The following is a 57,468-nucleotide window of genomic DNA, read 5'->3' on the forward strand; positions in this document are numbered from 1 at the left end:
AGAAAGTTGTGGAACCAGACGATATTGTCCATCACCGGCGAGGCGGATTGCTGGAGCGTCCATTCCCACGGCGCCGGCTGCCCGAGTTCGGCATATGCCGCACCGCCCGTCGCCAGCGTCAGACCCGCCACGGCCAATCCCAGCAAGTGCCGGCCCACATGGCCCATCGACATCCTCATGCCGTTCGCGCTCCCCTAACGAAATCACCCCAAGTGCATCCCCCTATTTCCGGGAAACGCTTATTCGATCCGCCCGTCTGACAAACCGCCGCGCAAGAATACCTCTAAGAGGAATTGGGGCCAGATCGCTAGAACGCCGAAATCAAGCCTCTCAAACCATAATTCTTGATCTATCGCAATGCAGTCTTGAGACCCGTCTGTCAGCCATCACCCGCAAGATATTTCCTAGTAACATCAGAGAAAAATACCGTTTCCCGGGATGCCGCGGCTTGACAGCGGCATTGCCCGCGGTAGGCACTGGCAGACAGCCGCGCAGGAACCTGATTCGTGCGGGCGATGGCGGTGTTGGCGGCGCGGAACTTGCTTGCGAATCGCCTTCAAGACGCCGTCATTCCCGTATCAGTCCGCCAGGCACGAGCTACCCAGGCGAGCAGAGGGACCGACCCGATGGGGTTTTCGAGAACCATGGCAAGGCAGGCGAGCGGCCTCACGATGCTGGCGGCCCTGCTGGCGGTGGTCGTTGTCATGGCGCTGTCGGGCCTCGCCCATGCGCAGGGCGCGGTGCGCTCCGTCCATGGCGACTGGCAGATCCGCTGCGACACCCCGCCCGGCGCCCAGACCGAGCAATGCGCCCTGATCCAGAGCGTGGTGGCCGAAGACCGCTCCAATGCCGGCCTTACCGTGATCGTGCTCAAGACCGCCGACCAGAAGAGCCGGCTGATGCGGGTGGTGGCACCGCTCGGCGTGCTGCTGCCCTCCGGCCTTGGACTGAAGCTCGACAACCAGGACGTCGGCCGCGCCGGCTTCGTCCGCTGCCTGCCCAATGGCTGCGTCGCCGAGGTCGTCATGGACGACAAGCTGCTCGGCCAGCTCCGCGCCGCCAAGACCGCGACCTTCATCATCTTCGAGACCCCGGAAGAAGGCATCGGCTTCCCGCTCAGCCTGAACGGGCTCGGCGAGGGCTATGACAAGCTGCCGTAGGGCGGCTGGCGCGTCCGCGCGCGGCGAATCCTATCGTTTCGTAATGTGGCACCTGGCACCCTCGCGGAACCGCCGGGAAACCATTATCTTGCCCTAGATCTTCCGATAATGGACGGACGCATGACCAATCCAGCCACAACCTCCCTGCTCGACCGCGCCAATCTCGACCGCGACCAGGTCCGCAACGAGGTCGCACGCGGGCTTGCCGGTGCCGACGACGGCGAACTGTTCCTGGAATACAGCCAGACCGAAGCGCTGATGTTCGACAATGGGCGGCTGAAGCAGGCGACCTATGACACCTCGCAGGGCTTTGGTCTGCGCGCCGTCAAGGACGACGCGGTCGGCTATGCCCATTCCTCCGACGTCTCGCTGCCGGCGCTGATTCGCGCCGCCGACGCGGTCGCTGCCGTGCGCGGCGGCTATTCGGGCAGCTTCGCGGCCCCGCCGGCGCATACCAACGTGCGGCTTTATAGCGACGACAATCCGCTGGATGCGCCGGGCTTCGAGACCAAGGTGAAGCTGCTCGCCGAGATCGACGCTTACTTGCGCGACAAGGATCCGCGGGTGCGGCAGGTCAGCGTCAGCCTGGGGGCGACCTGGCAGGTCGTCGAAATCCTGCGGCCCGACGGCGAGAGCTATCGCGACATCCGCCCGCTGGTGCGCGTCAACGTCTCCGTCGTTGCCGGTCAGGGCGACCGCCAGGAGAGCGGCAGCAAGGGCTATGGGGGCCGCGCCGGCTATGCCGAATTCATCGAGAGCAAGAACTGGCGCGACGCAGCCGACGGCGCGCTGCGCGAAGCCCTGGTCAATCTGGAATCGATCCCCGCCCCCGCCGGCGAGATGGACGTCGTGCTTGGTGCCGGCTGGCCCGGCGTGATGCTGCATGAGGCGGTCGGTCACGGCCTCGAAGGCGATTTCAACCGTAAGAAGACGTCCGCGTTCGCCGGCCTGATGGGCCAGCAGGTGGCAGCCAAGGGCGTCACCGTGATCGACGACGGCACCATTGCCTCGCGCCGCGGCTCGCTGTCGATCGACGACGAGGGCACGCCGACCAACCGCACCGTGCTGATCGAGGACGGCATTCTGGTCGGCTACATGCAGGACCGCCAGAACGCGCGCCTGATGAACATGAAGCCGACCGGCAACGGCCGCCGCCAGGGCTACGCTCACGTGCCGATGCCGCGCATGACCAACACCTACATGCTCGCGGGCGACCGCGACCCGGCCGAGATCCTCGCCTCCGTGAAGAACGGCGTCTTCGCCGCGAATTTCGGCGGCGGCCAGGTCGACATCACCTCGGGCAAATACGTCTTTCAGTGCACCGAGGCCTACAAGATCGAGAACGGCAAGATTGGCGCGCCGCTGAAGGGCGCCATGCTGATCGGCAACGGGCCGACTGACCTGCATCGCATCCGCATGATCGGCAACGATCTCGCGCTGGATACCGGCATCGGCACCTGCGGCAAGAACGGTCAGGGCGTGCCCGTCGGCGTCGGCCAGCCGTCGCTTCTGATGGAACGTATTACAGTAGGTGGAACGGGCGCATGAGCGTTGAGAAGGTAACTGTCCCCGCCAAGCGGAAGAGCAGCGGCTGGGCTGGTCAGCTGATGCAGCTCGCCGGCATCGTCGCCGCCGTGTTCATCGCCAAGGGCGCGCTCGCCGAGCCGTTCTATGTACCGTCGGGTTCGATGGAGCCGACGCTCCTGATCGGCGATGCGCTGCTCGCCTCGAAATTCCCTTATGGCTACGGCACCTCGTCACTGCCGATCCAGATCAACCTGCCCGAAAGCGGCCGCGTCTTCGCGGAGACGCCGAAGCAGGGCGACGTCGTCGTGTTCCGCTGGCCCGGCGATCGCTCGCAGGCCTGGGTCAAGCGCGTCGTGGGTCTGCCCGGCGACCGCATCCAGATGCGGCAGGGCCAGCTCTTCATCAACGACCGTCCCGCCGAGCTGAAGCCGGATGGTGTCGGCGCCGCCGAAGACGACAATGGCGGCAGCGAGCCTGCCTACCGCTACATCGAGACCCTGCCGAACGGCGTGTCGCATCTGATCTTCAAGATGCGCGACAACGGTCCGCTCGACAACACGCCGGAGGTGACGGTGCCGCCCGGCCATCTCTTCGTGCTCGGCGATAACCGCGACAATTCCGCGGACAGCCGCGTGCCCCTGCGCTCCGGCGGCGTCGGTCTGCTGCCGATCGACAATCTGGTCGGACGCGCGGATGCCGTGCTCGGCTCCTGGGATCTCGGCATGCGCGGCCAGCCGGTGTGGACCTGGCTCTCCGGCTTCCGGCTCGCGCGGTTCTTCACCGCCGTGCACTGAGCTGATCCCAAGGTCTTGATCAAATGACCTTCGACGACGTCAGAAAATTTGCGCTGACGTGGCCGGAGGTCGAGGACGGCACCTCCTACGGCACGCCCGCGCTGAAAGTGCGCAAGAAGATGCTGGCGCGGCTGAAGGAGGACGGCGACAGTCTCGTCGTGCCCGACGTTCCCATCGACGAGCGCGCCATGCTGGTCGAGAGCCAGCCAAAAATCTTCTATTTCACCGATCACTACGCCGACTATCCGATCGTGCTGATCCGCCTGTCCAAGGCGAAGCGCGCGATCGTGGAGCCGTTCCTGCGGCGGCGCTGGCGGGGCCTCGCCTCGAAGACCGCGCGCGCCGCGTTCGATGCCAGCGCGTGAATCGTGGCCGCGATGGATCGCGACCGCTTCCTCACGCTGGCGCTGAAGAACCCGGTCAATGTTGCAATCATCGGCGAGCTCGCCTCGCTCGCGCTTCCCGATGCATGGCTGGTGTCGGGGTGCCTGGTGCAGACGGCGTGGAACGTACTCACGGACCGCGCGGTCGATCATGGCATCGCCGATTACGACGTGTTCTATTTCGATCCTGACACCTCATGGGAGGCGGAGGACACGGTGATCCGCACGCTGCACGCGCGGCTCTCGCATCTCGGCGTCAAGATCGAGACCCGCAACCAGGCGCGCGTGCACCTTTGGTATCCCGGCAAGCACGGCCTGCCCTATCCGCCCCTAACCTGCTCGACCGACGGCATCGACCGTTTCCTCACCCAGAACACGCAAGTCGGTGTGAGGCACGGAGGCGACGGCTACGAGGTCTACGCGCCGCGCGGCTTCGACGACATAGCCGGATTGATCGCGCGGCCCAATCCGGGCCCGAACTTCTCTGCGGCAAGTTACGCGGTGAAGGCCGCGCGATGGAAGGCGTTGTGGCCGGAACTCACGGTGATTGCCGCGGAGTGATCACGCCGCCTTGGCCTGTACATTGTCGCAGAACTCCGCGAGCCGATCCGCAAGCCGCAGCGTTGCGGGGCTGGCACCGGGCGAAGCCATCAGCGCCACTTCGGTCCGGTTGATCGGCTCAAAGCCGTCCTTGGCGGTCAGCACGCGGTGGTCGGACTGGATCGACATCTCCGAGAGAATGCTGAGGCCCATGCCGGCGGCAACCGCCGCCTGGATGCCGGCAAGGCTCGACGACGAGTAGGACATGTGCCAGGCGCGGCCCGCGCTTTCCAGCGCGTGGATGGCGCCGGCGCGATAGAGACAGCCGAGCGGAAATCCGATCAGCGGCACGGACGAGGCGTTGACGTCGACCGGATGGCTCTTGCTCGTGACCCAGTGCACCCGCTCCGGCCACACCGCGATAGCGCCTTTCGCGCCGGCCTCGCGCTTGAACAAGGCGAGGTCGAGCTCGCCGCGTTCGAGGTCGCGGGACAGGTTCTTGCTCTGGTCGGCGCGCACATCCATTCGCAGACCCGGATGTGAGCGCGAGAATGCGCCGAGCAGTTTTGCCAACCGGTAGGCCGCAAAATCCTCGGGGATGCCGAGCCGGATCGCGCCTTCACTGTCGGGCTCGCGCAGCACGTCGCGCGCCTCCTCGGCGAGCGTGAGCAGCCGCCGGGCATAGGACAGCAGCCGTTCGCCGGCCTCGGTGGGGCGCACGTCCTTGCCGTCGCGGTGCAACAGCACCTGGCCGACGTCCTCCTCCAGCCGCTTGATCTGCTGGCTGACGGTCGATTGCGTGCGGTGGACGCGCTCGCCGGCGCGGGTGAAGCCGCCGGCCTCGACCACCGAGACGAAGCTGCGCAGGAGCTCCAGGTCGAGCATGGCTGCTCTCCATTCGAAAATCCACTGATCGGAAGTTAATCATTTAATTTCCAAATGACAAGCCGTCTCCCTAGATCGAGGGTTCAGGAGAATGCCCTCATGTCGCTCGCCACCTCGCTTCCCGCAGCCCCCAGCCGGTTCAACACGCTACCGCTCGCCATCGGACTGTTTTGCCTGCTCTGGAGCTATGCCTTCGTCGCCGGAAAGATCGGCGTCACCCACTGCCCGCCGCTGATCCTGCTCGCCGCGCGCTTCTCGCTCGCCGGCATTTTGATCCTCGGCGCGACGCTGATCCGCGGTGATGGCTGGTCCTTGTCCTGGCGCGATGCCGCGATCTTCGCCGTGCTCGGCATTGCCAACAATGCACTCTATCTCGGGCTCGGCTACACCGGCCTGCAATCGATCTCCGCCGGCCTCGGCGGCCTGATCGTCTCGGCCAATCCGGTCTTCACGGCGGCGCTCGCTGCGTTGCTGCTTGGCGAAGGCATGACCTGGCGCAAGGCGGGCGGTCTCCTGCTCGGCATCATCGGCGTCACCCTGATCGTCTGGCATCGCCTGTCGGTCGGCACAGACTCCCTGCACGGCATCGTCTTCACCCTGGCCTCGCTCGCCTCCATCGTCGCCGGCACGATTCTGTTCAAGCTGCTCGCGCCGAAGGGAAGCCTGTGGATCGGCAACGGCGTGCAGAACCTCGCCGCCGGCATCGTGCTGACGCCGGTCGCGTTCACCTTCGCCGACGTCCACGCAATCGATTTCACCCCGGGCCTGGTCGGCGCCTTCGCCTTTCTCGTGCTCGGCGGCTCGATCCTCGCCTACTGGCTCTGGTTTCATCTCCTGAAAGTGTGTGGCGCAACGGCTGCGAGCGCCTATCATTTCCTGATGCCGCCGCTCGGCATGCTGTTCGCCTACATCGTGCTCAGCGAGCATGTCGAGGCCCGCGACCTGCTCGGCATCATCCCGGTCGCGCTCGGAATTTACCTGGTGACGCGCCCCGCAAAGCCCGTCGCGTAAGAGGAGTTTTCTGATGCCCATTTCCATCACCCTGATCGGCGGCCCCACCGCGCTGATCGAGATCGACGGGTTCCGCCTGCTCACCGATCCGACCTTCGATGCGCCGGGCGCCTATCAGCTGCCGCATGTGACGCTGGAGAAGACGATCGGTCCCGCACTGAAGGCCGACGCGATCGGCCCGGTCGATGCCGTCCTGCTCAGCCACGACCAGCACTCGGACAATCTCGACAATTCCGGCCGCGCGTTTCTCAAACACGCAAAGCGCGTGCTGACGACCGAGGCCGGCGCAAAACGCCTCGGCGGCCATGTCGAGGGCCTCGCGCCCTGGGCGACCTCGCATGTGAAGGACCGTGACGGCAACACTCTGACGATCACCGCGACGCCGGCGCGCCACGGCCCCGCCGGCATCGAGCCGCTGTCGGGCGACGTCATCGGCTTCGTGGTGTCCTCGAGCCGGACGGACACGAGCGACGTCTACATCAGCGGCGACACCACCTGGTTCAACGGCGTCGCCGAGGTCGCGCGCCGCTTCAAATGCGGCGTGGTGCTGCCGTTCGCGGGCGCGGCGCAAACCCGCGGGCCGTTCCATCTCACCATGGACACCAACGACACCATCGAGACGGCGCGCGCCTTTCCGGATGCGATGATCGTGCCCTTGCATACCGAGGGCTGGGCGCATTTCCGCCAGGACGGCGAGGATCTGCGCAAGACCTTTGATGTGCTCGGCTTCGGCACCCGGTTGCGATTGCTGGTGCCGGGCGTGCCGACGGTGGTTGAGGCGCCGTGAGTTAAGCTGTCGCGCGCTTCTCTTCGTCATGGCCGGGCTTGACCCGGCCATCCACGTCTTTGTCGCCGCACTTGAGAACGTGGATGCCCGGGACAAGCCCGGGCATGACGGCGAGTGAGTGGCTCGCGCGGGTAACTCAATCCTTCCGAAACACGATCGACGCCATCCACCCCGTCATCAGCGCCATCGCGGCCGTCGCGAGGCCATAGATCAGCCCGTGCTGCCGCGCGCTGGTCGCGACGAACTGCTCGAAGCCCACCTTGACGATCTCGAACGCGGTCTCGGTCTTGGTGACCAACGCGCCGTTCGCGAACAGCTTGATTTCCACCTCATAGGTGCCGATCGGCACCTCCTCCGGCAGTGGAATGCCGGTGCGGAACAGCGTCGGTGTCAGGAACGTCACCGCGCTCGGGTCCTCGCGATAGAGACCTTTCTGGGTTCGCAGGCGGATGAAGGCCGAGCGGAACGCATCGTTCGGCACCACGTCGGCATAGTCGCCGCTGACCCGTTGGGTCAGCAGCACGTTGTTGAGCCCGATCTGCTGCCGCCGCGCGATCTCGGGCGAGGTGATGACATCGAAGGGGCGGTTGGCGAACAGCGCGAGATAGCTCGGCACCGCCAGGAACTGCCGGTAGTCGGTGTTGATCCAGATGCCGAAGGTACGCTCCTTGCGCCGCGTGACCATGTCGGCGCGCGGGCCCATCACGGTGACGACGAGATCGTAGTTCTTGCGGTCCGCAGGCGTGGAGGCGTCCTTCTCGACCGAGCCGAACAGCACCAGTTCCTCGCCGGAATAGTTCGGCGTCACCGTGACGCGGTGGTTGGAGACCGACACGATCAGTCGCTCGGCGCGCGCCGCTGAGCCCAGCAGCAGGACGAGAAGGATTGCGAGAGCTGCGCGCATCATCCGCTCACTCCCAATTCACGGATGGTGAAGAGATCCTCGGGCCGGATCACCAGCTCGATGGCGAAGCGGACGCCGACCGAAAGGATCAACAGGCCCAGCAACAGCCGCAGCTGCTCACCCCGGATCTTCTGGCCGGCGCGGGCGCCGAACTGCGCGCCGGTGACGCCGCCGACCATCAGGATCAGCGCCAGCACCGCGTCGACAAGGTGATTGGTCACCGCGTGCAGCAAGGTCGCGAACAGCATCGTGACCAGCGTCAGGACCATCGAGGTCCCGATCACGGTCGAGGTCGGCACCCGCAGCAGATAGATCATGATCGGCACCAGGATGAAGCCGCCGCCGATGCCCATGATGGCGCCGATGAAGCCGATCACGATGCCGACGATCACGACCGGAATGACCGAGAGGTAGATCTTCGAGCGCTTGAACCGCATTTTCAGCGGCAGGCCGTGGATCCAGTTGTGCGTGCGCCGTGGCGGCACCGCGCCGCGACGGGTCCGCATCAGGGCGCGCAGGCCCTCGGAGAACATCAGGCTGCCGACCGTGGTGAGCAGCACCACGTAGGACAACGCGATCATCAGATCGAGCTGGCCGAGCGCACGAAGCTGCGTGAAGGTCCAGACCCCGAGCGCCGTGCCGGTGACGCCGCCGCATAACAACACACTCGCCAGCGCCGGGTCGATCGCACGCCGCCGCCAGTAGGACAGCGCGCCGGAAAAGGAGGAGGCCGCGATGTGGCTCGCAACGGAGGCGACCGCGACCGCCGGCGTGATCCCAATGAAAATCAGGAGCGGGGTCATCAGGAAGCCGCCGCCGATCCCGAACATGCCGGAGACGAAGCCGACCGCCGCGCCCATCGCCAACACCAGGAAGATGTTGACCGGCAGATCGGCGATCGGGAGATAGAGCTGCATCGAAGGACCACACTCCGGCGAAATGGATCGATTGCGCGGAAATGCTCGCCGGACGGTCGGAACGATTGCCGCGCCCTTCAATAGCGGAATTCGTTGTCGGGCGGGACCATGAATTTAGGGCGTGGTGAATGCGGCGCGCGAGCTGTCTCCCCTCACCCTGAGGAGCCTGCGCAGCAGGCGTCTCGAAGGGCGAGGCCCGGATCGGTGGTCGGGGCCTGCATGGTTCTCGCGGCGATGCGAAGCATCGTCCGCTACGCGCGCCAGGGCGCGCTCCTCACCATGAGGAGTGAGAGTGCGCTCTAGTGCGCCGCTGACGCCGAGCGCTTGGTCGCGACCGGCTTCGGCGCGGGCTTTGCGTTCGCCTGCGGCGCGCTGTCCCAGCCGCCGGCAGGCGCTGTAACATTGACGGCGTCGTCGGGCTGCGGCTCCGCGCTGAACGTCTGGATCGCGAGCTTGGCGGCGGCGAGCGACTGCGGATCGAGCCGCTTGGCGACGTCGTCGCGCTTGCCGGACGCATCCGCGTCACCCTGGGCGGCCGCGAGAGTGAACCATTTGTAGGATTCGGCGAGGTTCTGCTCCACGCCGATGCCGCGGGCATAGAGGATGCCGAGGTTGAACTGGCTGTCGGCGACGCCGCGATCGGCGGCCTTGCGGAACCACTGCGCCGCGCTCTTGTAATTGGCGCCGCGTCCGCCGCCATCGGCGTCGAGCACCGCGAGATTGTGCATCGCCTTGGCGTTGCCGCGCTCGGCGGCCTGCGTGTAGTAGCGGCGGGCGATGTCGGCGTCCTTCTTCACCCCGAGGCCCTTCTCGTAGAGCGTGCCGAGGCGGAAGGTCGCGGGCACCACGCCGGCCTGCGCCGCGCGGTCGTACCATTTGGCGGCTTCATCGTAATTCGCGGCGACGCCCTTGCCCTCGGCAAAGCGCACGCCGATCTCGTAGGCCGCGGTCGCATCGCCCTTCATCGCGGCGGTGCGCAGCACCGGACCGCCGATGCCGTCAGGGAGCTTCTCGCTCGGCGGCACCTGGATCATACCGAGCCTCGCGCGGCTCGCGCCCGACAGCGCGCCGGTGACGTCGTTGCTCGCCGCAGGCGGTGGTGGCGTCGCGGGGACCGGCGGGATTTCGACCGAAGCCGAGCTGCCCGACCCTGCCACGGGAGCGGGCGCGGGATTATTCAGCGACTGCTTCCCGATCGGCGTCGGCGAGGTCATCGACGGCGTGACCTGCTCGGGCGTGGCGGGCCTGGTCTCGACCGGCGGCGGCGGAGCCTGCGGCGCGGGCGCGCTCGACGAATTCTCCATCGCCTGCGGTGACGGCGGCGGGCTGCCGCCATCGAGCAGGTTCATCGCCATCTTGAAGGTGCCGAGCACGATCACGACCACGCTGGCACCGACCAGCAGCGAGCGGATCTTCGAGGTGATGGTCGAGCCGCCTTCCTGGCCCTTGTCCTTGGTGCGGCCTGCGATGGCCGCCTTGGCAGCTGCCTTTGCACTTGCCTTGGCACCGCGAGCCGGTTTTTCCGGCTGCGCGGCGGCGGCCTGCGCGGCGCGGCGTGCGGCCGCGATAAAGCTCGACGACGACACCGGCTCTTTCGGCGCGGCGGGGATTTCGCTGATCGCGCTTTCGGACGCGGCAATGCGCTCCGAGGGCGTGGCGACGCGGCCGCCCGGCCGTGTGCCCGGCTCGAGCGGATGGTCCGGCGGCAATTCCGGTGCGAGCGCGGCGCGCGCGGGCGCCGTGTGCGGCTCGAGGATCTCGTTGATCGCACGCGGCGGAACGGGCGGTGCCGTTGGCACCGGCGGCGGCGCGGCCGGTGCGGCGGCATGGAATTCGCGCGGCGCGGCGACGAAAGCGCCCTGTGGCGGCTGTTGCGCGGCGGCCGGGTTCTGCAGCTCCGGCTTCGGATCGTATTTCGGCTGCTGCTGCGGCTGCTGCCACGGCTCGCGCGCGACAGGCGGGGGCTCCATGGGCGCGGCCATTGGCATCGACATGGACGTCGAACTGGGCATTGGCTGCGGTGCGAGTGCCGGCGGCGTTGTGCGCACCGCGCGCAGATCACCCTCGATCATCGAGAGGCGATCGACGACATGGCCGAGCGCGCTGTGGACGGCCTCGAGCGAATCCTGGGTGCTGCGATTGGTCTCGGCCTGGCTGAAGCGGATGTCGGAGAGCTCGCGCTTGACCAGATCGACCATGCCGGAATCGGCAGACGGTGCCGAATTGCGGCTCTCGGCGAGGGCGGAATAGGTCGCCTGCTGCCGTTCCAGATGCCGCAGGATGTCGTGCAGCCCGTCCTCGACGCGGCTTAGATTGCCGTTGCGCGGATCGGAGGCGGCTTCGATCCGCTCCAGCAGATACGAGACCCGCTGTTCGAGATGTGCAAAGGTCGACGCGGAATCGTTGCCGACCTGCATGCGGTCGAAACGGTCCGACAGCGCGCGGATCGCGGCTTCGAGATGCTCGCTGCTCTCGGTGGGCTGCGGCCGCTCGCGCGTTTCCAGCGCCGCGGTGAGCGCCGCGATGCGCTGCTCCAGCACGGCGAAGCTGTCGCTGGGGCCGGACGAGCGGGTGACCTGGTCGACCTTGGACGACAGCAGCTGCACGTCTTCGGAAAGACGCGCCAGCGCTTCGTTGGAGGCGACGTTGGAGACGATGCCGCGCAGCGCCGAGATCGCGCCTTCGAGCTGGCGTACCGTCGACGGGTCGTCATTAGCGCGCAGGATCAGATCGAGCTTGGCGCCGAGGTTGCGGATCGCCTCGTCATAGCCGGTGAGCTGCTCGGCCGGCGTCAGCGTGCGCAGCACCTGCTTGATCTCGGACAGCGCGTGCTCGATGCCCGACAGGACCTGGCCGTCCGTCCCGGACGAGCGGGTCTCGTCGATGCGACGATGCAGCGAGCGGATCTCGTTCTCGATCGATTCGATCGCGCGGCGCGGCATCGCCTCGGTGATGGCGTGGCGGATCTCGGCAAGCTCGCTGCGGAAGGCGTTGATCGCCTGCTCGGTGTTGTCAGGGCGCTGGAGCGACTCGATCTGGCTCGTGATCTTGAGCAAATGGCGCTCGAGCGACGAGAAATCCGGCCCCGGCTGCGGGGGCGGCGGTGCATAGGCAGGCGCGGGCGGCGCCATCGGGGGCGCGAAAGGAGCTGCCGTCGGTGCAATCGAGGGCGCTGCGCGTGGCGGTATCTGCCGCGGCGTAAAGCCGTCGAGCTCGCTCTGCCGGGCCGTGATCTCGGCGACGGCAACGTCGAACGACGCGGGGCTCAAGGGAGGTGAATTGCGATAGACCTGTGCGGCCGCGCGCTCGACCATATCGGCCTGGCGCTGGCGCGTCTCGACGGGTGCCGGAGCCGGTGCCGGCCGCTGAGGCTGCTGCGGCTTTGAGATTTGCGACAGCCGCGCATCGAGCCGCGAGATCGCGTCGTTGAGCTGGCGCGCGACGCCCTGCTCGCGCGAGACGTCTGGTCGCGACGCGTCCTGTCGTGAAGCGTCCTGGCGCGGCGCGGGCTTTGAAATCCGTTCGATCTGCTGGGTGATCGCGTCGAGCCGCTGGTGGATATCGGCGACGTCGCGGCTCTCCTGGCTCGGCATCTGTTGCGGGCGCTGATCCTGGCGCTGCTCTTGACGCTGGTCTTGACGTTGTTCTTGGCGTTGATCGTAAGGTCCGCGAAAATTCGGCAGGGCCGTCTCGCCGAGCGTGGAGTTCAGCCAATCGTTGAGTGACATGCCGGCACGACGCGCAACAGCTTCGGCCCGCTCCCTGACGGATGGATCGATGCCGTCAACACTCCACGATACGCGCGAATTCATGACTCTGTCCGGTTCCGACTCCGGCGCCCCACCCGGCGCCTCCAGCCTCCCCACGCGTGCCGGTTGTGAAGACAATCGGATTTGGCGCGGGTCGTCTGCCTCGAAAACCGACTTTTTCCTGTTACGGTAAATAACGGGTTAAGGAACGCGTTGCCGGTGTCTTAAAGTTGGGCGCCGGGAACCCGATTGCCGCCGTTGGCCCCGCCCCAAAGCTGCGTCCCGACAAAGATTTCGCCACGCGCCCGACCCGCACGTCTCAATGGATAGAGAGCGGCCCGATCCACGGGCGGGTTCTTGCCTGACTGGATTGTTGGCTGACATGAAAAGGTTGCTCGTGGCCGCGATGGCGGCCGGACTGGCATCGCATGCTGTTGCCGCCGATGCCCCGGCGGCAGCGCCTGCGGTGAAGGCACCGGCGCCCGCGGGATACAATTGGACCAGCTGCTATGTCGGCATCCAGGGCGGCGGCAACTGGGGCAAGAGCGAGCATGTCCGGCGCGCCGGCGACGACTCCGGGCCAACGATCACAGGGACTTTCAATCTCAGCGGTGCTGCCGTCGCGGGCGGTGTCTTCGGCTGCGATTTCCAGATCGAAAAGACCGTGCTCGGCTTCGAGAACGACGCGTCATGGACCAACCAGCACGGCAAGGTGCAGGATCTACCGCCCTTCAACGTCGGGGTGACGAGCGGCACGCGGGAAAAATGGATCGATATGTTCCGCGGCCGTGTCGGTTACGCGCTCGATCAGTTCCTGATCTATGGCACGGCCGGTATCGCCTTCGCGGGCACCGAGGTCACCGTGTCCAACCAAGTGGTGCAGGTCACCAGCTCCCATCCCCGCACCGGCCTGGCGGCCGGGCTCGGTGGTGAATGGGCGGCCTATGTCGATACCTGGGGCGCCGTGACCCTCAAGCTCGAATATGTGCACGTCGATTTTGGCAGCAAACGATATGTCGATCCGCCGATCAGCGGCGCCGTCACCCGCGACGTCCGGCTGACGGACGACATCGTCCGCGCCGGCGTCAATGTCCGCTTCAACTGGGATAGGCCGGTCGTCACGAAGTACTAAGGGCGCTGAAGAGCTAGCCTTTCCCTTCGCGCTTGCCGTCCTCCAGCGGCACGACCGTGCCCTTGCCGCTCATCGCCGATAGCGCCTGGAGCGCTTCTTCGCAGAAATCGGCCACCATCTGCTCGTGGCGGGCACCGAGCTGAAGCAGCAGCAGGTTGCCGAGGTCGAGCACGCCCGACGCCGAGCCCTCCGGAAATCGCTTCTTGAGGATCCGCTCGTAATTTTCGTGCCGGTCGCGGTGGTGCTCCAGCCGGGCCATCAGATCGGTGCGCATGGGCTCGATGTCGATGCTGTCGAGCGCGTGCAGCCGCACCAGCAGGTCGTCCTTGATCGAGGGCGGTGTGCTCGGACGCGCGGCCCAGTGCCGCAGCGCTGTTCGGCCCTCGGGAGTCAGCGTATAAATCAATTTGTTGGGCTTGCCCGACTGCACGACCTCGCGGCCCTGGATGTAACCACGGTCGCGCAGCTTGGAGAGTTCGCGGTAGATTTGCTGGTGGTCGGCTTTCCAGAAGAAGCCGATCGAGGAATCGAATGTCTTGGCGAGCTCGTAGCCCGTCATCGGACGTTCCGTCAGGCATGCGAGGATTGCGTCGCCGAGCGCCATGGCACCAGCTCCCTTTCGAGGTCCCGACCAATTGACTTGACTTTATGCACATCGATGCATATGCGTCAATGTGCATATGAAGCGGGCTTCAGACCCGCTGTACCAGCCCTTCGCGCTACTGTGCATGGGGTTGTTTTCGAGTTTTTTGCCAAGGCCTTTATCTAGGGAGCACCCTGACAATGACCGGCCTCGACTCCTGGTATGCCTTTATGAAGTCCCACGACCGCGCCGCGCTCTGGGACCTGCTCCATCCTGACGCCGTGTTCGAAAGCCCCGTGGTGCATTCGCCACAGCGCGGCCGCGACATCACCTTCAAATATCTCGCCAGTGCCGAGAAGGTGCTCGGCGGTCCCGGCTTCACCTATGTCGGTGAGTGGAAAAGCGCCAATGGCGCGGTGCTCGAATTCAAGAATGTCATCGACGGCATCGAGATCAACGGTGTCGACATCATCACCTTCGATGCCGAGGGACGCATCACCCATTTCAAGGTGATGGTGCGTCCGCTCAAGGCGATCAATATGCTGCACCGCCTGATGGCGGAGCAGTTGGCCGCCGCCCAGTCATAAGCCAACATCATCACTTCAGACCGCCTGCCGGGAGACCATCATGCCGATCTATAAAGCCCCCGTCGAAGACGTGAACTTCCTGCTCAACGACGTCTTCCAGATCGACCGCTACGACAATCTGGCCGGCTTCTCCGATGCGTCGAGCGACGTGCGCGAAGCCATTCTTGGCGAAGCCGCGAAGCTTGCAGAAGAAGTGCTGCAGCCGCTCAACCGCGTCGGCGACCTCGAAGGCTGCAAGCGCGCCGATGACGGCAGCGTCACCACGCCGAAGGGTTTTAAGGACGCTTTCAAGCAAGTGGCAGAGGGTGGCTGGCTTGGCCTGTCGGCGCCGACCGAGTTCGGCGGCCAGGGCCTGCCGGTGACGCTGAGCCAGGCGGTCAACGAATTCCAGATCTCCGCCAACATGGCGTTCTCGATGTATGGCGGCCTCACCATGGGCGCGACCGCGGCGCTGATCGTGCACGGCTCGTCCGAGCAGAAGCAGACCTACGTGCCGAAGATGGTGGCGGGCGAGTGGACCGGCACCATGAACCTGACCGAGCCGCATTGCGGCACCGATCTCGGCATGCTCCGCACCAAGGCGGTCCGCCAGCCCGACGGCAGCTTCAAGATCACGGGCACGAAGATCTTCATCTCGGCCGGTGAGCATGACCTCGCCCCCAACATCATCCACCTCGTGCTCGCCCGCATCGAGGGCGCGCCGGCCGGCATCAAGGGCGTGTCGCTGTTCGTGGTGCCGAAATTCCTGGTCAATGCCGATGGTTCGGTCGGCGCCCGCAACGGCGTGGTGTGCGGCTCGATCGAGCACAAGATGGGCATTCACGGCAATTCCACCTGCGTGATGAACTACGACAGCGCCACCGGCTGGCTGATCGGCGAAGAGAACAAGGGCATGCAGGGCATGTTCGTGATGATGAACGAAGCCCGCCTCGGCGTCGCCGTTCAAGGTCTCGCGCAGTCCGAGGTCGCCTATCAGAACGCCGTCGCCTATGCCCGCGAGCGCATCCAGGGCCGCTCGCTGACCGGCGTCAAGGCGCCTGACAAGCAGGCCGACCCGATCATCGTGCATCCCGACGTGCGCCGCACGCTGCTCTCGATCCGCGCCTTCAACGAGGCGGCGCGCGCCTTCGTGATGTGGACCGCGCTGAAGAGCGACGTCGCCCATCGCTCCGAAGATCCCAAGGACCGCCAGGCCGCCGACGACCACATGGGCCTGATGACGCCCGTGCTGAAGGGCTTCCTCACCGATTACGGCTTTGCCAACGCGGTGCAGGCGCAGCAGATGTATGGCGGCCACGGCTACATCGCCGAGCAGGGCATGGAGCAGTTCGTGCGCGATGCCCGCATCGCCATGATCTATGAAGGCGCCAACGGCATCCAGGCGCTCGACCTCGTCGGCCGCAAGCTGCCGCGCGACGGCGGCCGCGCCATCATGGCCTTCTTCGGCGAGGTCATGACCTTCGCTAAGGAGAACGGCGGCGATGAGGGGCTCAAGCCATTCATCGCCCCGCTCTCGGCCTCGCTCGGCCATCTCCAGCAGGCCACGACTTGGCTGATGCAGAACGCGATGGCAAAGCCCGACAATGCGGGCGCTGCCGCAACCGATTACCTGCATCTCTTCGGCTTCGTCACGCTCGGCTACATGTGGGCGAAGATGGCCAAGGTGACGCAGGCCAAGATTGCCGAGAGCGGAGCGACGCCCTATCTCTCGACCAAGCTCGTCACCGGCCGCTTCTTCATGGAGCGCATGCTGCCGGAGACCGCCGCCAATCTCGCCCGCATCCAGGCCGGCTGTGCCACCATCATGGAACTGCCGGCGGAAGCTTTCTGAGGCTTCCCGCTTCGCCAATGATCCGACCGCGCCGCGGTCGTAACCAATAACTGCAATCAGGAGGCTCCCATGGCAGATGCCTATATTTACGACCACGTCCGAACCCCGCGCGGCCGCGGCAAGGCAGACGGTTCGCTGCACGAGGTGACGGCGCTCGCGCTCGCCACCGTGCCGCTGAAGGCGCTGAAGGACCGCAACAATTTGCCGGAAGATTCCGTTGACGACGTCGTGCTCGGCGTGGTCGACCCCGTCGGCGAAGCCGGCAGCGACATCGCGCGCTTCGCAGCGCTCAAGGCCGGCCTCGGCGAAGCCGTGCCCGGCGTGCAGATCAGCCGCTTCTGCGCTTCCGGCCTCGACGCCGTGAATTTTGCCGCAGCCCAGGTGATGAGCGGCCAGCATGAGCTGGTGATCGGTGGCGGCGCCGAATCCATGAGCCGCGTCGGCATCGGCGCCTCCGGTGGCGCCTGGCCGATGGACCCGTCGATGGCGGTGCCGGCCTACTTCATGCCGCAAGGCGTCTCGGCCGATCTGATCGCCACGAAGTACGGCTTCTCGCGCGACGACGTCGACGCTTATGCCGTGCAGAGCCAGCAGCGCGCCGCCAAGGCCTGGGACGAGGGCCGCTTCAACAGGTCCGTCGTGCCGGTGAAGGACATCAACGGCCTCACCATCCTCGCCAAGGACGAGCACATGCGTCCCTCGACGACGATGCAGTCGCTGGCGCAGCTGCAGCCGTCGTTCACGATGATGGCGCAGATGGGTGGCTTCGACGGCGTCGCCGTGCAGTCGCACCCCGAAATCGAGCGCGTCAATTACGTGCACCATGCCGGCAATTCGTCGGGCATCGTCGACGGTGCCGGCGCCGTGCTGCTCGGCAGCAAGGAAGCGGCCAGCAAATACGGCCTGAAGCCGCGCGCAAAGATCCGTGCGTTTGCCAATGTCGGCTCGGAGCCGGCGATGATGCTGACCGGTCCGGTCGACGTCACCGAGAAGCTGTTCGCGCGTTCGGGCATGAAGAAGTCGGACATCGACCTGTTCGAGCTCAACGAGGCCTTTGCCTCGGTCGTGCTGCGCTACATCCAGGCCTTCGACATCGACAACGCCAAGATCAACGTCAATGGCGGCGCGATCGCGCTCGGTCATCCGCTCGGCGCCACCGGCGCGATGATTTTGGGCACCGTGCTCGACGAGCTCGAGCGCACCAACAAGTCCACCGCCCTTGTGACGCTGTGCATCGGCGGCGGCATGGGCACCGCGACCATCATCGAGCGCGTTTAACGAGCTGCCGTCGGGTGGGCAAAGCGAAGTGTGCCCACCATTGCTGTCTCCGCGAAAGATGGTGGGCACGGCGCAAGAGCGCCTTGCCCACCCTACGAGATCTTAAGTCAACCGCCGCGCCTGAGATCGGCTGCGGCACCGAGGAGCAACCAACATGGCTTACAAGAATTTCAAGGTTGAGACCGATTCCGACGGCATCGCGCTCGTCACCTGGGACATCCCGGGCCGTTCGATGAACGTGCTCGACGAGACCTCGACCAGCGAGCTCGATGCGATCGTCAAGGAAACCACGGCCGACGCCGCCGTGAAGGGCGTCGTCATCACCTCCGCCAAGGAGGCGTTCTGCGCCGGCGCCGACCTGTCGATGCTCGAGGGCATGAACCAGGCCTACGCCAAGGTCTTGAAGGAGCAGGACGAGACCGCCGCGAACCAGATGCTGTTCGACCAGAGCCGGCGCTTCTCGCAGGTGCTGCGTTCGATCGAGACCTCCGGCAAGCCGTGGGCGGCCGCGATCAACGGCCTCGCGCTCGGCGGCGGGTTCGAGATCACGCTGTGCTGCCACTATCGCGTGGCGGCGGAAAATCCCAAGACGCGCCTCGGCCTGCCCGAGGTCAAGGTCGGCCTGTTCCCCGGCGCCGGCGGCACGCAGCGCGTGCCGCGCCTGGTGCCGCCGCAGGACGCGATGACGATCCTGCTCAAGGGCGATCCGGTCACGGTCGAGAAGGCCAAGGCGCTCAATCTGATTCACGCCATCGTTCCCGCAGGCGACCTCGTCAAGGCGGCGAAGGACTGGATCAAGGGTGGCGGCAAGGCGGTCGCGCCCTGGGACGAGAAGGGCTTCAAGCTGCCGGGCGGTCCGGTGTTCTCCAAGGCCGGCATGATGATGTTCCCGGCTGGCAACGCGATCTATCGCCGGGAGACCTACGACAATTATCCGGCCGCGCGCGCGATCATGAGCTGCGTCTATGAAGGGCTGCAGTTGCCGATCGACGCCGCGCTGCGCGTCGAGTCGCGCTACTTCACCTCGGTGCTGCGTTCGAAGGAAGCAGCCGCGATGATCCGCAGCCTGTTCCTGTCGATGCAGGAGCTGAACAAGGGCGCGCGCCGTCCGAAGGACGTAGCCCCGACCAAGGTGAAGAAGATCGCCGTGATCGGCGCCGGCTTCATGGGCGCGAGCGTCGGCTACGTCTCGGCCCGTGCCGGCCTCGACGTTGTCCTGATCGACCGCGACCAGGAGAGTGCCGACAAGGGCAAGGCGCATGCGCAGAAGGTGATCGAGGAGCAGATCAAGAAGGGCCGCGCCAAGCCCGGTGACGCCGACGCGCTGCTCGCGCGCATTACGCCGACTGCCGATTATGCTGCACTCAAGGACGTCGACCTCGTCATCGAGGCCGTGTTCGAGGATCGCAAGGTCAAGGCTGATACCTTCGCGAAGGCGCAGGAGCATATGAAGCCGGACGTGATCTTCGCGTCGAACACCTCGACGCTGCCGATCACCTCGCTGGCCGAGGGCTTCAAGGACCAGGGCAAGTTCGTCGGCATCCACTTCTTCTCGCCGGTCGAGAAGATGATGCTGGTCGAGATCATCAAGGGCAAGAACACCGGCGATCTCGCTCTGGCGACCGCGCTCGACTACGTCCGGCAGATCGGCAAGACGCCGATCGTCGTCAACGACAGCCGCGGCTTCTTCGCCAATCGCTGCGTTGGCCGCTATGTCGCCGAAGGCAACGAGATGTTCCTCGAAGGCGTGCCGCCGGCGATGATCGAGAACTGCGCCAAGATGGCCGGCATGCCGGTCGGTCCGCTCTCGCTCTCGGACGAAGTTGCACTCGACCTCGGGCTCAAGATCATGAAGGCGACGGAAGCCGATCTCGGCCCCAACGCCATCAACCCCGATCAGAAGAAGTTGATGGTGGAGATGGTCGAGAAGCAGGGCCGTCTCGGCCGCAAGAACAGCAAGGGCTTCTACGACTACCCCGAGAAGGGCAAGGGTCAGAAGAGCCTGTGGCCGGGCCTCTCGGCGCTGCAGCCGAAGCAGCTCGATCCCGACACGCTCGACATCGAGGAGCTGAAGCAGCGCTTCCTGGTGGTGCAGGCGGTGGAAGCCGCGCGCACGGTCGAGGACCACGTCATCACCGACCCGCGCGAGGCGGATGTCGGCTCGATCCTCGGCTTCGGCTTTGCGCCGTTCACCGGCGGCACGCTGTCCTACATCGACTTCATGGGCGCGAAGAAATTCGTCGAGCTCTGCCACAAGCTGGAGGCGAAGTACGGCTCGCGCTTCAACCCGCCGAAGCTTCTCGAGGAGATGGCCGCGAAGGGAGAAACTTTCTACGGCCGATTCGCGCCGAAGAAGGCTGCAGCCTGACCACCCAAGATCATTTGAGAAAAAAGGCCGGATCGTCGATCCGGCCTTTTTGTTTGGGGAGACGTCATCACGGTTGCGTCAGATTTGTTCCCGGCTTGTGGAACCAATCACAGAATTCGCGTAGGACCCGTGTCAGAGTCCCCCGCTGCCGTGGTGTCGCGCAATTGTCATAGGCGTGTCGAAGCGGCGCCGTTCTTTTGCTCGGCCCTGGCACTAGTCTTGCTCCGGGTCAGGGTTCCGCATCCGGTTGGGACACTTGCCGAGCCATCGGCAGGTTGAAGACAAAATAAGAAAGTATCCTTGATGAACTCTTTGGTGCTGCGGAAGACCGCGCTCGGTCGCGATCTCACCGCGAAATATGCTGTTGGACCCACAACTGGCCGCCTCTCGCCGCAACAGAAGCCGGCGCGCCTGCGCCGCAAGGGGCCGATGCTTTGGGCCGCTTTGGCGTTACTTGTGCTGGCGGCGGATTTTATGCTGGCTTCCCTCGCCTGGCTCGCCGTCGACTTCGTCATGGGCTGAGACCGCCCGCGCGTGCAGCAGGTAGGCCGCCGCGAAGTAGGCGAGCTGGCAGACGGCAAGACAGATGGCGATGACGGTCACACCCGCCATCATGCCGAATTCGTAAGCGCGAAGAATGATTGCCGAGAAAACTGCGATCGCCGGCGCAATCAATATCAGCGCCCAGATCCTGAAAGCATAACCTGTCGCTATTCCCACCAATGCACTTGCGACGATCAGGACCAAGGCAATCGTCAAGTTCAACTCCGATGAAATAATCCTCTAACAATTCCGCCAAGCTCGCGCGCTTTACGGGTACTGACAAGACAGCACTACTTACATTCGGCGAACAGTAGTTCATAAGTCTAATGATAGGTACGATGATCCGGCGAGATGGGTTCGCGCCCAGCCCGCCCCAGGGCAAATAAAACGGGCCGGATCGACGATCCGGCCCGTTTTATTTGCGGTCTCCGAGCGGCGAGAACGCCCGGCCCAAGACCGCATCGTCGGCAAGACTCGCTCTCCAGCTGCCTTCATCGCCGCGGCCAATGCGAACCTCGAAGCGCCAGCCATTCTGGTTGGTGAAGGCGATGTCCGCTACGCCCTTCTTCCTGGCATAGCTGCACGGATATTCGGTCGGCCGATCGGGAAAGACGATTTTTCCTTCCTTGCTCTCGAACACGGCCGAGGTGACCTGCGGATGGACCATGAAGATGCAATTGCGCTGCGGCAGGTCCGGCGTCGACAAGCCAAGCATCGCGAGCGGCGCGCCCGCGACGGTCATAAGGACGATCATGCTCATCGCGGCGGCTGTCTCATGGAGGCGCTCCGCGATTTCGACGTGGCCGCCGATCGAATGGTTCACAACGAAAAAGGCCGGATCGTCGATCCGGCCTTTCGATTGTTGCATCTTGCGATGCGCTTACTTCGCCTGCGCAAGGCCTTCCTTCTTCAGCGCCTCCTGCACCTGCGGCCGCGCTGCGACGCGAGCCTTGTAGGCGGTCAGGTTCGGCATGGCCGAGAGGTCGAACTTCATCCGATCGCCCCAGGTCAGCATCGTGAAGAGATAGCCGTCGGCCACCGTGAACTGCTTTCCCATGAGGTAGTCGCGGCCGGCGAGCTGGCTGTCGATGTATGTCAGCTTGCCCATGACGCGGTCCTTGAAGAAGGCCTTGGCCTCGTCGTTCAGCGCCGGCGCGAACAGCGGTCCGAAGCTCTTGTGCACCTCCGAGGTGAGGAAGTTCAGCCATTCGAGCAGCTTGTAGCGCTCGGTGCTGCCATGGGCCGGTGCCAGCGCCTTGGCGGAGGCCTGATCGGCGATCATCTGGACAATGACCGGGCCTTCGGTCACGATCTCGCCGCTGTCGAGGCCCAGCGCAGGGACCTGGCCCTTCGGGTTCAGCTTCAGATAATCCTCACCATTTTCGAGCTTCTTGGCCCGGATATCGACCTTGACCAGCTCATAGGGCAGGCCGGCTTCCAGGAGCGCGATGTGGGGGGACAAGGAGCAGGCGCCGGGCGAGTAATAGAGTTTCATGGAATTTCTTTCTCTTGACGCTTGGTTGGGGCGAAGGAACGCCTACATGCATTTGCATCCAATAGTCAAGATTGATGCAGGTGCATTGAGTGAGGTAAGAGACGGAACGACGAGCTTGAGCGGGACCATGAAACGCAAACCATCGACCGAGGCAACTTCGGCCTGGATCCGCCTGATGCGGGTGCAGAGCCGCGTGCTCGATTGCGTCGAGCAGGACTTGAAGAAGGCGGGGTTCCCGCCGCTGGCCTGGTACGACGCGCTGCTCGAATTGTCGCGAGCGCCCTCGGGTGAGCTGCGGCCGGTGGAACTCGAGCGGCAAATGCTGATCCCGCAATACTCCACGTCGCGCCTGATCGACCGCCTGGTCGACGAGGGGCTCGCCTCCCGGCGCGAATGCAAGATCGACAAGCGCGGCCAGTTCGTGGAGATCACGGAAGCCGGCCGCGAGTTGCAGAAGCGGATGTGGGGCGCCTATTCGGCCGCGATCGAAAAGTATGTTGGCTCGAAACTGTCCGATGCGGATGCCGTCAAGCTCAGCGGTCTGCTCGATCGCCTCGGCTGCTCGTGTGGCGAGATGAAACTGCCGCCCGTCCACGTCAACGAAACCACGCCGTCGCGATGATCTTGCGGCACACCAGCTCGTCCGTGCACCCCCTGGGTTCGCGGACCACCCCGTCACCCGCGCGCCTTCGATCGAAGCGCCCTTTTTGATTAGAGTTTGATATGGCGCGAGACCAGATCGATATGACGCCGCTGCAGTCGCGCGACGAGCTCGTCGCGTGGTTCGAGGCCGGCTGCAAGGACCCGTCCGAATTCCGCATGGGCACCGAGCACGAGAAGACGCCGTTCACGCTCGAAGGCCACCGTCCGGTGCCTTACGAGGGTGCGCGGGGCATCGGCGCGCTGCTCGAAGGCATGAAGCTCCTGCTCGGCTGGGAGCCGATCATGGAGAAGGGCAACATCATCGGCCTCTACGACGTCACCGGCGGCGGCGCGATCTCGCTCGAGCCCGGCGGACAGTTCGAGCTCTCCGGCGCGCCGGTCGAGAACGTGCATCAGACCCAGAGCGAGCTGATGGCGCATCTGGCGCAGGTGCGCGAGATCGCGACCCCGCTCGGCATCGGCTTCCTCGGGCTCGGCATGACGCCGTCCTGGTCGCGCGCCGACATCCCGGTGATGCCCAAGGGCCGCTACAAGATCATGACCAATTACATGCCGAAGGTCGGCCAATACGGCCTCGACATGATGTACCGGACCTGCACGGTCCAGACCAATCTCGACTTCTCCTCCGAAGCCGACATGGTCAAGAAGCTGCGCGTCTCGCTCGCGCTGCAGCCGGTCGCGACCGCGCTGTTTGCCAATTCGCCGTTCACCGAGGGCAAGCCGAACGGCTTTCTGTCGTTCCGCTCCGAGATCTGGCGCGACACCGACAATGCGCGTTCGGGCATGATGCCGTGGGCGTTCGAGGACGGCATGGGTTTCGAGCGCTATGTCGACTACGCGCTCGACGTGCCCATGTATTTCGTCAAGCGCGACGAGGATTACATCGACGTCTCGGGCTCCTCGTTCCGCGCCTTCTTCGACGGCCGCAACAACAATCTGCCCGGCGAACGTCCGACGCTGTCGGACTGGGCCAACCATCTTTCGACAATCTTCCCGGAAGTGCGCCTCAAGCGCTATCTCGAGATGCGCGGCTCCGATGGTGGCCCGTGGGGCCGCCTGCCGGCGCTGTCGGCTTTCTGGGCCGGGCTGCTCTACGACGATGTGTCGCTCGATGCCGCCTGGGACCTCGTGAAGCACTGGACCGCGCATGAGCGCCAGGCCCTGCGCGACGACGTGCCGCGGTTCGGCTTCAAGGCGCGAATCAAGGACCGCTATCTGTTCGAGATCGCCAAGGAATGCCTCGTTCTGGCCCATGCCGGCCTGCGCCGCCGCGGCCGGATTGACCAGCTCGGCCGCGACGAAACCCGGCATCTGGAGCCGCTCGATCGCATCATCGATTCCGGCCGGACCCCAGCCGAGGAGATGCTGGAGAAGTTCAACGGCGCCTGGAACGGCTCCGTGGAACCGGCCTACGCGGAATACGCGTTCTAGGCCAGAGGCCGACGACCAGGACCGGAGCCGTTCATCGCCCATACAGGTTTGCGGCGATCAAATGACCGGCTGAAAAAACCTGAGCGCCGTCAATAACTCGAAAGCTGTTCCAATGGGGAAGGGCCGCCTGCGTGGGGCCGTCATGGCAAGCGTCGTGGCCTGCACCACGTTGCTTGCGCTCGTGTTTGCGAGCGCGCCTGCGCGCGCCCAGACGGCGTTCGACCGGCCCGGCGGCGACTATTTCAGCTCGCCAGTGACGTCAGGTGACCCCGAGGATTGCGCGCTGCAGTGTGAGCGTGACCGCCGCTGCCGCTCCTGGAGCTTCAACTATCCCGACGTCGAAGGCGGCTCGGCAGTGTGCTGGCTCAAGAACACGGTGCCGCCGCGTGTCCCGGGCAGCTGCTGCATCTCCGGTGTGCGTGGCGCCGGCGTGATCGAGCCGCGGATCGAAGGCGTTGAAACGTCGATCGACCGCCCCGGCGGCGACTTGCGCAATTTCGAGATCAAGGACGGCGAAGGCGAAGAGGCCTGCAAGGCCGCCTGCATCGCGGACAACAAGTGCCGCGCCTTCACCTATTCCCGTCCCGGCTACACCGGCCGTGAAGCGCGCTGCTTCCTGAAAAAGGAAATCAAGCCGCCGCGCCGCAAGGCGGGCTTCACGTCGGGCGTGGTCAGATAGCGCGCTGCGAATCCGGCGACCCGCTCCTCAATTCGCCGCCGAGACCAGCCTGTCCCCGCACGCATTCACGTAGAACTTGCCGCCGCATTGGCGCTTGATGGCGGCGCAGCGCACCGCGGGAGACGCATTTTCCGGAACGCTGAAGCCGCAGCTCAGGCCGTCGGCACTGCGGCCCGTCTTGCCGGCGGCAAAGGCGGCGCTGGAGGCGGTGATGCAGACGACGAGGAAGGCTGCGGCGGCGATTTCGATCAGCAGTCTCATGGACGTTTCCTCCACACTGATGGCTGAATCGGCCCTCAATCTAGCACCGAATCCGCATCTCTCCGTACGCTTCCGGGTTCCCAAATCGGCCCGTTCCTTGCATAAATTTACGCCAGCGCAGTGCACGGCCGCGCCAGGGATGGTTCCGGTGCAGGGGCAAGACGCGTAGAGTTAGTGGTGTTCTCGCGACCAGGAAGTGACGGCCTTGCAAGATCAATCGTTCCAGCCAAGTTTGCCGGCCTCCGGCCAGCCCATCGACGAACTCGCGCTGGCTGACGTCAAGGGCGCGATCCTGGCGAAGCTGCGCCTTGCCATCGGCAAGGATGCGGGCATGGCCACCAAGCACGACTGGTACCAGGCCGCAGCGCTCGCGCTGCGCGACCGCATCGTGCATCGCTGGCTCACGGCCGAGAAGCACAGCTACGATGCGGGACGCAAGCGCGTCTATTATCTCTCGCTCGAATTCCTGATCGGCCGCCTCTTCACCGACGCGCTGAACAACATGGGGCTGCTCAAGATCTTCGAGGTCGCGCTCGGCGATCTCGGCGTGTCGCTGCCTGAGCTCCGCAAATGCGAGCCGGATGCCGCGCTCGGCAATGGCGGCCTGGGGCGGCTCGCCGCCTGCTTCATGGAGAGCATGGCCACGCTCTCGATCCCCGCGATCGGCTACGGCATCCGCTACGATTTTGGCCTGTTCCGCCAGATCATCAATCAGGGCTGGCAGCAGGAATATCCGGACGAATGGCTGAGCTTCGGCAATCCCTGGGAATTGCAGCGGCCCGAGGTGATCTATCACGTCCATTTCGGCGGTGGCGTCGAGCATGTCGACGACAAGGGCCGCGACCGCGCGATCTGGCACCCGGCCGAGACCGTGCAGGCGATCGCCTATGACACGCCGATCGTCGGCTGGCGCGGCCAGCACGTCAACGCGCTCCGCCTGTGGTCGGCACGCTCGCCCGATCCGTTGAAGCTCGACGCCTTCAACAAGGGCGACTATGTCAGCGCCAGCGCCGAGCAGTCGCGCGCGGAAGCGATCTGCAAATTCCTCTATCCGAACGACGAGAGCCCGGCGGGACGCGAGCTGCGGCTGCGCCAGGAGTATTTCTTCGTCTCCGCCTCGCTGCAGGACCTGGTCAATCGCCACCTGACCTCCGATGGCCAGCTTCGCAGCCTCGCGATGAGGGTCGCGGTCCAGCTCAACGACACGCATCCGAGCCTCGCCGTCACCGAGCTGATGCGCATCCTGGTCGACCTGCACAATTTCCGCTGGGACGAGGCCTGGAAGATCACGGTCGCAACTCTGTCCTACACCAACCACACGCTTTTGCCCGAGGCGCTGGAGACCTGGCCGGTCGAACTGTTCGAGCAGCTGTTGCCGCGCCATCTCGAGATCATCTACCGCATCAACGTGCAGCATCTCGCGCTGGCCGAAGCGCGCGCGCCCGGCGACATCGATTTCCGTGCCTCGGTTTCGCTGATCGACGAGAGGAGCGGACGCCGCGTGCGCATGGGCCAGCTCGCCTTCGTCGGCTCGCACCGCATCAACGGCGTCTCGGCGATGCATTCGGACCTGATGCGCGAGACCGTGTTCCACGATCTCAACCATCTCTATCCCGGCCGCATCACCAACAAGACCAACGGCATCACCTTCCGCCGCTGGCTGATGCTGGCGAATCCGAAGCTGACCGACCTGCTGCGCGAGACCTGCGGCGAAGCCGTGCTCGACGATCCGACCCAGCTCAGCCTGATCGAAGCCCGCGCCAGCGACGTCGAATTCCAGAAGAAGTTCCGCAGCGTCAAGCTTCACAACAAGACCGCGCTGGCGCGCCTGATCGGCGAGCGGCTCGGCATCAAGGTCGATCCGACCGCGCTGTTCGACGTGCAGATCAAGCGCATTCACGAATACAAGCGCCAGCTCCTCAACATCATCGAGACGGTGGCGCTGTACCAGGCGATGAAGGACGACCCCAACGGCAACTGGGTGCCGCGGGTGAAGATCTTCGCCGGCAAGGCGGCGGCGAGCTACCGCTACGCAAAATTGATCATCAAGCTGGTCAACGACGTCGCGGACGTCGTCAACAACGATCCCGCCATCGGCGGCAAGCTCAAGGTCGTCTTCCTGCCCGACTACAATGTCAGCCTTGCGGAGGTGATCATTCCCGCGGCCGATTTGTCCGAGCAGATCTCGACCGCCGGCATGGAGGCCTCCGGCACCGGCAACATGAAGCTGTCGCTGAACGGCGCGCTCACCATCGGCACGCTCGACGGCGCCAACATCGAGATCCGCGACCATGTCGGCGCGGAGAATATCGCGATCTTCGGCATGGAGGCCGGCGACGTGATGATCCGCCGCAAGCAGGGGCTGGATGCCTCCGACGTGATCCGCAATTCGCCAAAGCTCCAGCGCGCCATCAATGCGATCGGCACCGGCGAGTTCTCGCCCGGCGATCCCGGCCGCTTCGAATCAATCGCGCACGCGCTGCGCTATCTCGACCATTACATGGTCAGCGCCGATTTCGATTCCTATTACGAAGCCCAGCGCAGCGTCGACGCACGCTGGCAGGTGGCGCCGGCCTGGACGCGCGCCTCCATCCTCAATGTCGCGCGCATGGCCTGGTTCTCCTCGGACCGCACCATCCGCGAATATGCCGAGGAGATCTGGAACGTGCCGGTCAATCCGACCACGCCGCTGCTGCCAGATCTGCGCGACGTCGCGGGCTGATTTTCCGCAACGTGAAATCGGCGTTACCTGCGAGGTTATTGATTTGGCAGGATAGGCATCATATTACGGCTTGAGCTTTTTTTGGCCGGAGTCGATCGTGCCTGTCGGCGAGTATACGAGCCCGGATGGGCAGCTTCGATTGCTGGTCATATGTCCCGACGGGGACTGGACGCTGGGGTTCGACGGATTCTCCTGGCACACGCACGGCAGCATCCTTGCCAGTCTTTCAGGGCAAGGACGAGGAAGCTGCCATCAACGACTTCGTCGCCGATCTGATCAGCGGCAAGAGTATCATTGCGCTGAAGCGCATAGGAGGCTCCGTCGCGGATGCCTGGGTCACAGATGATCCGGCAGACGATGTGTTGAGTTCGCAGCAATATGGCCCTGGTGATGAGACGATGGAGTTTCGTCGTTGGGACGGAAGCTCAGTAGAGGTCTAATCCCATGCACGCCAAGCTCCCGCACCCGTTCGACGACGCCACCCGCATCACCGCCGGTGACAGCAGCTGGCAGGGGCACACCAGCGACGATTACTGGGCCTTTGTCGGCCCGTTCGGCGGAGCCACGGCCGCGACGATCCTGCGTGCGCTGATCGACCATCCGCAGCGCGCCGGCGATCCGCTGGCGCTGACCGTCAATTATTGCGCGCCGATCGCCAAGGGGCCGTTCGATCTGGACGTGCGGCTGGTGAAGGCCAATCGCTCCAGCCAGCACTGGAGCGTCGAACTGTCGCAGGGCGGCGGCGAGGTCGCAACGCTCGCCACCGCCGTGTTTGCCGAGCGCCGGCCGTCCTGGGAGCACAGGGTGGCGCAATATCCGGATGCCACGGCGTTCGAGGCGACGCTGCCATTCCCGAAGATATCGGCATCCTGGGCCAACCAGTATGAATTCCGCTTCGTCGAGGGCGAGATGCGGATCGGGCCGCCGCAGACCGAGCTCGCTGGCACCTATTCCAAGCTCTGGATCGGCGACCGCACGCCGCGCAAGCTCGACATGCTGTCGCTGATGTCGATGTCGGACGCCTTCTTCGGCCGCATCTTCCACGCCCGGCGCGAGCTGGTGCCGTTCGGCACGGTGTCGCTGACGTCGTATTTTCACACCGGCAGCGAAGAGCTCGCCGCCGAGGACATCACGCGCGTGCTCGCGACGGCCGATTCGAAGATCATGCACAAGAGCTATGCCGATCAGAACGCCGAGCTGTGGTCGCCGAACGGCAGGCTGCTCGCGACCACGACGCAGATCGCGTATTTCAAGGCGTGAGGTCTCGCTCCGGCGTCGTCCCCGCGAACGCGGGGACCCATAGCCACAAGGAGCAGTTTGGCGAAGATTAGTAGTGATCAACGCCGCTACCCGCACTGCACTCCCTTGAGAGATCACGCGGTATGGGTCCCCTGCGTTCGCGGGGACGACACCGAGTGTGAGGTTCGCGCTACTCGCCACAAAAAAAAGGGCGGCCTCTCAGCCGCCCTTTTGCATTTCAAGCGATACGGACCTACTCCGCCGCGAGCTTCACGTCCGGCGCGGCTGCGCGCACTTCGGCGTCGACCTGGGCTTCGAACTTGGCAAAGTTCTTCTGGAACATGCCGACCAGCGCGCGGGCGGTCTTGTCGAACTCGTCCTTGTCCTTCCAGGTGTTGACCGGGTTCAGGATCTCGGCCGGCACGCCCGGCAGCGCGGTCGGGACCGCGAAGCCGAAATATTTGTCGGTGCGGAATTCGACGTTGCGAAGCGAGCCGTCGAGCGCGGCGGTGAGCAGCGCGCGCGTCACCTTGATCGGCATGCGCGAGCCTGTGCCATACTTGCCGCCGGTCCAGCCGGTGTTGACCAGCCAGCAATCGACATTGTGCTGGGCGATGAGGTCGCGCAGCATGTTGCCATAGACGCTGGGGTCGAGCGGCAGGAAGGGAGAACCGAAGCAGGTGGAGAATTCCGGCTGCGGCTCGTTGCCGAGACCGCGCTCGGTACCGGCAACCTTGGCGGTGTAGCCGGACAGGAAGTGATACATCGCCTGCGCCGGCGAAAGCTTTGCGATCGGCGGCAGCACGCCGAAGGCGTCGGCTGCCAGCATCACCACGTTCTTCGGCTGCGGCGCGCGGCCGGTGCGCGAAGCGTTCGGGATGAAGTCGAGCGGGTATGCGGAGCGCGTGTTCTCGGTCTTGGAGCCGTCGTCGAAATCGACGATTCGGGTGTCTTCGTCGAGCACGCAGTTCTCGAGCACCGCGCCGAAGCGCGTCGACGCCGCATAGATCTCGGGCTCGGCTTCCTGCGAGAGCTTGATGCACTTGGCGTAGCAGCCGCCCTCGAAGTTGAAGACGCCGTTCGGGCCCCAGCCATGCTCGTCGTCACCGATCAGCGTGCGGTTCGGATCGGCCGACAGCGTGGTCTTGCCGGTGCCTGATAGCCCGAAGAAGATCGCGGTGTCGCCATTGGCGCCGACATTGGCCGAGCAGTGCATCGGCATCACGCCGCGCTCGGGCAGATAGTAGTTCAGCGTGGTGAAGACGGACTTCTTCATCTCGCCGGCATAATAGGACCCGCCGATCAGGACGATCTTGCGGGCGAAATCGATCGCGACGACGTTCTCCGACTTGCAGCCGTGGCGTTTGGGATCGGCGCGGAAGCTCGGCATGTCGATGATGGTGAGCTCCGGCGTGAAGCTCGGCAGCTCGACCGCCTCGGGGCGGATCAGCAGCGTACGGATGAACAGCGAGTGCCAGGCGAGCTCGGTGAACACGCGGGTCTTGATCCGGTAGGCCGGATCGGCGCCGCCATAGAGGTCCTGCGCGAACAGGCTCTTGCCTTCAGCGTGCTTGAGGAAGTCCTGGTAGAGCGTCTCGAACTGCTCGGCGGTGATCGACTGGTTGCCGGCCCACCACATCTTCTTGTCGGTGGTGGCGTCACGCACCGTGAACTTGTCCTTCGGGCTGCGGCCGGTGAACTCACCGGTGTCGGCGCAAAGCGAACCGTCTGCCGACAGCACCGCCTCGCCCGCAGAAAGTGAGTATTGATAGAGTTGCGGCGCGCCGAGGTTCCAGTGAACCCGTTTGAGATTCTTTAAGCCGAATTTGTCGGCACCGAAGGCACCGTTGCGCACGCCCGTCTCTTGCACGAAAAATCCTCCTAGAACCCGCGACACTCAGCGCGATCAAGCTTTGGCGCCATCGCAGTCACCGTGAATTATAGGCCGTCCGGCCTCGGTTGAACGACGTAATAATGGTGAACGCTGGCGTTGCCAAGCCGATCTCGCAGGATTTGGTTTATTCAAGGACCGCGCCAAATGCCGCGCATGTCAGCCCTGAGCAGGCGCATCAAAAAATCGCGAATGATCGCGCAACCAAATGCGCAATTCGGCGTTTCCTGTGGTTATTGCGGCGCACAATCCCGGACCATCCTATCGTACCTCGCCTTCGCCGATGAGCGCGAACGGCCCCCACATCGCGGGATAGGCGTTGCGCGGTGACGAGGTGTCATCAACGTACGTCAACATCGCGCGGCGCAAGGCTTCGGCACGGCCGATTTTTGGTTCGTTCTTGAGCAGTTCGAAAGTCGACGTGGTCAAGCGGGTGGCAGCTTCCGAATCCACTGCCCAATGCGAGACCAGCAGCGCGCGTGCACCCGCGTAGAAGAACGAGCGGGCCAGCCCCGACAGGGCCTCGGCGCCGGGCTTGTCGCCGGCGATGGTGTTGCAGGCCGATAGCACAACCCAATCCGCGTTGAGCTTGAGCTGAGCGACTTCACTTGCCGTGAGCAAGCCGTCATCCAGCTCCGTCGGCCGATCGGGAATGGAGAGCGCAAGCGAGGGCTCGCCCAATCCCTTGATATCGCCGGCAACGAGACCGTGGGTGGCAAAGTAGATGATACTGTATTGAGCAAGCGCTGCACGCTTCAGCGTCGTTTCGCTGGCATCGCGGCCGAGATGGATGTCGGCCTCGGCCGCGCCGACATCTTTTGCCACCGCGTTCAACTCGTCCGCGGTATCCGGCAGTTGCGGCAGCGCCTGCGCAAGCCGCGCGCGATCGACGCCGGCACCGCGCCAAAAATCGCTATAGGCAATTGTTGCAATGTTGCGTGCAGCGACCTTGCCGCTTGCCGCGCGACGATCGGCCGGCCCTTCCAGCGCGGGATTGAACACGGGATCGCCAAAGCCGGTCATCGGCTTCACGCCCTGCTCCCGGCGCGCGACGGCACGCAGCGATTTCAGGCTGACCACCGAGGGCAGCACCGACACCGCCTGACGCCGCAACAGCCAGGCGGCGCTGCGATAGCCTTCGAGCGTGTCCGGGATCGCAGCTTGCGGCGTCTCCGTGACGAGCAGATGAAACGGCAACGCCGTCAGCGCGGCCGACGGCACCACCAGCAGGTTGCGCTTGTCCTTCGTCAGCCCTTCGACCGGGCCGAGAAGCGCGACATAAAGCTCGTTGGCGAGCCCGAGGTCGAACAACCCTGATTTGCCGGAGGCATCACGCGCCTTGCCGACATCGAGCCCCTTGCGGAAGGCAGTCACCTTCTGCGTCAGCGCGTCCGCGCCGAGCGGAATCTCCTTCCAGTCGACGCCTTCGCGCGTGATCGCGACGACATAGCTCTGCTTGTCGACGACGGAGTAGAGCACCATCGCCTCGTCGGGCGACAGCAAGGGCTGGATATCCTTGACCGCCAGCGGCAGGGGGTTGGAGAGCGACGCATAATCGGGAAACTCGACCGCGAGCGTCTTCTGCAAGCCCGTGCGCTCGTTCGCTATCGTCGCGATCCGCACCCGGCTGCGCTGCTCGGCCGCGACGTCGCGCTGGGCCGGTTGCTTCGACACCGCGGCGATGATCGCCTTGTCGAGCGCCTCGGACTCGGCCGCAAGATCCTGGTCCCGGCGCACGAGCTCGGCCAGCCGGTCGCTGCCGGCAGCAAGGCGCACGGCCAGCTTGTTCACGGCGGACGCGGCGGAGGATTGCGTGCCGCGCTGGATCGCGGCGAGCGCCTCGTCCAGCGCCCTGTCGTCAGGCAGCAGATATTGCTGCCGCGCGGCGAACAGAACCGGCAGCACGACGCGCAGTTGCGCGCGATTGGTCGCAAGCGTCTTTTCCGCGAGCGGCAGCGCATCGGCATTCCGCCCGGAGACGTAGAGGAAATAGGCGAGATTGCTGGTCGAGGTCGTAACGTCCGGATGATCGGGACCGAGCGCACGTTCGCGGATCGACAGCGCACGGCGATAGAGCGGCTTCGCATCGGCATAGCGCTGCTGGTGCTCGTAGAGACCGGCGAGATTGTTCAGCGAGCGCGCGACGTCGGGATGGTCCGGTCCCAGCACCTTTTCGCGGATCGCGAGCGAGCGCCTGATCGGCGCCTCGGCATCCGCATCGCGGTTGAGGTCGCGATCGAGCTGGCCGAGATTGTTCAGGAGCGTCGCGACCGCCGGATGCTCGGGGCCACCGGCCTTCTGGTAGATCGCGAGCGCGCGCTGAAACAACGGCTCGGCTTCGGCCTGACGCTGCTGCTTGACATAGTATGTGGCGAGATTGTTGAGGGACTGACCGACGTCGGGATGCTCGCGCGACAGCGCCTTCTCGCGCACGGCGAGCGCACGCTTGAACAGCGGCTCGGCCTCTGCAAAGCGGCTCTGCCTCTGATAGAGCGCGGCGAGGTTGTTCAGCACCGGTGCGATCTCGACGCTGTCGAGACCGGTCCCCTTCTCCATCAGTGCAATGGCGCGCTTGTAGAGCGGCTCGGCCTGGTCGTCGTGGCCCTGGTCGGCGTAGATCTGCGCGAGGTTGTTGAGCGCGCCCGCGAGATCACGATTGTTGGTGGTCTTCTCGAGAGACGCCACCATGGCCTGCGCCAGCGGCAGCGCCTCCGAATATTTACCTGCACTTCGGAGTGCGTTGATCCGCGCGCTCTCCGCGGCGAGACCCTTCTGGGCAAAGCTGGGCGTGGCAAGCGATGCGGTGATCGCGAGCGCCAAACCCGCAACCAGCGTCAAACGACGGCGTGTCATGAACCCTCTCGCTGCCGACTTCGAACCATTACGGTCTTGGGTCGCAGCGATGGGGGGCAGCGTTCAAATTGTTGCGCGCTAGTCCACCTTCGCGCGCGCTTCGCCAGCAAGGCAGACCAGCATCTTGCGCAGCGCCGTGCCGTCAGTCACCCGCTCCGGGAAGTCCAGCCGCAGCGCAGTCTGGCCATCCTGCATGTCGAGGCCTTCGGGGTCGCAGCCGGTGCAGCGCCAGTCGCCCTCCGCCGCGCCGAGGAGTCTTGTTGCATAGAGGCCCATGGCGTCGCGGTGGTCGGCGTTCATGTGCGCGACCGCCCCCTCCTCCGCCGCCAGCAGATCCTCGGCACCGGTAAGGTCCGTCAGGAACTGCTCGGGCTTGAGATCGACGATGCGGCCGAAGCCGGCGACCAGATGGGTTCCCGTGGGCCGAATTCTGAAGAAAGAGAAATCCTTAAACGAAACAAAGGCCTCGGCAGATGGATGGGCATTGAGATACCGCCGCTGGAGCAGATCCTCGTCGGCATCGGCCTGTTCCGCCCGGCCGGACAGCATGATTCGGGCGCCCTCCAGCGGATCGCCGGCCGCGCGTTCGTCCAGCATCAGGGAGACCCGGTGATCCGCCAGGATGTTCCTGGTGTGCACGGCCAGGCCCGAGATCAGCAGGATCGGCGAGCCGTCGGGGTGGCTCGCCAGATTGACGAGGGAGCAATAGGGATCGCCGCTGCCGGCCATCAGCGTTGCCAGCGCGCCCTGGCGCGAGCGCCTGAGCAGCGATTTGGCGAGCTTTCCGGGGTCGAAATCAGGGGTCGGGTGCATCGGCTTTCTCGGGTCAGGTGGTTGCAAGGGAGGTCTTTTTTCGGGTAAACGGGGGTCAGGTTAAGGGTCGAAACGCGGCGAATCTGCTGCGCTTCGTGGAACTTGGTCACACTTCAGCCCAGCTTGCATTGCTCGGTGACAAGGTTCGACCGCCGAATTCGGCACCCGTGTATGCGGCGCATCAGTGAATTGCTCGCCGTTTCAAGCCACGACCCAAACGGAAAGCAGAAAGCAGAGGCTCATGCCCACAATCGCTTTGGTCGACGACGACCGCAACATTCTCACATCCGTCTCGATCGCGCTGGAGGCCGAAGGCTACCGCATCATGACTTACACCGACGGCGCCTCCGCGCTCGACGGCTTTCGCACCACCCAGCCCGATCTTGCCATTCTCGACATCAAGATGCCGCGCATGGACGGCATGGAAACGCTGCGCCGGCTGCGGCAGAAATCCGACCTGCCGGTGATCTTCCTGACCTCCAAGGACGAAGAGATCGACGAGCTGTTCGGCCTCAAGATGGGCGCCGACGACTTCATCCGCAAACCGTTCTCACAGCGCCTGCTGGTCGAGCGCGTCAAGGCCGTGCTGCGCCGCTCTGCGCCGAAGGACCCGACCGTCGCGCCGAAGGAGAACGATGCCAAGGCGCTCGACCGCGGCCTGCTGCGCATGGACCCCGAACGGCACACCTGCACCTGGAAGAACGAGCCGGTGACGCTGACCGTCACCGAATTCCTGATCCTCCAGGCGCTGGCAACCCGGCCCGGCGTGGTGAAGAGCCGCAACGCGCTGATGGACGCCGCCTATGACGACCAGGTCTATGTCGACGACCGCACCATCGACAGCCACATCAAGCGGCTGCGCAAGAAGTTCAAGGTGACCGACAACGAGTTCGAGATGATCGAGACGCTCTACGGCGTCGGCTACCGCTTCAAGGAAGCCTGAGGCTCACGCGCCTTCACGAAAGACTGAGAGCATCGCCGGTTCTCGTTCCATCGGGACCGGGATGGCTCTAGGATGCGGGGACCCATCGCACGAGATGTCCTAACGCGGGCGTAAGCATTGCTTGACCGAACGCAGCCTGACGAGAACCAGAATGCCGGGGATATCGCATCCGACGGCGTACCGGAGCACGTCGCCGACGACAAGCCGGCCGCGCAAGGTTGGCGGCCGTTCTCCTGGCTGACGCGTGCCGGTCAGTATTTCTTCGCGCTCTCCTTCTCGAGCCTGACCCGCCGCATCGTCTCGCTCAACCTCGCCGGCCTCGTCGCGCTGGTCGCGAGCATTCTCTATCTCTCGCAGTTCCGCGCCGGCCTGATCGACGCGCGTGCGCAGAGCCTGCTGGTGCAGGCCGAGATCATCGCCGGTGCCATCGGAGCGTCGGCGACCGTGCAGACCAACGCGATCACGGTCGATCCTGACCGCCTGCTCGATCTGAAGCTCGGCGACAGCTACGGCGAATCCGACGATTATTCGGCGCTGAACTTCCCGATCAGCCCGGAGCGCGTGGCACCCGTGCTGCGCACGCTGATCTCGCCGACCAAGACCCGCGCGCGGATATTCGATCCCAACGGGACGGTGCTGCTCGACAGCCGCGACCTCGAGAACGTGCTGATCTTCCCGTTGCCGCCGCCATCGCAGAAGCCCGGCGTGATCGAGCGCGGCCTGACCTCGGTGCGCCTCTGGATCAACCGCGGTGACCTGCCGCTGTATCGCGAGCTCGGGCGCGAGAACGGCAATGGCTATTCGGAAGTGAGCGACGCGCTCCAGGGCCAGAAGCGTTCGATGGTGCGGGTCAATTCGCGCGGCGAGGTGATCGTCTCGGTCGCAGTCCCCGTGCTGCGCTCGCGCGCCATCCACGGCGCCCTGATGCTGTCGACGCAGGGCGACGACATTGACCAGATGGTCACCGCCGAGCGCCTGGCGATCCTGAAGGTCGGCGGCGTCGCTGCCGCGGTCATGATCATGCTGTCGCTGCTGCTCGCCAGCACGATCGCAGGCCCGGTGCGCCGGCTCGCCGACAGCGCCGAGCGCGTCCGCCGCCGCATCAAGGCGCGCATCGAGATTCCCGACTTCACCCGGCGCCGCGACGAAATCGGTCACCTTTCCGGCGCGCTGCGCGACATGACCAGCGCGCTCTACAGCCGCATCGAGGCGATCGAGATGTTCGCCGCCGATGTCGCGCATGAACTGAAGAACCCGCTGACCTCGCTGCGCTCCGCGGTCGAGACGCTGCCGCTGGCGCGCAACGAGACCAGCCGCGCGCGCCTGCTCGAGGTGATCGAGCATGACGTCAAGCGGCTCGACCGCCTCATCTCCGACATCTCCGACGCCAGCCGCCTCGACGCCGAATTGCAGCGCCAGGATGCGGTCCGGGTCGACCTGCGCCGCCTGCTGACGACGCTCGTATCCGTCGCCAATGAAACCAAGCTCGGCCATGACGTCGCGGTCGAAACGCGCTTCGAAGGCCGCGGCGCGACCGACGCGTTCTCCGTGACCGGGCACGATTCGCGGCTCGGGCAGGTGGTCTCCAACCTGCTCTCCAACGCGCAGTCATTCTCTGAGCCCGGCAGCAAGGTGCGCCTCACCTGCCGCCGCGTCCGCTCCGAGATCGAGATCGTGGTCGACGACGACGGTCCCGGCATCCGCGACGACGCGCTGGAGCGCATCTTCGAGCGCTTCTACACCGACCGTCCGCACCAGGGCTTTGGCCAGAACTCCGGCCTCGGCCTGTCGATCTCCAAGCAGATCGTCGATGCCCATGGCGGACGCATCTGGGCCGAGAACCGCCCGGGCCCGGCGGACGAGGACGGAGCGCCTACGGTTGTCGGCGCGCGTTTCGTGGTGAGGCTGCCGGCGCTATGAGCGGCGGTGGCCCCAGCGTTCACGCCTCCGCAGTCAAGGTCGGGACTCTGGCGGTGCTGATCCGCGGGCCCTCAGGCTCCGGCAAGTCGCGCCTTGCCTTCGATTTGATCATGGCGGGACGCGCCGGCGTGGTCGAAAGGGCCGTTCTGGTCGGCGATGACCGTGTCCATCTGGCGACAGTCGGCGATGAAATTGAAGTCCGCCCCGCGCCGCTGCTGGCCGGCCTGATCGAGATTCGGGGACTGGGAATCCGCCGCTGCGACTTCGTGGAGCATGCGACCGTCGGCCTCGTGGTCGATCTGGACGCCGCCGACGCAGAACGGCTGCCTGCGGCAAAATCGCTAAAAACAAGCATTTTCGGTGTCGAAATACCGCGAATCCCCGTCGGGCGCGACTATTCGCCCCTCCCTTTGGTTGTTGCGGCCTTGACCACTACCAAGAGTTCATCTTCCGTTAACCCTTCAGGCGATTGTTTGAAGGGAAATGGTAACCATATGAACCCCACTATCGCGACCGAATAGACCGGCGCAGCTCCCCTCATCCATCCGTCTAGTTTCAGGGAGATACGCAACATCCCCTCTTGCGCGGGGGCTCTGGATGGTCAAAGTGGCGCGTTCGTGCGGTGCACCAAAAGCGCCCGCGAGGAGTTTTCCGATGATTGGTCTAGTACTTGTGACCCACGGGCGCCTTGCCGACGAATTCAAGGCAGCGCTTGAGCATGTCATGGGCCCACAAAAGCAAATCGAAGCGATCACGATCGGTGCCGAAGATGATTCCGATCTCTGCCGAAGCGACATCATCGAGGCGGTCAACCGCGTCGATTCCGGCGACGGCGTCGCGATCCTCACCGACATGTTCGGCGGCACGCCGTCGAACCTTGCAATATCCTGCATGAGCCGGCCGAAGGTCGAAGTGCTCGCGGGCATCAACCTTCCCATGCTGGTGAAGCTTGCCAAGGTGCGCGAGGAGCGTCCGTTGCCCGACGCGATCGCGATGGCCCAGGAAGCGGGTCGCAAATACGTCACCATTGCCAGCCGCGTGCTCGCCGGCAAATGAGCGACGACGCGCCGCAAGCCGGGACGGGCGTGCCCGCGGGCGCGATCTCCAAAGACCTCCTGATCATCAACAAGCGCGGCCTGCACGCCCGCGCCTCCGCAAAGTTCGTCCAGGCGGTGGAGCGCTTCAACGCGCAGGTGTGGGTGACGCGCGGCGGCGAGACCGTCGGCGGCACCTCGATCATGGGCCTGATGATGCTGGCCGCGGGACCGGGCACGACGATCACGGTCGCCGCCGCCGGTGACGATGCCCAGGCTGCGCTTGCGGCGATTACCGAGCTCGTTGAGAGCAAGTTCAACGAGGAAGGGATCTGAGCCACGCGCTCAGTGCCGTAGGGTGGGCAAAGGCGCGAAGCGCCGTGCCCACCATCTCGCGACAATCGCCATAGAAGTGGTGGACACGCTTCCGCCGTCGCTCTTCGAGCTATGGCGGACAAGTCGCTTTGCCCACCGTACGAGACCTACAACGCCGAAATCACTTCGCCGGCGGCGCGATGTAGATGTTCCAGCTCATCGCCGGGCCGGCCTTGCCGTGGGTGAAGCGGCGCGTCGTCATCACGATGCGCTCGGCGTTCGGCGCGATCTCCGAGACCCATTTCTCGAACGCCGGCAGGCGGCCATCGGTTGGATCGAACACGCCGATGAAGCCATACTTCTTGGCATCCTCGCGCGACGTCAGCCCGGAATCCCAGGCTTCGAGCGGCATCAACGCGGCCGGATGATCGGGGCTGTAGAACACCATCGGCTGGATCGACTCCATGGTGCCGGCGACGACCGCCCAGCGCGAGCCGAAACGCGTGTGCCAGGCCTGCGTCAATTCATGCGCCAACTCCGAGCGCGCGCCGTAGGTCGCCGTATTGCTGGCATTGGCCGCCATCTCGCGCGCGGCGATCCAGGGCGAGGCGGCGAGCGTGGCGACGCTGAGCACGAGCCAGATCGCGGCGATGTTGAACAGGGCCGCACTCTGCACCCGCAGCGCCGGGATCGCGACCAGCGCCAAGGGCACCAGGAAGAACAGCGAGATGCCCCAATCGGTCTTCATGTAGATGCTGAAGGCCAGCGCGCCGAGCGGCGGGCCGACCGCGACGATGATCTGGATGATCCAGACGTTCAACGCCTGCGCAACATTGACGCCGGGATTGGCGCCACGCCCCCAGGCGCGCGTGACGATGCGTAACGGTGCGCGCAGCAGCAGCGTGAACCAATGCGGCACCAGCGCCATTGCGAGAGCGGCCAGCGCCACCGGCAACGCCAGCAGCGCCAAATTATGCAGGGCGTAGCCCGCCACGAGCTGATGGACCTGGCGGCTGTCATCGAGGCTGTAGGTATCGCCGGCATAGGTCAGCGGCACGAAATGCACGCCCGCAAGCCAGACGATGTGCGGGATCATCGCCACCACCATGGTCACGATCGCGACCCACGGCGCCGGCGACAGCAGGAATCGCAGCCGGTCGGGATGGATCAGCGCGGCAAGGCCGATGGCGCCGATCATGGTCAGCACCCAGTATTTGGTCATCAGCGCCAGCGCGCCGGCGAGCCCGAACCAGATACCGGACTGCCAGGTCCGCTTCTCGAAGGCGTTGAGATAGGCGAGCACGAGCAGCGGCAGCGTGACGAGCTGGAGCAGGTCGGGGTTGTACTTGAAACCCTTGAAATTGAAGATCGGGTAGAGCGCGACCATCACCACGACCAGGAACGCGCGCCGCGCGTCCACGACGCGCAAGCTCAGCAGCCAGCAGATCACCATGGCGACGCCGACGGTCGCCATCGCCAGCGCATAGGTCGCCCAGTCCGCCGCCGGGAACACTTTGAACCAGAGGCCGGCGACCCAGCCCGACAGCGGCGGGTGCTTGCCGTAGCCCCACAGGAACTCCTGGCCCCAGCCATAGGCTTCTGCGACGTCCATGTGAACGTCCTGCGCTGCCTTGAGATTGATCAGGATGAAGGTCCAGAGCACCGCATGCAGGATGGCGAGCTGGATCACCAGCCAGAGCCGCGCTTCGGGCCGGATCGCGCAGGCAACCAGCCAGGCCCGGAAGCGGTTAAGGCTCACCCGGGTTTTTACGCGTGTTCGGGCGGAGGGGATCGAGGTCGTGGACATGAGCCTGGACATGGGCCGTTGCGTAGCGCGTTTTGGGCCCTCGTGGAATCAGCTTGGTGTGAAGAAAGGCCCTGAAAATACAGCAATATGGTTGCCGCACGGGGATGTGAGTGGTATCCCGCGCCCATGACGACCGTCCCCATTTCGAACATCCGCAACTTCTCCATCGTCGCCCATATCGACCATGGCAAGTCGACGCTGGCCGACCGCCTGATCCAGATGACCGGCGGCCTCACTGACCGTGAAATGGCGGGCAAGGAGCAGGTGCTCGATTCCATGGACATCGAGCGCGAGCGCGGCATCACCATCAAGGCGCAGACGGTGCGCCTCGCCTACCACGCCAAGGACGGCAAGGATTACATCTTCAACCTGATGGACACGCCCGGCCATGTCGACTTCGCCTACGAAGTCTCGCGGTCGCTGGCGGCCTGCGAGGGTTCCCTGCTGGTGGTCGACGCCAGCCAGGGCGTCGAAGCGCAGACGCTCGCCAACGTCTATCAGGCGCTCGACAACAACCACGAGATCGTCCCGGTCCTGAACAAGGTCGACCTTCCCGCGGCCGAACCCGAGAAGATCAAGCAGCAGATCGAGGACGTCATCGGCATCGATGCCTCCGACGCCGTGATGATCTCGGCCAAGACCGGCCTCGGCGTCCCCGACGTGCTGGAAGCCATCGTCACCCGCCTGCCGCCGCCGAAGGGCGACCGCGACGCGACCTTGAAGGCCCTCTTGGTCGACAGCTGGTACGACGTCTATCTCGGCGTGGTCGTGCTGATCCGCGTGGTCGACGGCGTGATGAAGAAGAACCAGCGCATCCGCATGATGGGCACAGGCGCGGCCTATGACGTCGAGCGCGTCGGCTTCTTCACCCCGAAGATGGAGCAGGTCGACCAGCTCGGCCCCGGCGAGATCGGCTTCATCACCGCGGCGATCAAAGAAGTCGCCGACACCCGCGTCGGCGACACCATCACCGACGACAGGAAGCCGGTCACCGAAATGCTGCCGGGCTTCAAGCCGGCGATCCCGGTGGTGTTCTGCGGCCTCTTCCCGGCCGACGCCAATGACTTCGAAACGCTGCGCGGGGCGATGGGCAAGCTGCGCCTCAACGACGCGAGCTTCTCCTACGAGATGGAAACCTCGGCTGCGCTGGGCTTCGGCTTCCGCTGCGGCTTCCTCGGGCTATTGCACCTCGAGATCATCCAGGAGCGGCTGTCGCGCGAGTTCGACCTCAATTTGATCGCGACCGCGCCAAGCGTGATCTACAAGATGCACCTGACCGACGGCCAGGAGATCTCGATCCACAATCCCGTCGACATGCCCGACGTGGTCAAGATCGCCGATATCGAGGAGCCCTGGATCGAGGCCACCATCCTCACTCCCGACGAATATCTCGGCAGCGTGTTGAAGCTGTGCCAGGACCGCCGCGGCGCGCAGAAGGAGCTGACCTATGTCGGCTCCCGCGCCATGGTGAAGTACGATCTGCCGCTCAACGAAGTCGTGTTCGACTTCTACGACCGCCTGAAATCGGTCTCGAAAGGCTACGCCTCGTTCGACTATCACCTGACCGACTACAAGGTGGCCGATCTCGTCAAGATGCAGATCCTGGTCAACAACGAGCCGGTCGACGCGCTGTCGATGCTGGTGCATCGCACCCGCGCGGAGGGGCGCGGCCGCGCCATGGTCGAGAAGATGAAGGAGTTGATCCCGCCGCACATGTTCCAGATCCCGATCCAGGCGGCGATCGGCGGCAAGGTGATCGCGCGCGAGACGGTGCGCGCGCTGCGCAAGGACGTCACCGCGAAGTGCTACGGCGGCGACATCACGCGTAAGCGGAAACTTCTGGAGAAGCAGAAGGAAGGCAAGAAGAAGATGCGGCAGTTCGGCAAGGTCGACATCCCGCAGGAAGCCTTCATTGCCGCGCTGAAGGTGGATAGCTGAGGCGAGTGCTCGGGCCACTCCGGACCTGACGAGATTGGGGTCCGGCCCGGATATCGGGGCCGAAAACAAAATTCGCGAAAACAACCCACGCATCGTAGCCGGGCCCTTGTCGGCATTGGGCTTTTTCGATTTTACGAAATCGATTTGACCCGTCGGGCAAAACAGGGGCATGATGTCATCATGGCAGCGGGTGTGCAGCAGGCGTCCATCAGGACACGCCATCTCGGCCGCCGACCGATTGGCAACCCTCTGAATTCGATATCCAGGCGCCACGTCGATGACGGCTTGCGTCGGCTTCTGGCCTGCCAAGCACGCTCCTCGAAGACCGCTTTTGACCCGAAGCAGACGTCGACCAGCCATCAGCTGCGCAATCGCTCGCGAGGCGATCCTGGGGAGCGGTGTGACGTTTTGTGCACCCCCTGCGTGTGTTTGAACTGGTAGTATAGGTAGCGGCGGGCTCACCTCATTGCCCCTTGCCGATGCGGCGCCCTGCCCACCAGACCCGCCGGATCGGCCACCCAGGCCGCATCGCGCGTATAGGCCACGGGGACTCGAACCCCGAACCACCGGATTTATAGGGCGTAATCCGACTCCTAGAGTCCCACCTTACCGCCGAGAATCGCGGATTAGACTACAGCTTAGTAAGTGAAACCGAAGCAGAAAGGTCTCACAACACCAGGAGAGTCATATGCAACCGAGAACGCTCCTCTTGAAACACATCGTCCTCATATCGGTAGCAGCCATGTTCTTCGTCGCGAGTCCGTCGTTCGCGCAGCAGAAAGGCGCGTCCTCTTCGGAGATAAAAACAAAAAAGGTGGGAGTTGATGGCCTCACACTGCATTACATTGAACTCGGGCAAGGAACTCCAGTGGTGTTGGTGCACGGCACATTGGAGGATTACCGCACGTGGGATGGACAGCTTGAGGCGTTCTCGAAGGGATATCGACTGATCTCGTACAGTCGTCGGTACCACTATCCAAATGAATGGCCCAAAGATGCAACGGATTTTTCCGTCACCCTACATGCAAGAGACCTGGCTGCATTCATCAAGGCACTTAATCTACCCCCGGTTCATCTCGTTGGTCATTCGTATGGGGCGTTCATTGCGTTCCTGGTCGCACGAGATCACCCGGAGGTCATTCGCAGTCTGACGCTGGGCGAACCGCCTATAATGCCGCTACTGAAAACGACTCCTGAAGGAGATGCTCTTCTTAGCGCCGCTATCACGAGATCAATCGCTACGAGCGAAGCATTCAAGCACGGGAATGACGAAGAAGGAGTGCGTCGATTTGTGAACGGCGTGTTGGGCGATGGTTCGTACGAGAAACTCCCACCTCCCGTTCTGAAGCGCGTCATGGACAATGTCCGAGAACTGAAAGGCGAAGCCGCATCGCGAGACCTCTTCCCGCCCACCACATGCGAGGACGTGCAGAAGGTGAAGGCACCAACATTGCTCGTCGACGGGGAGCTCAGCCCTAAGGTGTTCCATGTCGTCGACGACATGCTGGAGCACTGCCTGCCGAGCGTCGAACGTGCAACGATTCCGGCGGCATCTCATCAGATGGAGGTTGAGAACCCCCAAGCCTTCAATGATAAGGTGCTTGCATTCATTGCAAAGCACTGAACTGTTGCATCTCGTTCAAGATCGTTGATGCCGTTTTCCGGGAGCTCGGCCGGACCATCGAGCGCTTCCGGGCGGCCGCGGCCCGGCGCGCGCCGCCTCGCACTGATAGTGCCGCAGGTTGGGCCCTTGCCGGGCCGGGTTGGGTCACGATGCATCCAATGTCGCCTTCTGGCCCGTGTGAGACATGGCGGTGCAGTCCGACGATTTCCGTTCACAGGGGTAAACCGGAAGAGAACGGCACGCGGCCATAGTGACGCGATAGACTGATCGCCGGCATCACCCCTCCGGTACTCCGGCGATGTATAATCCCCTAACCAAGCGCCTGGCTCCTGCAACGAAATTCGCGTTGCCGCGCACTGGACCGTTTCTGACGCGACGGATCGTAAATGTCGGATCAAGTGCAAGTCCGGTTTTGGCGGCCACTTGCGCCTCGTCCAGCCTCCCAAGAAGCGCGAGCGCTGCAGCGTACCCGAAATGCAGCAGCGGATAGTTTCGGTTGGCCTCGATTCCTCGGGCACACCAAGCGGCCGCTTCAGCGTCTGCTGCGATCTGCAGCTTGGCAAAGCCCGCCGTATTCATCCATCGGAAGGCGGAGATATCGCGAGGGGAAAGGCGCAGTGCTTCGTTGACGTGGAACTCGGTATCCGCACCGCAACCCATATAAAATTTGGCCTGACCCATCATCTCGTGAGCGTCAGCCAGATTGCGATCCAGGGCTAAGGCTCGCTCGCACTCAGCCACGCCTTGGGCCGTCCGGTTCGTATAGATGAGCACCATGGCCAAGGTGAAATGAGCCCAGGCATGGTCCGGAGCAAGGCGGAGCGCCTTTAGCACCATGGTCTCTGTCGCTGCCAGATGCGGAGGCTCGTTGTCTTTCAAGAACGCCGCGACAAGCACTGTCTCGACCAACGCGCTCCAGCTCATGGCGTCGACATTTTGCGGATCAGTCGCCAGAGCCCGTTCAAAAGAATTGCGAGCTTCTGTCAAATTCTCGAGTGTCACCCCCCTATTGCAAGAATGGCGGCCCTGGAAATAGAGATCCATGGCATCGGGATTCAACGTTCTTGCCGCGCGACGCGCCTCGGCCACGATGAGTTGGTTGTCTAAGGTCCGCGCAATCCTGGCTACGATTTCGTCCTGCATATCGAGCAGATCGGCGAAGGGCTTGTCGAAGCGGTCGGCCCACAAATGATTGCCCGTCGTCGCGTCGATCAATTGAACATTCACCCGGAGACGATTATCGCAACGCTGCACCGAGCCTTCAAGCGCGTAGCGAACATTCAACTCACGACCAATCTGCCTGACATCGACCGATTTGCCTTTGTAGGTGAACGCGGTGTGTTGGCCGATGACAAACGAGCCGCTGATGCGTGATAAATCCGTGGTGAGGCTCCCGGTCACACCATCGACAAAGTAGTCCTGCTCGGGGGCGCTGCTGAGATTGACGAAGGGCAACACAACGATGGAAAGGCGAGGTGGTGAAAGCGACCTCTGCGCCGTATCATCGTTCTGCGCCACATGGCCAGGGGGGACGGTTATGGACCTTTGCGCCTCCTGCACTGTGCCAACAAAGCGGAAACCCTTGCGGGGCATCGTCTTTATCAGACGCTGTCTCTCGCCCGTGTCGCCAATTGCGCCGCGAGCAGCATTCATGCGCGTCGTGAGCGCGGCATCCGAGACGATGCGACCACTCCAGACAGCACCGAGGAGATCGTCCTTGCTGACAACCCGCTCCCTGTTGCGAATGAGGTAAAGGAGCAAGTCAAACGTTTGCGGCGCAGTAGCAATCAGCTCGGCTCCGCAGCGCAGCTCGCGCTGGTCCGTGTCCAATACATAGTCTTCGAAGAGATAGCGCAACGCCGTCTTCTCCGCCCGATAGACCACATTTCTTCCCAAACGCGCTCATCGCAGAAGGACACCAAGAATAGGCCGGAGACGAGAGAAAAGTAAGCTGTTCGTTCAGGGATGACCGACGGCAGCCGATATGGAGCGGCTAGGCACTTCCGCTCGTGCCCCATCGCTTCCGTTGACGCGGTGCAGCTATGTCGGGTGATGGCGGCAGAGCGGAAGTTTGCCCCTGAGCGCCAAACCGACGCTTTTGACCCAACCCGGACATCGCAGAGCCACCTTTGATTTTCAGTATGGCCTTTTAGACGCTAAGATGCGTTGACCTAGACTCTGGCTAGGGGGCGAACATGAGGCGGCGTGCTTTTCTCGGTGCCGTTTGTGGTGCGGTAGCATTGCCGCGGCTGGCTGCGGCGGCGGAGAGCGCCAAGAAGAAACGTCTTGCTATTTTCGTCCCGTCAGAGCCGAGCGCGGACTGCACGAGCTTAGCGGGAAAAAATATCCTCGAGCCCTCTTCGCCGAGCTGCGACGGTTGGGACAGATCGAGGGACAAAACCTCAAAGTCGAAAGTTATGGCCGAGAGCAAAACACGTCCGGCCTCGAAGCCTTGGCGACGGAAATCGTTAGCAGCAACCCGGACGTCATTCTCCTCGGTGGTCCTGGCGCACTCATCTTCAAAAAACTGACATCGCGTATTCCAATCGTAACGATAACTGGCGACCCCGTTCGACTGGGGATTGCCGAAAGTCTGGCTCGCCCGGGCGGCAATTTTACGGGAGCCAGCATCGACACCGGTCCATCAATTCATGGAAAGCGGATTGCACTGCTGCGCGAAATCTTTCCTTCAATATCAACACTTGGCGTGCTCGCTCTTCACATCCAATACAACGGGCTCGCCAAGGGTTCGCCTATCCCCGCAGCAGCCCAGGAGGCTGGCCTACCTATCGCGGTGTCGCTACTGGATGTTGGTGCTCAAGAAAATGACTGGCGGGCAGCGGTAGAGAGCCTTTCCGGCGAAGGCGCAAATGCAGTCATGGTGGTCGACTCCCCTGAAACTTTTCAAAACAGCGCTTTGATCGCCAAGTTGCTGACCGACGCGAGACTTCCGGCGATTTTCGCGTTCACCGAATCCGTCGAAGCCGGGGGCCTAATGGCCTACTCCTTTGATCTAGTCGAATTGTATAAGCGCGCGGCCAACAACATCGACGCAATTTTCCGCGGAGCAAAAGCTGGCGATATTCCATTCTACCAAGTGACCAAATTCGATCTGTCCATCAACTTGAAGATGGCCAGGCAGCTGGGCCTTTCCGTCTCTCCTGCACTCTCGGCCAGTGCCGACAAGGTCATCGAGTGAACAGGTCCGGTTATGGCCCGCGGGTGACATGCCCGCGCAGTCTGACGATTTCCGTTCACAGGGGCAGACCGGAAGGGAGCGGCACGCGGCCATAGTGACGCGATTGATCCGAACGCGACACGGCGATCTTCAACTTCGGGACGTCAACCCTATTGGCCAAGTAGTTCGAGATTACTGAGCCTGCTTCAAGTAGGCTTCAACCTCGCGCAGGTCGTTCTGCGGAGGAAATGACAGGAGAGCCTGAGACGGACTGCACCACGGATAGGGAAGCGAAGATAGCCAGCGCATCACGCCATCGAGTTCGGCGCCCGATAAGATTTTCATGACTTCAATGGTGATCACCAGCCTCACCACTTTTCCGTGCTCATTGAAATGCCAGTCGTAACGTCCGCATCCAACTCGCAGCGGTTGCCCGCTGGCCTTAGCGGACATCCCCACCAACCAATGGCACTGAAAGCGCGCTCGGTCAGTCTCGGAAGGCTGGGATAGGCAGAACGTGTAGATGTTCTCGTATTCGACACCAAAACGACGCACCAAAATTTCTTCCACGGCGTTCAAGCCGGAAGCCGTGTTGGGGAACGAAATGGCGTCGGTCTTGACGACCATTTCGAGTGCAATGTCTTCAGAGAACGCCTGCCTCATCAAGAACGGTCGGTTGCCGTCCTTGGCCAAGATGTAGGTTCTTACTGCTTCGGCAGGTGTGGGCATGGTGCCTCAGAGTCTGTCCGGAAAGATTACCTTGGATTGCATAGCTTTCGCAGCATGAGTCGGATGGAGGCCAGCTTGAGAAAGGCGAGCGCCCTGTGATTGAAGCATTCCCAATCTTTGGACAGTCTTCGGCATCGCCCGAGCCAGGCAAAGGTACGCTCGACGATCCAGCGTTTGGGCAAGACGACGAAACGGTGAGCCTGATCGGAGCGTTTGACGATTTCGAGGTTCACGCGCTTCAGAGCGCTACGCAGCCCCTTCTGGAAATGTGGCCCTTGATATCCGCCGTCGGCGTAGAGCTTCAGAAGAAAGGGATAGAGGCCGAACAACGTTGCCATCAGGAGCACGCCGCCGTCGCGATCCTGGATGTCCGCCGCATGCACGATGGCGTGCATCAAGAGGCCTTGCGTGTCGACGAGAATGTGCCGCTTCTTGCCCTTGATCTTCTTGCCCGCGTCGTAGCCATGGAGATCATGAGGCCCCCTTTTTCAGCGCTTTTCACGCTCTGGCTATCGATGATGGCGGCGGTGGGAGAAGCCTCGCGCTCGGCCCTTTCGCGACATTCGACATAGAGGGCGTGATGAATTTTATCGAGCGTGCCGTTCCAGCTCCACAGATCGAAGTAGCCATACAGCGTCGAGCGCGGCGGCAGGTCCTTGGGGATCGCGCGCCACTGGCAACCTGTGCTCAGGATGTACATCAGCCCGTTGGCAATCTCGCGCAGGTCCACCGTACGCTTGTTGCCGCCGCGCTTGGCCGGCGGGATGCGAGGCGCGATCAGCGCCCACTCCTCGTCGGTCAAGTCGCTCGGATAGCGCAGGCGGCTGCGGTCGTAGCGTGCACGGTTCTCGGTAGTCCACATTGGCGGCGCGTCCCCATCGAATCAGGCCGCTCACCTTGAATCACAACCGATTCATTCGACTCAACATGTTTTGGAACAGACACTCAGGCTAGCACACTCAGGCTACGAACGGGAATGTCCGCTTCTGGCCCATCAGCGAAGTGGCGACACCTTTCATTGAGGCCCGCTTGGTGGGGTGGAGCGGACTGACTTTGCTCACTCTGAGTTCTTCGCATTTTGACCCAATTGAGACATCGGTCGCGTTCCAGCGTACCCAATATGAAGGGCTACAACCCGCCGATTCAGGCCCCGACCACATTTGACTGGTGATCAACTTCAAGATCGCCAAAAAGCGCTCGACCTCGACGTGTCGTTGCATCTCCAGCGGCCCCACCGACGAGGTGATCAAACTAAATGAGAGATGCTGTTTGCCGCCGGTTCCAGCCAGCCGATGATCTCTTTGTTGACGTGGTGAATTGCGAATGCGAGGTGCGTGTCGGTGGACTTAACGCCGCCGAAGCAGATGACTCCGCAATCGTTGAAGCGGTGAGGATTGGTGCAGTCAGCCGCCCAGGGAACTGGTTACGTGCCAGTCGTCACGATGCAGTTGATCACAGACGGGTAATCACTTTGCTCCTGTAAGCGAATAAATTCTTTGATTGCGCGATAACACGTCGGCATCGACGCACTTCCACCCATGCTTTGGTTCGCCCAACGATCCAACATGACATGCGTCTTGACAATTTCTGCGTTCGCAGCGCGCAGGATACCGATGGAAGGCGAAGCCGTTTCAAACAGATACTTGTGGAAGCTGATCACGAAAGTATCGCTTCTCGGTAACCCGTTGCCATACGGAAGAAGGTCCACATCCCGCACAGTCTTTATATTTTTATAGAGCCACTGCGAATCGATCAACGCTTTCCCAATCCCTCTTCCCTCAACGCCAAGCGGAGCAACCCACTCGGGGCCCGGGGCTATGGTGGACCAGAAGATCACGCGATCATCACGGCGGTTCTCCATCGCCTTGAGCATGCAGAGGAACCGTTCCTTTTGTGGATCGTTCGAATGCTCCACCTCGTACTGGAGCTTCTTGAGTTTGTCGGGCCAGGGTATGGGTGCAGGTGGGGGCGGAGGCGGCACAGCGGGAAGATAGATTTTGCGCAGCTTCGGGTCAGCCCCGATAAACGCGTAATTGCGCCCCCCGTCACGGCTGTGGCGGCAACCCACGAGCTCTCGCAAATACCAATTCACCTCCTCAGGAACGTGCGTTTGGAAATTGAACTCGATTAACGCCCACGCATCTATGTGCTCGCGCGCCGCAATTTTCCACCAGTCGTCCGTATCCAAGACCGGATATTCGCGCCCGCCTTTGGGCGGCCACAAGCCGCGTTTCTGCACTGGATTAAGAGGAACTTTGATATTGACCATTCAACGCCTCCCGCACAGTCCGAACCGTAGCGCGATACGCACCGGCCACGGTGGCGAAAGAAATGTTTCGCCGTAACATCGGAATGGCAACACGTCGGCGACGCGCCGGATATGAACTATCTCACATTTGTTCTGGCGCCAGCCGCTCGCGGACAATGTCGCCCCTTGGCCCTTCGCGCCGCGAGAGAACTTCCGAAGCTGGTGCCAGACCGGAAGTCGTCGGCTAAAGGTCCAGGCTGGTGCTTCTGACCCAAAGCGGGAAATCAATGCGCTATAACCTTACCTCGTCAGCGCGGGGCGGGAACAATACGGGACTTTTCTCTGGCATGTCTCCTCTTCGATTTGTGGCGCAATCGAACAGCCACCGCGGTGGCAAATCCGTGAGTAGCGCCACCAAGTGACATGCAGCCTGTTCCTTTGAGACGCCCGGCGGGTAGTAGATTGAGGACTCGCGATCGATTCCGGCATAGAACTGAGCCCGTTTGGCGATGATTTCGCGCGTCTTCTCGTCCGCGAGCTTGAAGCACAAATCTATCAGCCCCCCGTCCGCCGTGCCTCGCGACAAATCGGTTGAGAACGCCTTTTGAACGGCCTCGATGGCCAAGGATCTCTTTTCCTCATCGACCTCTTTCTTCTTACGCTTGATCCACGTCCTCGCGCACCAGGTCGCAATGACTGCGAGCCCAAAAGCAGCCAGCGTAGCCAATACCGAGGCCTCCGGAGCCAGCCAAGCCGACAACGACGCCAAGACCAGGAAAAGCCAAACAGCGATGGACGCAAGGTAAATCGTGCCGACACCTATTCGGTGGTCGACTTTCCATGGGATGCCGAAAAGACGAAAACTGAGCGACGGGCGCGGGCGGTTGGCAAATGCTCCATCCGCGAGACCAAGGCTTCGTTCAATGTATGCGGCACGTCTCACGAGTTCATCATACAGCTCGTCATTTCTCGTATTGTAGGTCACGAGCCCGATCGTTGCGATCAGGCCAAACAACGAGAACACAAAGCTCCGGCCATCAATGTGGTCGACTTTGAGCGCAATGGCTACGGCGGTCGCGATCGGCAGCAGACCCAGCAACTTGAACCGGATGTCGGTCAGCGTCCGAAAGTTGCTGCAGACCTCGCCGTATTCCGTGGAAAGTGCGTTTCGACGATCTTGGTCCATGGCCTGCTCCGCGAAACGTCCAGTTCTTGTCGAACCGAAGTTAGTTGGCGCGCACAGTGCAGTTTAGCACGCGCGCGGGTCCACCAAATGTGGGCTAGTTCACGCTTGCGCTCCGGCATACTGAAGTCAGTCCGCCCCCCAACGACGTTGGTGAAGTTGGGTTTTCGTCTCTGATCAATGTCTGCTGCTGGCCGATCAGCGAAGTGGCGACACATTTCATTGAGGTCCGCTTGGTGGGGTGGAGCGGGCTGACTTTGCTCACTCTGAGTTCTTCGGATTTTGACCCAAAGCAGACCTAATCTGTTCAACTTCTCAAAATTGGATTATAGTGCCACTACAACCATTTGGTGCGCAGTGCTGTAGATGAAATCGGTCAAGCAAAGCCTAGCTCTTGTCGCTGCGATGATGAGCGCAATCATTGTCGGTCCGCCGCGTTCCTCGGCGATGGAGAACAAGACGCCCATTACGTATTTTTCAGAAGGCGCGCCAGACAATCTCGTAGAGGCACTGAACAATTTGTCTCCCGACGCTAGGGATGTCGTCGTTGCGAGAGTTCGCTTGCAGCGACCCGTAATATGGATGGGTGGCCGTCACTGCGAGCTTTGTACCAACGATGTATGGTTCGCCCGTCTGAGAATCACGGAGACTCTCAAAGGCAAAGCTGAAGTCGGCCAAGTGCTCGATGTTTTCCTAGGCCAGCGTAGCGAACACCGAAGGTACATCGCCATTCCCCGCACACCGGATCAACGGGGCCGAGAGTACACAGTGGCGATCTATTCTATGGGAGATGGCATTCAGCGGCTCGCTTCATTTCCAATAAGTAAACCTCAATACGACAGATTATCCTCTGATTGGCTTGCATATGAAGGCGAGCGATCGAGGGCAGGATTTCGGGATTAGGTCGTGGGTCCGCTTCTGGCCCGTGTGAGACGTGCCGGTGCAGTCTGACGATTTCCGTTCACAGAGGTAGACCGGAAGAGATCGGCACGCGGCCATAGTGACGCGATTGCCCCACAACGGAAGTCGACTGGCCAGGTTTACTCAAGCGCGCGCCCGCCACAGCGTAACCGCAAGCAGCATATAGGCCGCACAAGTCCACAGCGACTGCCAATTGTCCGGTCCTTCGCTGAGCGCCGCATAGATGGCTGCCACCAGGAATACGACGGCAAACATCGCTTCCGCCATGGGGCGGATTCCCTTCTTCGGGCGATTGAGCAGCGTCATCGCCGCAAAAGGGACCGCCGCCATAGTGAGGGCCGCAAAGGGAAAATCCTTTTCGCGCGGATCAAACATAAGGCCCAGCGCTGTCTCCGTGCCGATCACGATGGTTACGATCAAGATCAATCCGTGCATGATCGCCAGCCCCGATGGGATCCGGTAGTCCTCCGGACCCAGCAATTCCAGAAATGTGGGCGATGCGCGCCCGGACATCAGGGCGTTGGCGCCGAACAGCGGCGAGGCAGTTGCCGCCGCCAGAAGTGCGCCCCACAGAAGCCAGCTGCCCGCGCCGTAGCTTTCATAGAACATCTTTTGAGCGGCCACCCCAAACAGGACTCCGGCGGTGGTTGCCGATATTCCGACCGCAAACCATGAGACGAGCCGGGGCTGCGAGAGCTTCCGGCGCGAGGTCAGCCATGCAGCGCCGAACACCAGGATCGCCAGCGCCATTCCGCTGCTCATTTGCAGTTTCCAGAGCGGATAATTGCTGACGGGGATGCCGGGCGGATATTTCAGCGTGCGCTGCGTGGAATCGAATAAGCCCCACGATCCGCCGACGGTGCCCTCGAACTCATGCTTCCACAATTCATCATACGCCTCGAACAGGTTGACGCGGAAATTCTCGCGCCGGGCAAGATCGAGGACCTCCGAGATCACCCGCGCCTGATTGGTGCGCGATGGTAGCGCCGACTCGCGCATCCGCCCTTCGCTCGGCCAACCTGTTTCTCCAATCAGGATTTCCTTGCCCGGAAACGCCGACGCCACCTGCTTTCGGACGGCGTCGACGTGAGCAGCGGCGGATTTCGCCGCGACCGGGACATTTTCCCAATATGGCAGGATATGAAGGGTGACGAAATCGACGGCGTCACCGAGTTCCCTATAGCGCAGCCAGTACTCCCAGACGTCGGAATAGGTGACGGGGACCGGCACCTGTACCTTGACCGAGCGGATCAAGGCAGCAAGATCGGAAGGTGTCATCTTCCCATGCAACAGAACCTCATTGCCGACCACGAGTGCGGTGATGGTTTCCGGATATTGCCGGGCGAGCCGTATGCCCGTGGATATCTGCGTCGCGCTCTTCCGTCGGTCCCTATCGAGCCAAATTCCCTGAATGACTTTCAGCCCCACCTTGGACGCAAGTTCGGGGATCTGATCGAGACCAAGATCAGTCGCATAGGTACGAATACAGTCGGTTATTTTGGCAAGCTGGGCGAGATCTTCCGCGATCTGGTCCCGCGGCACCGGTGTCGGCGACTCCGACGTTTGGTTGTTGCGGAAGGGCGCGTAGGATATGCATTGCAGTTTGGCATTCGGATCGATCGGCGCGCGCGCCAGGTTGATCGGTATGGCCAGCCACCACCACACCGCGGCGATCGCACCCAGGGATATGATGAGAAGCGCCAGAGGCGTGCGGGGCGAAATAGTTGACCCTCCAACGTAGAGATCGTCGGTCAACCGGCATGTTGTCGTGACCCGACAACAACAGAGATCATCGTCCGCCGGTCCCTACTTGACCTGTGAAAGCTGGTGCCAGATCGTCCGTGCCGCAAGAGGCGAGTCAACATCCAACAAAGGCCTTAAGGGCTACCGCGGGGCGGGTAGAAATAATCCTCCCCATCTCCCGAGATGGCCTTCGGGGACCGGCAGCAGAGCGGCCTTGCTCTGACGGTCGCCGTGCCGGCTAACGAACGCCTGTTGGCCCGAATGCGAAGTCCAGATCGGTCACGGGTGGTCCGGTAGTAAGGGCACGCCGGCAGCGGGCTCACCCAGCGCGTAGCAGACGCGATTGCCCCGAAGGCGACAGATCCCCATTGCGGCCTGCTCGTGTACAGCTCGCCAATTGTGGGTTAGGTTCCGGTGTTGTCGTGTGCCGCACGTGTCTGATCCGCCAGCAGGCCTGGGAGTTGGTCATGCAGCCGATGAACGAGGTCCCCTTCGAGACGTCCCTGGCCGAATATGCCGAAGACATGCTCGACGCCTGTACGCGATGCGGGAAATGCGTCGAGGCCTGTCCGAGTGTCGAGCCGGCCGGCATCTCGCGGACGACAAAGTCCGAAGACATCATCGGCGGCATTCTCGAGCTGGTGCGTACCGGCAACGGCCCGGAAGCGTCGCGCAAATGGGCGCAGTCCTGCATGCGGAGCGGGGCATGCATCAAGGCGTGCAGCTATGGCGTCAATCCGCGTTTCCTGCTGAGCATGGCGCGGCTTGGCATCGCGAAGTCGGACAATGAGCTTGCCGAACGGCGCCGGCGGGGTGTCGAGAGGTACCGCGACGGCAGTCGTGGCGTGAACGTGCTTTCGCGCCTGCAACTCGATGCGGACGTGCTCGAACGACTGGGTCAGAGATCGGCGTCGGTCGCCACGCCCGTTGAAACGCCGGATTTCGTGTTTTACACTGGCTGCAATGTGCTCAAGACGCCGCACATCGCATTGCTTGCCCTCGATATCATGGACGCGCTCGGCGTCAGTTACCAGGTGATGGGCGGGCCGAGCCATTGCTGCGGCATTCTCCAGCTCAAGTCTGGCGACGCAGAGATGGCCGGTCGTATGGGATCGAGTACGATGGAAAAGCTGTCGCATTCGAACTCGGGGCAGGTGATCTCCTGGTGCCCGTCGTGCTACGTCCAGTACACGGAGACCATCCTGCCAACGGTGGAGCGACAGCACGGGTCGCGCCCGTTCGAGATGAACCCGTTCATGCGCTTTCTCGGCGACCGGCTGGCGCAGCTCAAGCCGCACCTTCAGCGCAGGGTCGAAATGCGGGTCGCGCTGCACAGGCATCCCGGCGTGGCCGGCGTCGTGGAAGCCGCCGCTGAGATCTTGACGGCGGTACCCGGTATCGAACTCGTCGATCTGAACCAGCCGGCGGTGGGTTTGCAGAGCGTGGATGTCGGCGCGCTTCCAAAGTACAAGCGCGAATTGCAACTTATGGAGCTTGAGGCGGCGCGCGATGCAGGTGTCGATGCACTGGTCGCGGTCTATCATTCCGATCATCGCGAACTGTGCGCGCACGAGCGCGACTGGCCATTCCGTATCATGAATATCCTTGAAGTGGTTGGCGAAAGCATGGGCCTGCATCGGCACGATCGCTACAAAGAGCTCAAGATCATGCAGGACGCCGACCAGATCGTCGCCGACTGTAGCGACCTGATCGCAAAGCACTCGCTTGATCCCGGCAGTGCGCGTGACGTGGTGGTGAAGGTGTTGCTTGGCGACCAGCCGCTTCCCCTGAGGCGTGGCGCGCCCCCGGAGACGCGCGCCGGGGGCTTGGAGCCGTCGTAGCAGCTTGACGTCACCTGTTGGCCCACCGCGCCGGTGAGCCCGGCGCAAACCGGAGGTCGCCGGCTGAGGGGTCAACCGACGCGACTGACCCCGAAGCCGGCTATTCCTCGACTGATCAATTTCCGTCAGGTGCTCTGCGCGGAAAGCCGACGACGCCCGTCAAGGACGTCGATCTCCTGCCCCCGCACGGCTTCACGACGTCTTCTGCTTCGCCTGCACGTGTCGCGCGAAGTTGTCGAGGATGGCCTGCCAGCCGCCCTGCTGCTGCTCAACCGAGTGTGTCGGTTCGCTATCGAAGACAACGCGGACGACGACGCCCTTCGTCCCGGGCACGAACTCGACTTCGGCCTTGCGATCGCCGAATGAATATTCGATCAGCTTGTGTTCGACGATCGTCGTGTAAGTCCCGGCGAAGTCAAAGCCCATGCTGCCGTCCTTGGCTTCCATGCGCGACGAGAAGACCCCGCCTTCCCGCAGGTCGACCGTAGCCTTGGTCGTATGCCAATCGTCGGACGCGGCGTTCCACTCCATGATGTCAGCAGGTGTCGTATAGGCACGCCAGACCTGATCGATGGGGGCTGCTACGGTGGTTTCGACGGTGATCCTCATGAACATAAGCTCCTGGTTCAATTTTCTAGGTGACGGCATCACTGACGTGTGCGGGGTCCATCCAAGGACGATCGAGACTGGTTCAAGCCGACAGGGTCGAGCCGTCAAAGCGTTGAAAACACAAAAATGTCAAAACGTCTGTTGGCCACCCACCAGCGGCCGCGAACAAATTGGGGATGAGGGTCACATTTGTCCGATACGGCTCGTGGCCATTGAACCCGACCCGGGCTCGACGACACTATCTCCCTGCGTCCTAAACGGCCCCGCCCATCCGTGGGCGATACGGGGGAATGTCTGTCATGCGAAAGCGAAACTGGCGATTGATTGCCGTCGGCTCAGTGCTGCTGGTGCTCGCCGTCCTGTTCTTCCTCTCGATGCGGGACATGACGCCGTGGTCCAATGATCCTGC

Annotated in this window: 48 protein-coding genes and 1 pseudogene (2 of these 49 only partly in view); 28 read left to right on the forward strand and 21 right to left on the reverse strand. The window is 63.3% G+C overall.

The window, feature by feature from the left end; translation table 11 throughout:
• A protein-coding gene (gene coxB / locus HAP41_RS42705) for a cytochrome c oxidase subunit II (protein WP_063980764.1) crosses the window boundary here: on the reverse strand, positions 1-179 show its beginning. It extends 661 nt beyond the left edge of the window; only the first 179 of its 840 coding nucleotides appear in the window; its start codon is at positions 177-179; its stop codon lies off the left edge, out of view.
• A 447-nt stretch (positions 180-626) separates the two neighbouring features.
• Here coxB and HAP41_RS42710 point away from each other — a divergent pair, with 447 nt between their 5' ends.
• From HAP41_RS42710 to HAP41_RS42730, 5 genes are all read left to right on the forward strand, one after another.
• The gene (locus HAP41_RS42710) at positions 627-1,160 is read left to right on the forward strand and encodes an invasion associated locus B family protein (protein ID WP_166076572.1); all 534 of its coding nucleotides are present in this window, start codon (positions 627-629) and stop codon (positions 1,158-1,160) included.
• Positions 1,161-1,280: 120 nt separating this feature from the next.
• On the forward strand, positions 1,281-2,708 hold the full coding sequence (gene tldD / locus HAP41_RS42715; protein ID WP_071916899.1) for a metalloprotease TldD: 1,428 nt from the start codon (positions 1,281-1,283) through the stop codon (positions 2,706-2,708).
• Complete coding sequence (gene lepB, locus HAP41_RS42720; protein ID WP_028160003.1) at positions 2,705-3,481, forward strand: signal peptidase I; 777 nt, start codon at positions 2,705-2,707, stop codon at positions 3,479-3,481. The genes tldD and lepB overlap by 4 nt, the downstream gene beginning before the upstream one ends.
• Positions 3,482-3,504: 23 nt before the next feature.
• A complete protein-coding gene (locus tag HAP41_RS42725; protein ID WP_166076557.1) occupies positions 3,505-3,846 on the forward strand; it encodes an MmcQ/YjbR family DNA-binding protein in 342 nt (113 codons plus the stop codon).
• Positions 3,847-3,858: 12 nt separating this feature from the next.
• A complete protein-coding gene (locus HAP41_RS42730; protein WP_166105438.1) occupies positions 3,859-4,425 on the forward strand; it encodes a nucleotidyltransferase family protein in 567 nt (188 codons plus the stop codon).
• Here HAP41_RS42730 and HAP41_RS42735 read toward each other — a convergent pair whose 3' ends face one another.
• A complete protein-coding gene (locus HAP41_RS42735) occupies positions 4,426-5,289 on the reverse strand; it encodes a LysR family transcriptional regulator (RefSeq protein WP_063986047.1) in 864 nt (287 codons plus the stop codon). It abuts the gene before it with no gap.
• A 99-nt stretch (positions 5,290-5,388) separates the two neighbouring features.
• Between HAP41_RS42735 and HAP41_RS42740 the strand changes: the two genes are divergently transcribed.
• Positions 5,389-6,300, forward strand: coding sequence for a DMT family transporter (locus tag HAP41_RS42740; RefSeq protein ID WP_166076551.1), 912 nt, complete (start codon positions 5,389-5,391; stop codon positions 6,298-6,300).
• 13 nt (positions 6,301-6,313) lie between these two features.
• The gene (locus tag HAP41_RS42745; RefSeq protein ID WP_166076533.1) at positions 6,314-7,087 is read left to right on the forward strand and encodes an MBL fold metallo-hydrolase; all 774 of its coding nucleotides are present in this window, start codon (positions 6,314-6,316) and stop codon (positions 7,085-7,087) included.
• Positions 7,088-7,223: 136 nt separating this feature from the next.
• On the opposite strand, the gene HAP41_RS42750 is transcribed toward HAP41_RS42745, so the two are convergent.
• The 3 genes from HAP41_RS42750 to HAP41_RS42760 form a co-directional block, all read right to left on the reverse strand.
• The gene (locus tag HAP41_RS42750) at positions 7,224-7,994 is read right to left on the reverse strand and encodes a TIGR02186 family protein (RefSeq protein ID WP_166076505.1); all 771 of its coding nucleotides are present in this window, start codon (positions 7,992-7,994) and stop codon (positions 7,224-7,226) included.
• The gene (locus HAP41_RS42755; RefSeq protein ID WP_028151638.1) at positions 7,991-8,908 is read right to left on the reverse strand and encodes a sulfite exporter TauE/SafE family protein; all 918 of its coding nucleotides are present in this window, start codon (positions 8,906-8,908) and stop codon (positions 7,991-7,993) included. The genes HAP41_RS42750 and HAP41_RS42755 overlap by 4 nt, the downstream gene beginning before the upstream one ends.
• Before the next feature lie 299 nt (positions 8,909-9,207).
• Positions 9,208-12,720: a tetratricopeptide repeat protein gene (locus tag HAP41_RS42760; protein WP_166076473.1), complete on the reverse strand. Its 3,513-nt coding sequence runs from the start codon at positions 12,718-12,720 to the stop codon at positions 9,208-9,210.
• A 319-nt stretch (positions 12,721-13,039) separates the two neighbouring features.
• On the opposite strand from HAP41_RS42760, the gene HAP41_RS42765 reads away from it, so the two are divergent.
• Entirely contained in the window at positions 13,040-13,789 is a 750-nt protein-coding gene (locus HAP41_RS42765; RefSeq protein WP_166076433.1) for an outer membrane protein, read from the forward strand.
• A gap of 13 nt (positions 13,790-13,802) precedes the next feature.
• Here the strand turns inward: HAP41_RS42765 and HAP41_RS42770 are convergent, their stop codons facing one another.
• Positions 13,803-14,393: a PadR family transcriptional regulator gene (locus HAP41_RS42770; RefSeq protein ID WP_028159994.1), complete on the reverse strand. Its 591-nt coding sequence runs from the start codon at positions 14,391-14,393 to the stop codon at positions 13,803-13,805.
• Positions 14,394-14,572: 179 nt separating this feature from the next.
• On the opposite strand from HAP41_RS42770, the gene HAP41_RS42775 reads away from it, so the two are divergent.
• The 4 genes from HAP41_RS42775 (at position 14,573) to HAP41_RS42790 (ending at position 20,436) form a co-directional block, all read left to right on the forward strand.
• Positions 14,573-14,959: a nuclear transport factor 2 family protein gene (locus HAP41_RS42775; protein ID WP_028151642.1), complete on the forward strand. Its 387-nt coding sequence runs from the start codon at positions 14,573-14,575 to the stop codon at positions 14,957-14,959.
• 40 nt (positions 14,960-14,999) lie between these two features.
• Positions 15,000-16,790 carry an acyl-CoA dehydrogenase C-terminal domain-containing protein gene (locus tag HAP41_RS42780; RefSeq protein ID WP_166076431.1) on the forward strand — a complete coding sequence of 597 codons (1,791 nt, stop codon included), beginning with the start codon at positions 15,000-15,002 and terminating at the stop codon, positions 16,788-16,790.
• Positions 16,791-16,859: 69 nt separating this feature from the next.
• The gene (locus HAP41_RS42785; RefSeq protein WP_166076430.1) at positions 16,860-18,068 is read left to right on the forward strand and encodes an acetyl-CoA C-acetyltransferase; all 1,209 of its coding nucleotides are present in this window, start codon (positions 16,860-16,862) and stop codon (positions 18,066-18,068) included.
• Between the two features lie 154 nt (positions 18,069-18,222).
• Positions 18,223-20,436, forward strand: coding sequence for an FAD-dependent oxidoreductase (locus HAP41_RS42790; RefSeq protein WP_166076419.1), 2,214 nt, complete (start codon positions 18,223-18,225; stop codon positions 20,434-20,436).
• 450 nt (positions 20,437-20,886) lie between these two features.
• Here HAP41_RS42790 and HAP41_RS42795 read toward each other — a convergent pair whose 3' ends face one another.
• The 3 genes from HAP41_RS42795 to gstA all read right to left on the reverse strand — a co-directional run bounded on the left by HAP41_RS42795 (position 20,887) and on the right by gstA (position 22,474).
• On the reverse strand, positions 20,887-21,195 hold the full coding sequence (locus HAP41_RS42795; RefSeq protein WP_166076407.1) for a hypothetical protein: 309 nt from the start codon (positions 21,193-21,195) through the stop codon (positions 20,887-20,889).
• A gap of 199 nt (positions 21,196-21,394) precedes the next feature.
• Complete coding sequence (locus tag HAP41_RS42800; RefSeq protein WP_166076357.1) at positions 21,395-21,847, reverse strand: hypothetical protein; 453 nt, start codon at positions 21,845-21,847, stop codon at positions 21,395-21,397.
• A gap of 12 nt (positions 21,848-21,859) precedes the next feature.
• A complete protein-coding gene (gstA, locus tag HAP41_RS42805; protein ID WP_166076325.1) occupies positions 21,860-22,474 on the reverse strand; it encodes a glutathione transferase GstA in 615 nt (204 codons plus the stop codon).
• Positions 22,475-22,601: 127 nt separating this feature from the next.
• On the opposite strand from gstA, the gene HAP41_RS42810 reads away from it, so the two are divergent.
• From HAP41_RS42810 to HAP41_RS42820, 3 genes are all read left to right on the forward strand, one after another.
• Positions 22,602-23,096, forward strand: a complete 495-nt coding sequence (locus HAP41_RS42810) for a MarR family winged helix-turn-helix transcriptional regulator (RefSeq protein ID WP_014498535.1) — start codon at positions 22,602-22,604, stop codon at positions 23,094-23,096.
• A gap of 101 nt (positions 23,097-23,197) precedes the next feature.
• Positions 23,198-24,568: a glutamate--cysteine ligase gene (locus HAP41_RS42815; protein ID WP_038933719.1), complete on the forward strand. Its 1,371-nt coding sequence runs from the start codon at positions 23,198-23,200 to the stop codon at positions 24,566-24,568.
• Between the two features lie 112 nt (positions 24,569-24,680).
• Positions 24,681-25,247 (forward strand): PAN domain-containing protein, encoded by a 567-nt coding sequence (locus HAP41_RS42820; protein ID WP_166076302.1) that lies wholly within the window; start codon positions 24,681-24,683, stop codon positions 25,245-25,247.
• Positions 25,248-25,274: 27 nt separating this feature from the next.
• Here the strand turns inward: HAP41_RS42820 and HAP41_RS42825 are convergent, their stop codons facing one another.
• On the reverse strand, positions 25,275-25,508 hold the full coding sequence (locus tag HAP41_RS42825; protein ID WP_166076273.1) for a hypothetical protein: 234 nt from the start codon (positions 25,506-25,508) through the stop codon (positions 25,275-25,277).
• A 205-nt stretch (positions 25,509-25,713) separates the two neighbouring features.
• Between HAP41_RS42825 and HAP41_RS42830 the strand changes: the two genes are divergently transcribed.
• The 3 genes from HAP41_RS42830 (at position 25,714) to HAP41_RS42840 (ending at position 29,490) form a co-directional block, all read left to right on the forward strand.
• On the forward strand, positions 25,714-28,230 hold the full coding sequence (locus HAP41_RS42830; protein WP_166076244.1) for a glycogen/starch/alpha-glucan phosphorylase: 2,517 nt from the start codon (positions 25,714-25,716) through the stop codon (positions 28,228-28,230).
• A 125-nt stretch (positions 28,231-28,355) separates the two neighbouring features.
• Complete coding sequence (locus HAP41_RS42835; protein WP_224580591.1) at positions 28,356-28,670, forward strand: hypothetical protein; 315 nt, start codon at positions 28,356-28,358, stop codon at positions 28,668-28,670.
• 4 nt (positions 28,671-28,674) lie between these two features.
• Positions 28,675-29,490: an acyl-CoA thioesterase gene (locus HAP41_RS42840; protein ID WP_166076216.1), complete on the forward strand. Its 816-nt coding sequence runs from the start codon at positions 28,675-28,677 to the stop codon at positions 29,488-29,490.
• 232 nt (positions 29,491-29,722) lie between these two features.
• Here the strand turns inward: HAP41_RS42840 and HAP41_RS42845 are convergent, their stop codons facing one another.
• From HAP41_RS42845 to HAP41_RS42855, 3 genes are all read right to left on the reverse strand, one after another.
• Positions 29,723-31,339, reverse strand: coding sequence for a phosphoenolpyruvate carboxykinase (locus HAP41_RS42845; RefSeq protein WP_071916914.1), 1,617 nt, complete (start codon positions 31,337-31,339; stop codon positions 29,723-29,725).
• A 282-nt stretch (positions 31,340-31,621) separates the two neighbouring features.
• Complete coding sequence (locus tag HAP41_RS42850) at positions 31,622-34,213, reverse strand: CHAT domain-containing tetratricopeptide repeat protein (RefSeq protein ID WP_166076213.1); 2,592 nt, start codon at positions 34,211-34,213, stop codon at positions 31,622-31,624.
• A gap of 78 nt (positions 34,214-34,291) precedes the next feature.
• Positions 34,292-35,026 (reverse strand): HugZ family pyridoxamine 5'-phosphate oxidase, encoded by a 735-nt coding sequence (locus HAP41_RS42855; protein ID WP_166076205.1) that lies wholly within the window; start codon positions 35,024-35,026, stop codon positions 34,292-34,294.
• Positions 35,027-35,267: 241 nt separating this feature from the next.
• On the opposite strand from HAP41_RS42855, the gene HAP41_RS42860 reads away from it, so the two are divergent.
• From HAP41_RS42860 to HAP41_RS42880, 5 genes are all read left to right on the forward strand, one after another.
• Positions 35,268-35,969: a response regulator transcription factor gene (locus tag HAP41_RS42860; protein ID WP_038952081.1), complete on the forward strand. Its 702-nt coding sequence runs from the start codon at positions 35,268-35,270 to the stop codon at positions 35,967-35,969.
• Between the two features lie 117 nt (positions 35,970-36,086).
• Positions 36,087-37,889, forward strand: a complete 1,803-nt coding sequence (locus HAP41_RS42865; RefSeq protein ID WP_166076171.1) for a stimulus-sensing domain-containing protein — start codon at positions 36,087-36,089, stop codon at positions 37,887-37,889.
• Positions 37,886-38,410 (forward strand): HPr kinase/phosphorylase, encoded by a 525-nt coding sequence (locus HAP41_RS42870; RefSeq protein ID WP_166076167.1) that lies wholly within the window; start codon positions 37,886-37,888, stop codon positions 38,408-38,410. Before HAP41_RS42865 ends, HAP41_RS42870 begins: the two co-directional genes overlap by 4 nt.
• 133 nt (positions 38,411-38,543) lie before the next feature.
• Positions 38,544-38,945 (forward strand): PTS sugar transporter subunit IIA, encoded by a 402-nt coding sequence (locus HAP41_RS42875; RefSeq protein ID WP_007597752.1) that lies wholly within the window; start codon positions 38,544-38,546, stop codon positions 38,943-38,945.
• A complete protein-coding gene (locus HAP41_RS42880; RefSeq protein WP_166076159.1) occupies positions 38,942-39,259 on the forward strand; it encodes an HPr family phosphocarrier protein in 318 nt (105 codons plus the stop codon). The genes HAP41_RS42875 and HAP41_RS42880 overlap by 4 nt, the downstream gene beginning before the upstream one ends.
• 160 nt (positions 39,260-39,419) lie before the next feature.
• Here HAP41_RS42880 and HAP41_RS42885 read toward each other — a convergent pair whose 3' ends face one another.
• The gene (locus tag HAP41_RS42885; protein WP_166105436.1) at positions 39,420-41,045 is read right to left on the reverse strand and encodes a glycosyltransferase family 39 protein; all 1,626 of its coding nucleotides are present in this window, start codon (positions 41,043-41,045) and stop codon (positions 39,420-39,422) included.
• Positions 41,046-41,171: 126 nt separating this feature from the next.
• Here HAP41_RS42885 and lepA point away from each other — a divergent pair, with 126 nt between their 5' ends.
• Both lepA and HAP41_RS42895 read left to right on the forward strand, forming a co-directional pair.
• Complete coding sequence (gene lepA / locus HAP41_RS42890) at positions 41,172-42,983, forward strand: translation elongation factor 4 (protein WP_166076153.1); 1,812 nt, start codon at positions 41,172-41,174, stop codon at positions 42,981-42,983.
• A gap of 688 nt (positions 42,984-43,671) precedes the next feature.
• A complete protein-coding gene (locus HAP41_RS42895) occupies positions 43,672-44,607 on the forward strand; it encodes an alpha/beta fold hydrolase (RefSeq protein WP_166076121.1) in 936 nt (311 codons plus the stop codon).
• A gap of 276 nt (positions 44,608-44,883) precedes the next feature.
• On the opposite strand, the gene HAP41_RS42900 is transcribed toward HAP41_RS42895, so the two are convergent.
• Positions 44,884-46,464 carry a winged helix-turn-helix domain-containing protein gene (locus HAP41_RS42900; protein WP_166076097.1) on the reverse strand — a complete coding sequence of 527 codons (1,581 nt, stop codon included), beginning with the start codon at positions 46,462-46,464 and terminating at the stop codon, positions 44,884-44,886.
• A gap of 520 nt (positions 46,465-46,984) precedes the next feature.
• Between HAP41_RS42900 and HAP41_RS42905 the strand changes: the two genes are divergently transcribed.
• Positions 46,985-47,806, forward strand: a complete 822-nt coding sequence (locus HAP41_RS42905; RefSeq protein WP_166076081.1) for an ABC transporter substrate-binding protein — start codon at positions 46,985-46,987, stop codon at positions 47,804-47,806.
• A 171-nt stretch (positions 47,807-47,977) separates the two neighbouring features.
• Here the strand turns inward: HAP41_RS42905 and HAP41_RS42910 are convergent, their stop codons facing one another.
• From HAP41_RS42910 to HAP41_RS42930, 5 genes and pseudogenes are all read right to left on the reverse strand, one after another.
• The gene (locus HAP41_RS42910) at positions 47,978-48,514 is read right to left on the reverse strand and encodes a hypothetical protein (RefSeq protein ID WP_166076075.1); all 537 of its coding nucleotides are present in this window, start codon (positions 48,512-48,514) and stop codon (positions 47,978-47,980) included.
• Between the two features lie 26 nt (positions 48,515-48,540).
• A pseudogene (locus HAP41_RS42915) lies at positions 48,541-49,376 on the reverse strand (IS5 family transposase).
• Positions 49,377-49,937: 561 nt separating this feature from the next.
• Positions 49,938-50,783: a hypothetical protein gene (locus HAP41_RS42920; RefSeq protein WP_166076060.1), complete on the reverse strand. Its 846-nt coding sequence runs from the start codon at positions 50,781-50,783 to the stop codon at positions 49,938-49,940.
• 271 nt (positions 50,784-51,054) lie between these two features.
• A complete protein-coding gene (locus HAP41_RS42925) occupies positions 51,055-51,948 on the reverse strand; it encodes a hypothetical protein (RefSeq protein ID WP_166076052.1) in 894 nt (297 codons plus the stop codon).
• A 1,041-nt stretch (positions 51,949-52,989) separates the two neighbouring features.
• The gene (locus tag HAP41_RS42930) at positions 52,990-54,621 is read right to left on the reverse strand and encodes a glycoside hydrolase family 17 protein (RefSeq protein ID WP_414643354.1); all 1,632 of its coding nucleotides are present in this window, start codon (positions 54,619-54,621) and stop codon (positions 52,990-52,992) included.
• A gap of 356 nt (positions 54,622-54,977) precedes the next feature.
• On the opposite strand from HAP41_RS42930, the gene HAP41_RS42935 reads away from it, so the two are divergent.
• Positions 54,978-56,450: a heterodisulfide reductase-related iron-sulfur binding cluster gene (locus HAP41_RS42935; RefSeq protein ID WP_225048575.1), complete on the forward strand. Its 1,473-nt coding sequence runs from the start codon at positions 54,978-54,980 to the stop codon at positions 56,448-56,450.
• Positions 56,451-56,642: 192 nt separating this feature from the next.
• Here the strand turns inward: HAP41_RS42935 and HAP41_RS42940 are convergent, their stop codons facing one another.
• Positions 56,643-57,059: an SRPBCC family protein gene (locus tag HAP41_RS42940; RefSeq protein WP_166076030.1), complete on the reverse strand. Its 417-nt coding sequence runs from the start codon at positions 57,057-57,059 to the stop codon at positions 56,643-56,645.
• Positions 57,060-57,358: 299 nt separating this feature from the next.
• Between HAP41_RS42940 and HAP41_RS42945 the strand changes: the two genes are divergently transcribed.
• Positions 57,359-57,468 carry the 5' portion of a hypothetical protein gene (locus HAP41_RS42945; protein WP_014498566.1) on the forward strand. 100 nt of this gene lie beyond the right edge of the window, so only the first 110 of its 210 coding nucleotides appear in the window; the start codon lies at positions 57,359-57,361; the stop codon falls past the right edge of the window.

This window comes from Bradyrhizobium barranii subsp. apii (assembly GCF_011516635.5).
GTDB classification, from domain to species: Bacteria; Pseudomonadota; Alphaproteobacteria; order Rhizobiales; family Xanthobacteraceae; genus Bradyrhizobium; species Bradyrhizobium barranii.

Excerpts from the sequence above, each read along its gene's own strand:
- HAP41_RS42885 (WP_166105436.1), bottom strand. The coding sequence starts at position 41,045 with ATGTCCACGACCTCGATCCCCTCCGCCCGAACACGCGTAAAAACCCGG.
- HAP41_RS42800 (WP_166076357.1), bottom strand. The coding sequence starts at position 21,847 with ATGCAACAATCGAAAGGCCGGATCGACGATCCGGCCTTTTTCGTTGTG.
- HAP41_RS42710 (WP_166076572.1), top strand. The coding sequence starts at position 627 with ATGGGGTTTTCGAGAACCATGGCAAGGCAGGCGAGCGGCCTCACGATG.
- HAP41_RS42940 (WP_166076030.1), bottom strand. The coding sequence starts at position 57,059 with ATGAGGATCACCGTCGAAACCACCGTAGCAGCCCCCATCGATCAGGTC.
- HAP41_RS42810 (WP_014498535.1), top strand. The coding sequence starts at position 22,602 with ATGAAACGCAAACCATCGACCGAGGCAACTTCGGCCTGGATCCGCCTG.
- lepB (WP_028160003.1), top strand. The coding sequence starts at position 2,705 with ATGAGCGTTGAGAAGGTAACTGTCCCCGCCAAGCGGAAGAGCAGCGGC.
- HAP41_RS42725 (WP_166076557.1), top strand. The coding sequence starts at position 3,505 with ATGACCTTCGACGACGTCAGAAAATTTGCGCTGACGTGGCCGGAGGTC.
- HAP41_RS42835 (WP_224580591.1), top strand. The coding sequence starts at position 28,356 with ATGGGCAGCTTCGATTGCTGGTCATATGTCCCGACGGGGACTGGACGC.
- HAP41_RS42780 (WP_166076431.1), top strand. The coding sequence starts at position 15,000 with ATGCCGATCTATAAAGCCCCCGTCGAAGACGTGAACTTCCTGCTCAAC.
- tldD (WP_071916899.1), top strand. The coding sequence starts at position 1,281 with ATGACCAATCCAGCCACAACCTCCCTGCTCGACCGCGCCAATCTCGAC.
- HAP41_RS42770 (WP_028159994.1), bottom strand. The coding sequence starts at position 14,393 with ATGGCGCTCGGCGACGCAATCCTCGCATGCCTGACGGAACGTCCGATG.
- HAP41_RS42790 (WP_166076419.1), top strand. The coding sequence starts at position 18,223 with ATGGCTTACAAGAATTTCAAGGTTGAGACCGATTCCGACGGCATCGCG.
- HAP41_RS42785 (WP_166076430.1), top strand. The coding sequence starts at position 16,860 with ATGGCAGATGCCTATATTTACGACCACGTCCGAACCCCGCGCGGCCGC.
- HAP41_RS42740 (WP_166076551.1), top strand. The coding sequence starts at position 5,389 with ATGTCGCTCGCCACCTCGCTTCCCGCAGCCCCCAGCCGGTTCAACACG.
- HAP41_RS42855 (WP_166076205.1), bottom strand. The coding sequence starts at position 35,026 with ATGCACCCGACCCCTGATTTCGACCCCGGAAAGCTCGCCAAATCGCTG.
- HAP41_RS42815 (WP_038933719.1), top strand. The coding sequence starts at position 23,198 with ATGGCGCGAGACCAGATCGATATGACGCCGCTGCAGTCGCGCGACGAG.
- HAP41_RS42840 (WP_166076216.1), top strand. The coding sequence starts at position 28,675 with ATGCACGCCAAGCTCCCGCACCCGTTCGACGACGCCACCCGCATCACC.
- HAP41_RS42775 (WP_028151642.1), top strand. The coding sequence starts at position 14,573 with ATGACCGGCCTCGACTCCTGGTATGCCTTTATGAAGTCCCACGACCGC.
- HAP41_RS42730 (WP_166105438.1), top strand. The coding sequence starts at position 3,859 with ATGGATCGCGACCGCTTCCTCACGCTGGCGCTGAAGAACCCGGTCAAT.
- HAP41_RS42755 (WP_028151638.1), bottom strand. The coding sequence starts at position 8,908 with ATGCAGCTCTATCTCCCGATCGCCGATCTGCCGGTCAACATCTTCCTG.
- HAP41_RS42895 (WP_166076121.1), top strand. The coding sequence starts at position 43,672 with ATGCAACCGAGAACGCTCCTCTTGAAACACATCGTCCTCATATCGGTA.
- HAP41_RS42875 (WP_007597752.1), top strand. The coding sequence starts at position 38,544 with ATGATTGGTCTAGTACTTGTGACCCACGGGCGCCTTGCCGACGAATTC.
- lepA (WP_166076153.1), top strand. The coding sequence starts at position 41,172 with ATGACGACCGTCCCCATTTCGAACATCCGCAACTTCTCCATCGTCGCC.
- HAP41_RS42850 (WP_166076213.1), bottom strand. The coding sequence starts at position 34,213 with ATGACACGCCGTCGTTTGACGCTGGTTGCGGGTTTGGCGCTCGCGATC.
- HAP41_RS42870 (WP_166076167.1), top strand. The coding sequence starts at position 37,886 with ATGAGCGGCGGTGGCCCCAGCGTTCACGCCTCCGCAGTCAAGGTCGGG.
- HAP41_RS42735 (WP_063986047.1), bottom strand. The coding sequence starts at position 5,289 with ATGCTCGACCTGGAGCTCCTGCGCAGCTTCGTCTCGGTGGTCGAGGCC.
- HAP41_RS42880 (WP_166076159.1), top strand. The coding sequence starts at position 38,942 with ATGAGCGACGACGCGCCGCAAGCCGGGACGGGCGTGCCCGCGGGCGCG.
- HAP41_RS42910 (WP_166076075.1), bottom strand. The coding sequence starts at position 48,514 with ATGCCCACACCTGCCGAAGCAGTAAGAACCTACATCTTGGCCAAGGAC.
- HAP41_RS42745 (WP_166076533.1), top strand. The coding sequence starts at position 6,314 with ATGCCCATTTCCATCACCCTGATCGGCGGCCCCACCGCGCTGATCGAG.
- HAP41_RS42825 (WP_166076273.1), bottom strand. The coding sequence starts at position 25,508 with ATGAGACTGCTGATCGAAATCGCCGCCGCAGCCTTCCTCGTCGTCTGC.
- HAP41_RS42920 (WP_166076060.1), bottom strand. The coding sequence starts at position 50,783 with ATGGTCAATATCAAAGTTCCTCTTAATCCAGTGCAGAAACGCGGCTTG.
- HAP41_RS42750 (WP_166076505.1), bottom strand. The coding sequence starts at position 7,994 with ATGATGCGCGCAGCTCTCGCAATCCTTCTCGTCCTGCTGCTGGGCTCA.
- HAP41_RS42860 (WP_038952081.1), top strand. The coding sequence starts at position 35,268 with ATGCCCACAATCGCTTTGGTCGACGACGACCGCAACATTCTCACATCC.
- HAP41_RS42765 (WP_166076433.1), top strand. The coding sequence starts at position 13,040 with ATGAAAAGGTTGCTCGTGGCCGCGATGGCGGCCGGACTGGCATCGCAT.
- HAP41_RS42760 (WP_166076473.1), bottom strand. The coding sequence starts at position 12,720 with ATGAATTCGCGCGTATCGTGGAGTGTTGACGGCATCGATCCATCCGTC.
- gstA (WP_166076325.1), bottom strand. The coding sequence starts at position 22,474 with ATGAAACTCTATTACTCGCCCGGCGCCTGCTCCTTGTCCCCCCACATC.
- HAP41_RS42925 (WP_166076052.1), bottom strand. The coding sequence starts at position 51,948 with ATGGACCAAGATCGTCGAAACGCACTTTCCACGGAATACGGCGAGGTC.
- HAP41_RS42820 (WP_166076302.1), top strand. The coding sequence starts at position 24,681 with ATGGGGAAGGGCCGCCTGCGTGGGGCCGTCATGGCAAGCGTCGTGGCC.